The sequence below is a fragment of the Bradyrhizobium sp. 187 genome (genome assembly GCF_023101005.1).
GTDB classification, from domain to species: domain Bacteria; phylum Pseudomonadota; class Alphaproteobacteria; order Rhizobiales; family Xanthobacteraceae; genus Bradyrhizobium; species Bradyrhizobium canariense_D.
Genome location: NZ_CP064693.1, coordinates 5,274,171 through 5,330,675 on the forward strand (window position 1 = coordinate 5,274,171; position 56,505 = coordinate 5,330,675).

Annotated in this window: 52 protein-coding genes and 3 pseudogenes (2 of these 55 running past the window's edge); 20 read left to right on the forward strand and 35 right to left on the reverse strand. The window is 63.6% G+C overall.

Translation table 11 applies throughout. The features are described from left to right. A protein-coding gene (locus IVB19_RS25460) for a molybdopterin-dependent oxidoreductase (RefSeq protein WP_247820019.1) crosses the window boundary here: on the reverse strand, nucleotides 1-1,299 show its 5' portion. Its footprint begins 792 nt before the window's first position; only the first 1,299 of its 2,091 coding nucleotides appear in the window; the start codon lies at nucleotides 1,297-1,299; its stop codon lies off the left edge, out of view. Between the two features lie 252 nt (nucleotides 1,300-1,551). On the opposite strand from IVB19_RS25460, the gene IVB19_RS25465 reads away from it, so the two are divergent. From IVB19_RS25465 to IVB19_RS25480, 4 genes are read left to right on the forward strand one after another with little or no spacing between them, the layout of a single operon-like run. Further along, nucleotides 1,552-2,508 (forward strand): tripartite tricarboxylate transporter substrate binding protein, encoded by a 957-nt coding sequence (locus tag IVB19_RS25465; protein WP_247821705.1) that lies wholly within the window; start codon nucleotides 1,552-1,554, stop codon nucleotides 2,506-2,508. A 15-nt stretch (nucleotides 2,509-2,523) separates the two neighbouring features. Then, the gene (locus IVB19_RS25470) at nucleotides 2,524-2,994 is read left to right on the forward strand and encodes a (2Fe-2S)-binding protein (RefSeq protein ID WP_247820020.1); all 471 of its coding nucleotides are present in this window, start codon (nucleotides 2,524-2,526) and stop codon (nucleotides 2,992-2,994) included. After that, complete coding sequence (locus IVB19_RS25475; RefSeq protein WP_247820021.1) at nucleotides 2,991-5,126, forward strand: xanthine dehydrogenase family protein molybdopterin-binding subunit; 2,136 nt, start codon at nucleotides 2,991-2,993, stop codon at nucleotides 5,124-5,126. The genes IVB19_RS25470 and IVB19_RS25475 overlap by 4 nt, the downstream gene beginning before the upstream one ends. Beyond that, the gene (locus IVB19_RS25480; RefSeq protein WP_247820022.1) at nucleotides 5,123-5,821 is read left to right on the forward strand and encodes a molybdate ABC transporter substrate-binding protein; all 699 of its coding nucleotides are present in this window, start codon (nucleotides 5,123-5,125) and stop codon (nucleotides 5,819-5,821) included. Before IVB19_RS25475 ends, IVB19_RS25480 begins: the two co-directional genes overlap by 4 nt. 9 nt (nucleotides 5,822-5,830) lie before the next feature. On the opposite strand, the gene IVB19_RS25485 is transcribed toward IVB19_RS25480, so the two are convergent. The 4 genes from IVB19_RS25485 to IVB19_RS25500 form a co-directional block, all read right to left on the reverse strand. Further along, nucleotides 5,831-6,637: an SDR family NAD(P)-dependent oxidoreductase gene (locus IVB19_RS25485; RefSeq protein WP_247297020.1), complete on the reverse strand. Its 807-nt coding sequence runs from the start codon at nucleotides 6,635-6,637 to the stop codon at nucleotides 5,831-5,833. 23 nt (nucleotides 6,638-6,660) lie between these two features. Then, complete coding sequence (locus IVB19_RS25490; RefSeq protein WP_247335160.1) at nucleotides 6,661-7,953, reverse strand: TRAP transporter large permease; 1,293 nt, start codon at nucleotides 7,951-7,953, stop codon at nucleotides 6,661-6,663. Further along, on the reverse strand, nucleotides 7,944-8,492 hold the full coding sequence (locus IVB19_RS25495; RefSeq protein ID WP_026232817.1) for a TRAP transporter small permease: 549 nt from the start codon (nucleotides 8,490-8,492) through the stop codon (nucleotides 7,944-7,946). Before IVB19_RS25495 ends, IVB19_RS25490 begins: the two co-directional genes overlap by 10 nt. A gap of 86 nt (nucleotides 8,493-8,578) precedes the next feature. Continuing rightward, nucleotides 8,579-9,550: a TRAP transporter substrate-binding protein gene (locus IVB19_RS25500; RefSeq protein ID WP_085349491.1), complete on the reverse strand. Its 972-nt coding sequence runs from the start codon at nucleotides 9,548-9,550 to the stop codon at nucleotides 8,579-8,581. Between the two features lie 321 nt (nucleotides 9,551-9,871). On the opposite strand from IVB19_RS25500, the pseudogene IVB19_RS25505 reads away from it, so the two are divergent. After that, nucleotides 9,872-10,649, forward strand: a pseudogene (locus IVB19_RS25505) (cyclase family protein). Here the strand turns inward: IVB19_RS25505 and IVB19_RS25510 are convergent. Together IVB19_RS25510 and IVB19_RS25515 are read right to left on the reverse strand one after the other, a co-directional pair. Beyond that, the gene (locus IVB19_RS25510; RefSeq protein ID WP_018454810.1) at nucleotides 10,646-11,374 is read right to left on the reverse strand and encodes a Crp/Fnr family transcriptional regulator; all 729 of its coding nucleotides are present in this window, start codon (nucleotides 11,372-11,374) and stop codon (nucleotides 10,646-10,648) included. The pseudogene IVB19_RS25505 and the gene IVB19_RS25510 sit on opposite strands and share 4 nt — an antisense overlap. 495 nt (nucleotides 11,375-11,869) lie before the next feature. Continuing rightward, nucleotides 11,870-12,580, reverse strand: coding sequence for a helix-turn-helix domain-containing protein (locus IVB19_RS25515; protein ID WP_247820023.1), 711 nt, complete (start codon nucleotides 12,578-12,580; stop codon nucleotides 11,870-11,872). A gap of 148 nt (nucleotides 12,581-12,728) precedes the next feature. Here IVB19_RS25515 and IVB19_RS25520 point away from each other — a divergent pair, with 148 nt between their 5' ends. Beyond that, complete coding sequence (locus IVB19_RS25520; RefSeq protein WP_247335182.1) at nucleotides 12,729-13,046, forward strand: c-type cytochrome; 318 nt, start codon at nucleotides 12,729-12,731, stop codon at nucleotides 13,044-13,046. A gap of 6 nt (nucleotides 13,047-13,052) precedes the next feature. Here the strand turns inward: IVB19_RS25520 and IVB19_RS25525 are convergent, their stop codons facing one another. The 5 genes from IVB19_RS25525 to IVB19_RS25545 form a co-directional block, all read right to left on the reverse strand. Continuing rightward, nucleotides 13,053-14,156 carry an ABC-type transport auxiliary lipoprotein family protein gene (locus tag IVB19_RS25525; RefSeq protein WP_247820024.1) on the reverse strand — a complete coding sequence of 368 codons (1,104 nt, stop codon included), beginning with the start codon at nucleotides 14,154-14,156 and terminating at the stop codon, nucleotides 13,053-13,055. A gap of 3 nt (nucleotides 14,157-14,159) precedes the next feature. After that, the gene (locus IVB19_RS25530) at nucleotides 14,160-14,927 is read right to left on the reverse strand and encodes an ABC transporter ATP-binding protein (RefSeq protein WP_247820025.1); all 768 of its coding nucleotides are present in this window, start codon (nucleotides 14,925-14,927) and stop codon (nucleotides 14,160-14,162) included. Between the two features lie 2 nt (nucleotides 14,928-14,929). Next, nucleotides 14,930-16,066, reverse strand: a complete 1,137-nt coding sequence (locus tag IVB19_RS25535; protein WP_247820026.1) for an ABC transporter permease — start codon at nucleotides 16,064-16,066, stop codon at nucleotides 14,930-14,932. 103 nt (nucleotides 16,067-16,169) lie between these two features. After that, complete coding sequence (locus IVB19_RS25540; protein WP_247820027.1) at nucleotides 16,170-18,863, reverse strand: bifunctional acetate--CoA ligase family protein/GNAT family N-acetyltransferase; 2,694 nt, start codon at nucleotides 18,861-18,863, stop codon at nucleotides 16,170-16,172. Between the two features lie 69 nt (nucleotides 18,864-18,932). Next, entirely contained in the window at nucleotides 18,933-19,763 is an 831-nt protein-coding gene (locus IVB19_RS25545; RefSeq protein WP_247820028.1) for a universal stress protein, read from the reverse strand. Between the two features lie 193 nt (nucleotides 19,764-19,956). Here IVB19_RS25545 and IVB19_RS25550 point away from each other — a divergent pair, with 193 nt between their 5' ends. After that, complete coding sequence (locus IVB19_RS25550) at nucleotides 19,957-21,489, forward strand: bifunctional aminoglycoside phosphotransferase/ATP-binding protein (protein ID WP_247820029.1); 1,533 nt, start codon at nucleotides 19,957-19,959, stop codon at nucleotides 21,487-21,489. Nucleotides 21,490-21,501: 12 nt separating this feature from the next. Next, on the forward strand, nucleotides 21,502-22,473 hold the full coding sequence (locus IVB19_RS25555; protein WP_247820030.1) for a CHAD domain-containing protein: 972 nt from the start codon (nucleotides 21,502-21,504) through the stop codon (nucleotides 22,471-22,473). Nucleotides 22,474-22,524: 51 nt separating this feature from the next. On the opposite strand, the gene IVB19_RS25560 is transcribed toward IVB19_RS25555, so the two are convergent. The 3 genes from IVB19_RS25560 to IVB19_RS25570 form a co-directional block, all read right to left on the reverse strand. Further along, nucleotides 22,525-22,983: a RidA family protein gene (locus tag IVB19_RS25560; protein WP_371827135.1), complete on the reverse strand. Its 459-nt coding sequence runs from the start codon at nucleotides 22,981-22,983 to the stop codon at nucleotides 22,525-22,527. A gap of 19 nt (nucleotides 22,984-23,002) precedes the next feature. Continuing rightward, entirely contained in the window at nucleotides 23,003-24,694 is a 1,692-nt protein-coding gene (locus IVB19_RS25565; RefSeq protein ID WP_247820031.1) for a benzoate-CoA ligase family protein, read from the reverse strand. 143 nt (nucleotides 24,695-24,837) lie between these two features. Next, the gene (locus IVB19_RS25570; protein WP_247452889.1) at nucleotides 24,838-25,356 is read right to left on the reverse strand and encodes a MarR family winged helix-turn-helix transcriptional regulator; all 519 of its coding nucleotides are present in this window, start codon (nucleotides 25,354-25,356) and stop codon (nucleotides 24,838-24,840) included. Between the two features lie 250 nt (nucleotides 25,357-25,606). Between IVB19_RS25570 and IVB19_RS25575 the strand changes: the two genes are divergently transcribed. Continuing rightward, nucleotides 25,607-26,782 (forward strand): ABC transporter substrate-binding protein, encoded by a 1,176-nt coding sequence (locus tag IVB19_RS25575; RefSeq protein WP_247820032.1) that lies wholly within the window; start codon nucleotides 25,607-25,609, stop codon nucleotides 26,780-26,782. 29 nt (nucleotides 26,783-26,811) lie between these two features. After that, nucleotides 26,812-27,267, forward strand: a complete 456-nt coding sequence (locus IVB19_RS25580; RefSeq protein ID WP_007601580.1) for a cupin domain-containing protein — start codon at nucleotides 26,812-26,814, stop codon at nucleotides 27,265-27,267. A gap of 9 nt (nucleotides 27,268-27,276) precedes the next feature. Here IVB19_RS25580 and IVB19_RS25585 read toward each other — a convergent pair whose 3' ends face one another. From IVB19_RS25585 to IVB19_RS25600, 4 genes are all read right to left on the reverse strand, one after another. Next, nucleotides 27,277-28,527 (reverse strand): flavin-dependent oxidoreductase, encoded by a 1,251-nt coding sequence (locus IVB19_RS25585; RefSeq protein WP_247369609.1) that lies wholly within the window; start codon nucleotides 28,525-28,527, stop codon nucleotides 27,277-27,279. Between the two features lie 55 nt (nucleotides 28,528-28,582). Then, the gene (locus IVB19_RS25590) at nucleotides 28,583-30,934 is read right to left on the reverse strand and encodes a bifunctional salicylyl-CoA 5-hydroxylase/oxidoreductase (protein ID WP_247820033.1); all 2,352 of its coding nucleotides are present in this window, start codon (nucleotides 30,932-30,934) and stop codon (nucleotides 28,583-28,585) included. A gap of 94 nt (nucleotides 30,935-31,028) precedes the next feature. After that, on the reverse strand, nucleotides 31,029-31,865 hold the full coding sequence (locus IVB19_RS25595; protein ID WP_247488485.1) for an enoyl-CoA hydratase family protein: 837 nt from the start codon (nucleotides 31,863-31,865) through the stop codon (nucleotides 31,029-31,031). Nucleotides 31,866-31,908: 43 nt separating this feature from the next. Next, on the reverse strand, nucleotides 31,909-32,670 hold the full coding sequence (locus tag IVB19_RS25600) for an SDR family NAD(P)-dependent oxidoreductase (protein WP_247375016.1): 762 nt from the start codon (nucleotides 32,668-32,670) through the stop codon (nucleotides 31,909-31,911). Nucleotides 32,671-32,866: 196 nt separating this feature from the next. Here IVB19_RS25600 and IVB19_RS25605 point away from each other — a divergent pair, with 196 nt between their 5' ends. Genes IVB19_RS25605 through IVB19_RS25625 form a run of 5 tightly spaced genes read left to right on the forward strand, consistent with a single transcriptional unit; the run spans nucleotide 32,867 to nucleotide 38,591 of the window. After that, a complete protein-coding gene (locus IVB19_RS25605; protein WP_247375013.1) occupies nucleotides 32,867-33,682 on the forward strand; it encodes an alpha/beta fold hydrolase in 816 nt (271 codons plus the stop codon). A gap of 12 nt (nucleotides 33,683-33,694) precedes the next feature. Further along, entirely contained in the window at nucleotides 33,695-34,984 is a 1,290-nt protein-coding gene (locus IVB19_RS25610; RefSeq protein WP_247375010.1) for an acyl-CoA dehydrogenase family protein, read from the forward strand. Between the two features lie 2 nt (nucleotides 34,985-34,986). Continuing rightward, on the forward strand, nucleotides 34,987-36,510 hold the full coding sequence (locus IVB19_RS25615) for a class I adenylate-forming enzyme family protein (protein ID WP_247375008.1): 1,524 nt from the start codon (nucleotides 34,987-34,989) through the stop codon (nucleotides 36,508-36,510). Beyond that, a complete protein-coding gene (locus tag IVB19_RS25620) occupies nucleotides 36,507-37,595 on the forward strand; it encodes an NAD/NADP-dependent octopine/nopaline dehydrogenase family protein (RefSeq protein WP_247375006.1) in 1,089 nt (362 codons plus the stop codon). The genes IVB19_RS25615 and IVB19_RS25620 overlap by 4 nt, the downstream gene beginning before the upstream one ends. A 3-nt stretch (nucleotides 37,596-37,598) precedes the next feature. After that, nucleotides 37,599-38,591, forward strand: coding sequence for a 3-hydroxybutyryl-CoA dehydrogenase (locus tag IVB19_RS25625; RefSeq protein ID WP_247375004.1), 993 nt, complete (start codon nucleotides 37,599-37,601; stop codon nucleotides 38,589-38,591). On the opposite strand, the gene IVB19_RS25630 is transcribed toward IVB19_RS25625, so the two are convergent. The 6 genes from IVB19_RS25630 to IVB19_RS25655 form a co-directional block, all read right to left on the reverse strand. Continuing rightward, entirely contained in the window at nucleotides 38,588-39,634 is a 1,047-nt protein-coding gene (locus tag IVB19_RS25630; RefSeq protein WP_247375002.1) for a 2,5-dihydroxypyridine 5,6-dioxygenase NicX family protein, read from the reverse strand. The genes IVB19_RS25625 and IVB19_RS25630 overlap by 4 nt on opposite strands. Before the next feature lie 38 nt (nucleotides 39,635-39,672). Next, nucleotides 39,673-40,437 carry an ABC transporter permease gene (locus tag IVB19_RS25635; RefSeq protein WP_018454834.1) on the reverse strand — a complete coding sequence of 255 codons (765 nt, stop codon included), beginning with the start codon at nucleotides 40,435-40,437 and terminating at the stop codon, nucleotides 39,673-39,675. Continuing rightward, nucleotides 40,437-41,222 (reverse strand): ABC transporter permease, encoded by a 786-nt coding sequence (locus IVB19_RS25640; protein WP_018454835.1) that lies wholly within the window; start codon nucleotides 41,220-41,222, stop codon nucleotides 40,437-40,439. The genes IVB19_RS25635 and IVB19_RS25640 overlap by 1 nt, the downstream gene beginning before the upstream one ends. After that, nucleotides 41,219-42,064, reverse strand: coding sequence for an ABC transporter ATP-binding protein (locus IVB19_RS25645; protein ID WP_247820034.1), 846 nt, complete (start codon nucleotides 42,062-42,064; stop codon nucleotides 41,219-41,221). Before IVB19_RS25645 ends, IVB19_RS25640 begins: the two co-directional genes overlap by 4 nt. Before the next feature lie 119 nt (nucleotides 42,065-42,183). Further along, nucleotides 42,184-43,878 (reverse strand): dihydroxy-acid dehydratase, encoded by a 1,695-nt coding sequence (ilvD, locus tag IVB19_RS25650; protein WP_018454837.1) that lies wholly within the window; start codon nucleotides 43,876-43,878, stop codon nucleotides 42,184-42,186. 78 nt (nucleotides 43,879-43,956) lie between these two features. Then, on the reverse strand, nucleotides 43,957-44,940 hold the full coding sequence (locus IVB19_RS25655; protein ID WP_247335234.1) for an ABC transporter substrate-binding protein: 984 nt from the start codon (nucleotides 44,938-44,940) through the stop codon (nucleotides 43,957-43,959). A gap of 176 nt (nucleotides 44,941-45,116) precedes the next feature. On the opposite strand from IVB19_RS25655, the gene IVB19_RS25660 reads away from it, so the two are divergent. Then, entirely contained in the window at nucleotides 45,117-46,043 is a 927-nt protein-coding gene (locus IVB19_RS25660) for an NAD(P)-dependent oxidoreductase (protein WP_247404973.1), read from the forward strand. 25 nt (nucleotides 46,044-46,068) lie between these two features. Here IVB19_RS25660 and IVB19_RS25665 read toward each other — a convergent pair whose 3' ends face one another. The 6 genes and pseudogenes from IVB19_RS25665 to IVB19_RS25690 form a co-directional block, all read right to left on the reverse strand. After that, complete coding sequence (locus IVB19_RS25665) at nucleotides 46,069-46,614, reverse strand: flavin reductase family protein (RefSeq protein ID WP_247335240.1); 546 nt, start codon at nucleotides 46,612-46,614, stop codon at nucleotides 46,069-46,071. Nucleotides 46,615-46,623: 9 nt separating this feature from the next. Beyond that, nucleotides 46,624-47,853 (reverse strand): acyl-CoA dehydrogenase family protein, encoded by a 1,230-nt coding sequence (locus IVB19_RS25670; RefSeq protein ID WP_247335242.1) that lies wholly within the window; start codon nucleotides 47,851-47,853, stop codon nucleotides 46,624-46,626. A gap of 185 nt (nucleotides 47,854-48,038) precedes the next feature. Next, a complete protein-coding gene (locus IVB19_RS25675; protein ID WP_247375060.1) occupies nucleotides 48,039-49,307 on the reverse strand; it encodes a CaiB/BaiF CoA transferase family protein in 1,269 nt (422 codons plus the stop codon). A 234-nt stretch (nucleotides 49,308-49,541) separates the two neighbouring features. Beyond that, a complete protein-coding gene (locus IVB19_RS25680) occupies nucleotides 49,542-49,970 on the reverse strand; it encodes a GNAT family N-acetyltransferase (RefSeq protein WP_247296989.1) in 429 nt (142 codons plus the stop codon). 80 nt (nucleotides 49,971-50,050) lie between these two features. Next, nucleotides 50,051-50,311, reverse strand: a pseudogene (locus tag IVB19_RS25685) (phage terminase large subunit); the annotation flags it as partial. Nucleotides 50,312-50,340: 29 nt separating this feature from the next. Then, entirely contained in the window at nucleotides 50,341-50,679 is a 339-nt protein-coding gene (locus IVB19_RS25690; protein ID WP_026232828.1) for a hypothetical protein, read from the reverse strand. A 550-nt stretch (nucleotides 50,680-51,229) separates the two neighbouring features. Here IVB19_RS25690 and IVB19_RS25695 point away from each other — a divergent pair. From IVB19_RS25695 to IVB19_RS25705, 3 genes are all read left to right on the forward strand, one after another. Next, nucleotides 51,230-51,427, forward strand: a complete 198-nt coding sequence (locus IVB19_RS25695; protein WP_018454847.1) for a hypothetical protein — start codon at nucleotides 51,230-51,232, stop codon at nucleotides 51,425-51,427. A gap of 105 nt (nucleotides 51,428-51,532) precedes the next feature. Further along, the gene (locus IVB19_RS25700; RefSeq protein WP_018454848.1) at nucleotides 51,533-51,877 is read left to right on the forward strand and encodes a response regulator; all 345 of its coding nucleotides are present in this window, start codon (nucleotides 51,533-51,535) and stop codon (nucleotides 51,875-51,877) included. Between the two features lie 269 nt (nucleotides 51,878-52,146). Continuing rightward, nucleotides 52,147-53,670, forward strand: a complete 1,524-nt coding sequence (locus IVB19_RS25705; RefSeq protein WP_247820035.1) for an FAD-dependent monooxygenase — start codon at nucleotides 52,147-52,149, stop codon at nucleotides 53,668-53,670. A 242-nt stretch (nucleotides 53,671-53,912) separates the two neighbouring features. Here IVB19_RS25705 and IVB19_RS25710 read toward each other — a convergent pair whose 3' ends face one another. The 4 genes from IVB19_RS25710 to IVB19_RS25725 form a co-directional block, all read right to left on the reverse strand. Next, nucleotides 53,913-54,260, reverse strand: coding sequence for a hypothetical protein (locus tag IVB19_RS25710; protein WP_018454850.1), 348 nt, complete (start codon nucleotides 54,258-54,260; stop codon nucleotides 53,913-53,915). 151 nt (nucleotides 54,261-54,411) lie between these two features. Beyond that, a complete protein-coding gene (locus IVB19_RS25715; protein ID WP_026232829.1) occupies nucleotides 54,412-54,618 on the reverse strand; it encodes a GDCCVxC domain-containing (seleno)protein in 207 nt (68 codons plus the stop codon). A 197-nt stretch (nucleotides 54,619-54,815) separates the two neighbouring features. Continuing rightward, complete coding sequence (locus tag IVB19_RS25720; RefSeq protein ID WP_245288400.1) at nucleotides 54,816-55,349, reverse strand: hypothetical protein; 534 nt, start codon at nucleotides 55,347-55,349, stop codon at nucleotides 54,816-54,818. Between the two features lie 41 nt (nucleotides 55,350-55,390). After that, the gene (locus IVB19_RS25725) at nucleotides 55,391-55,576 is read right to left on the reverse strand and encodes a DUF3606 domain-containing protein (RefSeq protein WP_007601546.1); all 186 of its coding nucleotides are present in this window, start codon (nucleotides 55,574-55,576) and stop codon (nucleotides 55,391-55,393) included. A gap of 133 nt (nucleotides 55,577-55,709) precedes the next feature. On the opposite strand from IVB19_RS25725, the pseudogene ligD reads away from it, so the two are divergent. Further along, nucleotides 55,710-56,505: pseudogene (gene ligD / locus IVB19_RS25730) on the forward strand (non-homologous end-joining DNA ligase) (it continues 118 nt past the right edge of the window).

A 56,505-nucleotide genomic window follows, 5' to 3' on the forward strand; every position in this document is an offset into this window, starting at 1 on the left:
CGGCAGCACGATGTCGGCCATCTCGGCCGTCTCGGTCATGAACTGCTCGTGCACCGCGACGAACAAATCCTCGCGCGCAAAACCCTGCCGCACCACAGCCTGTTCCGGCGCAACGGTCATCGGATTGGTGTTCTGGATCAGCAGCGCCTTGACCGGACCCTTGCCGTGCAGGGCCTTGGAATCGCCAGTGAGGATGCGGCCGATCTGCGACTGGTCGAGCGCGCGGATAGTTGGGTCGATGGCGTCGTGACCCTCGATGATGGATTCGTTGAAGTGCCACAGCGCATAATTGTTGAAGAAGGCGCCGCCGCCTTCATATTGCCAGGCGCCGGTTACCGCGGGAATGCAGTTCGCGGCATGCATCTGCGCCGCGCCGTTGCGCGAGCGGGTGAAGCCGTAGCCGAGCCGGAAGAAGGTTCGCTTGGTCTCGCCGACCAGTTTGGCAAAGGCCTCGATCTCCGCCACCGGCACGCCTGAGATCGCCGACGCCCATTCGGGCGTGCGTGTCTTCAGATGCGCCTCGAGCTCGCCAGGGCAATCGGTGTACTTGTCCATATAGGCGCGATCGGCGTAGCCGTCGCGGAACAGGACATGCATCACGCCGCAGGCGAACGCGCCGTCGGTGCCGGGCCGCAGAATGATCTTGATATCCGCCTGCTTCATGGTCTCGTTGTCGTAGATGTCGACGGCCGCGATCTTGGCTCCGCGCTCCTTCCGGGCACGCGCGGCGTGTGTCATTACGTTGACCTGCGTGTTGACGGGGTTGGTGCCCCAGATCACCACGAGATCGGAGAGCGCCATCTCGCGCGGATCGACGCCGGCGATCTTGCCGGTGCCGATCGCGAACCCGATGCGCCCGACATTGGCGCAGATGGTCTGATAGAACCGCGAATATTTCTTCACATGGGTGAGGCGGTTGAGGCCGTCGCGCATCACCAGCCCCATCGTGCCAGCATAATAATAGGGCCAGATTGACTCCGCGCCGAACTCGCGCTCGGCCTGGTTGAAGCGGTCCGCAATCTCGTCGAGCGCCTCGTCCCAGCTGATCCGGGCGAATTGGCCGGAACCCTTCGCACCCGTTCGGCGCAGCGGATACATCAGCCTTTCAGGATGATGGATGCGCTCGGCATAACGGGCGACCTTGGCGCAGACCACGCCGGCCGTATAGGTCTGCTTTTTCGAACCGCGGACACGACCGATGCTGCGCCCCTCGACCACCTCGATGTCGAGGGCACAGGCCGACGGGCAATCATGCGGACAGGTCGAATGGCGGATTTCGATCTTGGCGTGCTGGTTCATGTCCAATTTGGTAACACCAAACTACCTGTCAGCCGAGGGTATTTATCCGGCAACGCCCATGCGATTTGCTCAGACCGCGTGCGCCGCCGGTTCCTGCCGCGACCGCGAAGAGCGGCGCCGCCACACCGAAAACCGCCGGATATTCCAGGCACCATCGACCTTGTGAGGCGTCGACAGTCCGCCTCCCCTGCCGCTACAGTGCTTACCAACAAGAACGACATCAGGGAGGTGGGTGTGACGGCCCGACAATTCATGCTGGCGCTGGCTGCCGGCCTGCTCAGCGCATGCTCCGCAGCACCGTCCCTGGCGCAGGACTATCCCAACCACGCGGTCCGGATCGTCGTGCCCTTCGGCGCCGGCGGGCCGGCCGATGTGGCCGCCCGGCAGATCGGCAATGCGCTCCAGGAGAGTTTTGGCCAGCCCTTCGTGATCGAGAACCGCACCGGCGCGGGCGGCGTCATCGGCACGGTCGAAGCGGCGAAGTCGCCCGCCAACGGCTACACGCTGCTGATGATGTCTAACACCCAGACCGCGAACGAATCGCTGCTGACGCCGGACAAGCGCAAATACGAGCTGATGCGCGACCTCGCGCCGATCGCACCGGTGAACTCTTCCGATCTCGTCATCGTGGTGAACCCGCAAGTCGCAGCGAAGACGCTGCAGGAGTTCGTCGCCCTCGCCAAGTCGCAGCCGGGCAAATTGAACTACGCCTCCTCCGGCCAGGGCACGCCCTATCACATGGCCGGCGAGCTGTTCAAAGCCATGGCCGGCATCGATCTCGTCCATGTTCCTTACCGCAACAGTGGCGAGGCGCGCAGTGGCGTGATCGGCGGGCAGGTGCAGATGATGATCGACGCGGTGCCGGCGATGGCGCCGAACATCGGCGAGAACCAGGTCCGCGCGCTCGCGACCACCGGCAAGCAGCGCTCAGCCGTGCTGCCGAACGTACCGACAGCGATCGAGGCGGGCGTATCTGGCTATGAAGCCACGATCTGGCTCGGCCTGATGGCTCCGGCCGGCACGCCGAAACCCGTGATCGACAAGCTCAATGCCGCCGTGAACGCAATGGTGAAGCGGCCCGACATCGTCAAGCTCTGGACTGCGCAGGGCGCAGCGCCCATGTCGATGACGCCGGAGGAATTCGACAAATTCCTGCGCGGCGACATCGTGAAATGGGCCGATGTCGTCAAGAAGTTCGACAAGTCCTGAGGCCGTAGCGCGACAATGCCGACCATTCAATTCCAGCTCAACGGCAAGGCAGTAGAGGTGGATGCCGATCCGGATCAGACATTGCTCGATGTGCTGCGCGGCCGGCTCGGCGTCACAAGTCCGCATTTCGGCTGCGGGGCCGGCGAGTGCGGCGCCTGCCATGTCATGGTCGGTGATCGCGCGATGGCCTCCTGCGACATGCCGATGTGGTCGGTCGCGGACAAGGAGGTCGTCACGGTGGAAGGCCTCGGCACGGCGGAGCAACCGCATCCGCTGCAACGCGCCTTTATCTCCGAGCAGGCGATGCAATGCGGCTATTGCGTATCGGGTATCCTGATCAGCGCGGCGGCGCTGCTGAAGCGCAATCCGTCGCCGACGGAGGCCGAGGTGAGAGCCGCGCTCGATCGCAATCTGTGCCGCTGCGGATCGCACAACCGCATGGTCCGCGCCGTGTTGCGGGCGGCCGCGGAGATGGCGACATCATGACTGTCCCGTCCCCTGCCCCGACACTGCCGGTCAGCCTTGCGGCCAATCCCAAGCTGTCATCCTGGGTGAAGCTCATCGGCGACGGCCGTGTGGCGATCTCGCCCGGCAAGGTCGAGATCGGACAGGGCGTCGTCACGGCCCTGGCGCAGATCGCAGCCGACGAGCTCGACGTCGATATTGGTCGCATCGAGATGATCCGCGCCTCCACGGCGGGAAGCCCGAACGAGGGCGTCACCTCGGGCAGCCTTTCGATCCAGCAGTCCGGCCGCGCGCTGCGCCACGCCTGTGCCGAGGTGCGCCAGCACTTCCTCGCCGCGGCATCCGAACGTCTCGGTGTCGATGCGTCGCTGCTCGATATCCAGGACGGCACGATCTCGGGCCCCGGCAATGTCAGGACCAGCTATTGGGAGTTGGCCGGCGACGTTTCGCTCGACCACGACGCCATTGCGGGCGCGACAGCGAAGATTGTCGCCAAGCGCACTGTGGCCGGACATTCGGTCCAGCGCGTCGACATTCCCGACAAGGTGTTCGCACGGGCGCGCTTTATCCATGACTGTCCGCTGCCGGACTTGCTGCACGGACGCGTGCTGCGGCCGGACATCTCGGGCGCCAGGCTGATTGCGCTCGACGAGACCGCGACGCGAGCCGTTCCCGGCCTCGTCGCGATCGTCCGCGACGGCGGCTTTGCCGGGGTGGTTGCCGACAGCGAGGCAGCGGCGGAAGCCGCGCTGAAAGCCTTGCGCAAGGGGGCGACATGGTCGGCCGGCGAGCCGCTGCCGGATGAAAATGATCTGTCCGGATTCCTGAAGAGCCAACCGGTCGAGACCACCGTCATCGACACCAGGACCACTGCGGCAGCGATGAAGAAGGCTGCTCGCACCCTCCGCCGGCAATACATCCGTCCCTATATCGCACACGCTTCGATCGCACCGTCCTGTGCGATGGCACAATGGAGTGGCGATCGTGTCCATGTCTGGACGCACAGCCAGGGCGTCTACCTGCTGCGCGCCGACCTCGCGATCGTGCTCAGGCTGCCGGCCGAGAGCATCGTCGTCGAGCATATGGAGGGCGCGGGCTGCTACGGGCATAATGCCGCCGACGACGTCGCGCTCGATGCCGTGCTGCTGGCGAAAGCTGCCGGCGGCCGTCCGGTGCGGGTGCAGTGGTCGCGCCACGACGAGATGTCCCACGCGCCGTTTGGCGCGGCGATGGCGATCGAGATCGAGGCCGATCTCGATGCGGACAACGAGATCGTCGGCTGGCGCCATGCGATCTGGAGCAACGGCCACGCGGCGCGGCCGGGGCGCGCGGCGCAGCCCGCGCTGCTCGCCGCAACCGAGATCACGAACCCCTACCCCCGGATGATCTCGACCAATCCGCCGGCGGCCAATGGCGGCGGCGGCGACCGCAACTCCGTTCCGCTCTATGACCTCCCGGCCTGGACGGTCACGAGCCACCGGCTGCTGACCATGCCGGTGCGGACCTCGGCGCTGCGGACACTCGGCGGACAGGGCAATGTGTTCGCGATCGAGTCCCTGCTCGACGAGATCGCCGCCCTGCGCGGCGAAGACCCGATCGCGTTCCGCCTGCGTCATCTGCGCGACGAGCGCGCAAAGGACGTCATCCGGGCCGCGGCACGACGCGCGCAGTGGAAACCGCAGAAGCAGTCCGGCATGGGTCATGGCGTCGGCTTCGCCCGCTACAAGAACACGGGGGCCTATTGCGCCGCGATTGCGGAGATCGAAGGCACTGACGACATCCGCGTCAAGCGGCTGACGCTGGCGGTCGATGTCGGCGAGGCCATCAACCCGGACGGCGTCATCAACCAGATCGAGGGCGGCGCGATCCAGGCGACGAGCTGGGTGCTGAAGGAGCGCGTTCGGTTCGACCGCACGCGCATCACATCGACGTCCTGGACCGACTATCCGATCCTCACCTTCAGCGAGGTGCCAATGGTGGATGTCGAGATCGTCCAGCGGTCGGAGATCGAACCGGTCGGGGCCGGCGAGGCTGCCCACGGCCCGGTGACGGCGGCGATCGCGAATGCCGTTTACGATTGCCTCGGCGTGCGCGTGCGCGACCTGCCGATCACGCGCGACAAGATCATTGCAGCCATGGAGCTGCCATCGTGACGACAGTGAGCATTTTGAGCGGAGGCGCGGCGCAAGGCCTGGTGCGCGGCCTCAGCGATCCCTTCAAGACGCAGACCGGCTTCGGCATCGACGGCGAGTTCGGCGCGGTCGGCATCATGGCCGACAAGCTGCGCGCGGGGACGGCGGCCGATCTGGTGATCCTGACGCAGGCGCTGCTTGCAAAGCTTGCCGAAGAGCAGCTCGTCAGTCCCGCCTCGATCTCGGATGTCGGGCGAGTCGAAACCGCGCTGGCGGTCCGCAGCCGCGATCCCAGGGTGACAGTGAAGACTGAAGCCGATCTGCGCGAAGTACTGCGCAGCGCCGACGCGATCTACGTACCGGACACGAAAGCCTCGACCGCCGGACAGCATGTCGCAAAGGTGCTGGATCAGCTCGGCATCGCCTACGAGGTCGCCTCGCACCTCAAGATCTCTTCCAACGGCGCGACCGCGATGCGGGAGCTTGCGGCATCCAGCGCCGCGCATCCGATCGGCTGCACGCAGGCGACCGAAATCATCGCGACCGACGGCATCGCACTGTCAGGAGCGCTGCCGCCGGGCTGCGAGCTCGTGACGATGTACACGGCCGGCGTGACCACGCGGGCCGCACATCCGCAAGAGGCGGCCGCGCTGATCGCGTTGCTGACCGGCGCAGACCGCAAGGGGCTTCGCCAACGCGCCGGCTTCACCGGGTAGGTAAGCGCCCTACGTGTGCAACTGGGTGAGGCCGGTCGGCGGCCCGTCGACGGCAGTCCAGCCGCCATCGACGAACAGCGTGCTGCCGCTGACATAGCTCGCGGCGTCCGAGGCGAGATAGGCGACGGCGGTCGCGACCTCGTCGGCGCTGCTCCAGCGGTTGAACACGGTGTGGCCGGCATAGAGATTGTAGATGTCGGGACGCTGCTTGAACGGGCCAGTCAGCGCGGTCTCGGCGATGCTCGGCGCGATCGCGTTAACGCGCACGCCGGAGCGTCCAACCTCGGAAGCAAAGCCCTTCACCAGCAGGCCGATCGCCGCCTTGGTCGAGCCGTAGACGCCGAGGCCCGGCTCGATCGTCACCGCCCGCACTGAGGAGCAGGCAATGATGCTGCCGCCCTTCTGCTCGACCATGATGCGGCCGAAGGCCTGGAAGAACCAGACCGTGCCCTTGATATTGAGGTTGAGGACGCGGTCGAGATCCTCCTCGGTGTAATCGAGGATGGTCTTGCGGATGTTGAGCCCGGGCGTCGTCACCGCGATGTCGAGCCGCGAAAATTTCTGCATCACGGTCTTGGCCAGCGCATTGACGTCCGCAGCGCTCGCGGCGTCACACCCAGCCGCTTCGGCCCAGCCGCCCTTCTCACGAATGCCGGCGGCAGTTGCTTCGGCGGCGTCAAGCGCGCGATCGGCGCAGACGACACGGGCGCCGAGCCCGGCCAGCGCCTCGGCGGACGACTTGCCGATGCCGGAGGCGGCGCCGAGCACCACGGCCGTCTTGCCGGTGAGATCGAAGAGCTTGCGATAGTCGGTCACGGTTAGATTCTCCTGTATTGCTGCTATCCCTTGTAGCCCATCAGCAGGCGGGGCAGCCACAGCGAGAAGGCGGGGACGTAGGTCACGAACATCAGAGCTGCGATCAGGGCGGCGTAGAACGGCAGGATGGTGCGCATCACCGCGCCCACCGAGATGCCGCCGATGGCGCAGCCCACGAACTGCGTGGTCCCGACCGGCGGGGTGTTCAGCCCGAGCGCGCAGTTGATCAGCATCAGCATGCCGAACTGCACCGGGTCCATGCCCGCCTTCATCGCGATCGGCAGGAAGATCGGCGTGCAGATCAGGATGGTCGCTGCCATGTCCATGAACGTGCCCAGCACGAACAGGATGACGTTGATGAGCAGGAAGATGACCCAGGGCTGCGTCGAGACCTTGCTCATCATCTCGCCGGCGAAGTCGGCGACCTCATAAAGCCCCATCAAATACTGGAACATGGTGGACACGCCGATCAGCAGCAGCACCACGCCCGTGGTCTTCACCGCCTTGGATGCAGCGCGCAGGAAGTTCGGCAAGGTCATGGTGCGGTAGATGAAGAACGTCAGCAGGATCGTATAGGTGACCGCGACGGCTGCGGATTCGGTTGCCGTGAACACGCCGGACAGGATGCCCGCCAGGATGATGCCGACGATCAGAAGGCCGGGCAGAGCGGCTGCGAGCGAGCGAAAAACCGCGGGCCAGCCCGGGAACTTGCCGGCCGGATAGCCGCGCTTCACCGCGACCGCGTAAGCGGCGACCAGCATGCACACCATCAGCACCAGGGCCGGCAGGAGGCCGGCGGCGATCAGCGCGCCGATCGAAACCTTGCCGCCGGCGGCGAGCGCATAGATGATCATGTTGTGGCTGGTCGGCATCAGCGCTCCGACCAGCGAGGCATGGGTGGTGACGTTGACCGCGTAGTCGGTGTCGAAACCTTCCTTCTTCATCATGGGGATCATCACCGCCCCCATCGCCGACACGTCGGCCACGGGCGAGCCGGACACGCCGCCGAACAGGGTGCAGGCGACCACGTTCGACATGCCGAGCCCGCCGCGGATGTGTCCGACGAGATTCTTGGCGAGCTGCACGATCTTGTCGGCGACGCCGCCATGCAGCATCAGCTCACCGCTGAAGACGAAGAACGGGATGGCGAGGAAGGAGAAGATGTTCATCCCCGACATCATCTGCTGGAAGATGACGGCGACCGGCAGGCCTTCGTAGAGGATGGTGCAAATCGCCGAGAGGCCGATCGCGAAGGCGACGGGCACGCCGAGGACCAGGAAGCCGAAGAAAGTGGCGCCGAGGATGATCAGTTCCATGAGGGGACGACCTCTTCGCCGCGCAGGAGGGCGATGATGTGCTCGATTGAAAAGGAGACGATCAGGACGCCGGAGGCGATCAGCGGGACGTAACGGATGACCTCGGGCAGGCCCAGATTGGGGATCTTCACGGTTCCGACCGACGCTCCGAGGATCCAGCCGTTATAGGCCATCGCGACGCCGAACCCGGCCACCAGGACGTGGATGACAAGCTCGATCTTCTCCCGCGCGCGATCCGGCAGCATCACCAGCAAACTGTCCATGCCGATATGCCCGGCATCGCGCACGCCGACGGCGGCGCCGATCAACGTGACATACAGGATAAGAACCAACGCAAGGTTCTCCGTCCAGGTCGGGCTGGAATTGAGCACGTAGCGTCCGAACACCTGGTAGAAGACGATGGTGACGATGACGAGCAGCCCGGTCACCGACAGATACATCCCTAGCCGAGCGACCGGAGCATTGATCCGGGACAGCAAGCCGGTGGACGGGCGTCCGGCTACGTCCAGTTCGTGGTCTGCGACGTGAGGGTCTGTCATCCAAGTCTCCTTGCAAGTCTCCTTGCGCGCGTCCAATGCGTCGGTCCGCCGTCGCCAGTCGGCAACGCCGGACCGACGCTATGGCCTTACTTCGTGTCCTGGATACGCTTGACGAGGCTCTTCAGCTTCTCGTCACCCGCGAACTTGTCGTACACCGGCTTCATCGCGTCGACGAACTCCGCCTTGTTGGCGATCGTCACGACTTGAACGCCGGCCGCTTCGACCGTCTTGCGGGACGCCTGCTCGCGTTCGTCCCAGAGCTTGCGCATGACGGGCACCGATTCCTTGGCCGCCTTGCGGACCATCGCCTGGTCCTCCTTGCTCAGCGTGTCCCAGACCGTCTTGGACATCACGAGAACTTCGGGCGCCAGGGAGTGCTCGGTGACGTTGTAGAACTTGGCGGCCTCGAAGTGGCGCGAGGACTCGTAAGAGGGCCAGTTGTTCTCGGCAGCGTCCACCAGACCGGTCTTGAGAGCGGTATAGACCTCGCCATAGGGCATCGGGGTCGGATTGGCCCCGAGGCTCTGGATCATGCCGACCCACAGGTCGGATTGCTGGACGCGAATTTTCAGACCCTTGACGTCCGCGAGCGACTTGATCGGTGCCTTGACGGTGTAAATGGACCGGGCGCCGCTGTCGTAATAGGCAAGGCCGATCAGGCCTGCGGGCGCCATGGCCGCCAGGATCTCGTCGCCGATCGGGCCGTCAAGGACAGTGCGCATGTGCTGCGTGTCCCGGAAGATGAAGGGCAGGCACAACGCGATGGTTTCCGGCACGAAGTTGTTCAAGGGCGATGCGTTGATCCGCATCATGTCGAGGGCGCCGATCTTGAGCTGCTCGATGGTGTCCTTCTCGGAGCCCAGCGCACCGTTGGGGAACACTTTCACGCCGAGCTTGCCGCCGCTCGCCGCGGCGAGCTGCTTGCCCATGAACTTGACGGCCTCGACGGTCGGATAATCGGCGGGATGGATGTCGGCGGAACGGAAATCGCGTGCGGTCGCCAAGGGGGCTGAGACCGCCAGCAGAGCGGCTGCGATGACGCCGGTGAGTATCTTCATCTGGGCTTCCTCCTGAGGTGATTATATCGTTGGGCAGATGCTGCGGGCCGCCTTGGGTCGCTCCACTTCCGGTGTGAAGTCAAGCGCCATCGTCGTCCCTAGGGCGCGCGGCATTCTCTGTCCAAGCCAAATCCGGCATCGATCAATGCTAGAGTTGCATCGATGGATCAGACCGGCTTTGGGCAGACAGCCGGCTCCTCGTCCAGTTTTTCCGAAATCATATGTCGTCTGGCGCGGCAAGCGTTCATGCGCGTTGCTTGACGCCGCCGGTGCGGTCCTCTCAGATGCTGCGAAGCAAAACGGACATCCCGAGGAATGCCTATGCCGCGGAAGCTGATCGACATCTCCGTGCCGCTCAGAAACGACGTGACGGCGGATCCGCCGGGCAATCACCCGACGATCCAGTACATCGATCACCAGCAGGGCCTGCCGCGGATGCTGCAGTTCTTCGACGGCCTCACGGCACAGGATCTGCCGGACGGCCAGGGCTGGGCCGTCGAGCAGGTCTCGCTGTCGACCCATAACGGCACGCATCTCCGATGCGCCCTGGCACTTCCATCCGACCATGAATCGCGGCGAGCGGTCATGGACGATCGACGAGGTCCCGCTGGAATGGTGTTTTCAGCCCGGCGTGAAGCTCGACTTCCGGCATCTGCCCGACGGCTACGTGGCGAGCGCCGACGACGTCGAGAAGGAGTTGAGGCGGATCGGGCATGCGCTGTCGCCGCTGGAGATCGTCGTCGTCAACACCGGCGCCGGCGCCAGGTTCGGCCAAGCCGATTATGTCAGCTCAGGCTGCGGCATGGGCTATGAGGCCACCATGTATCTGCTCGAACGCGGCGTGCGGCTGACCGGCACCGACGGCTGGAGCTGGGACGCGCCGTTCGTCCACACCGCGAAGAAATATGCCGAAACGAAAGATGCCGGCCTGATCTGGGAGGGCCACAAGGCGGGGCGGCACATCGGTTATTGTCATCTCGAGAAGCTGCACAATCTCGACCAGCTGCCTTCGACCGGGTTCACGGTCTCGTGCTTTCCGGTGAAGATCGAGCGCGCCTCCGCGGGCTGGACCCGCGCCGTCGCGATCATCGATAGCTAGCTGTCGAGCCCGCTCTCCGCGAGTTCGCGCAAGGCATTAATGTCGAGCACGACGATGGCGCCGTGCTCGAGGCGAACCCAGTTGCGGCCCGCCCAGGCGCGCAATTGCTTGTTGATGCTCTCGCGCGTCATCCCCACCATCTCGCTGATCTCCTGCTGCGTGATGGCGAGCGTGCCGCTGCCGGAGTCGAACTTGCGCTCTTCGGTGAGGCCGAGCAGCGCGCTCGCAAGCCGGCCCGGCAGATTTTGCAGGATCACCTGCTCGACCTGCTGGCTGGTCCAGCGCAGGCGCGCGCAGAGCAGCTCGATGAATTTCATTGCGAGCGCCGGCTGGCTCTTCACGAACGGCAGGAAGTCCCGGCGATCGATGATGTAGAGCTCGCAATTGGTGTTGGCGGTCGCATCGGCCGACCTGGGGGCGCCGTCGAGCACCGCGATTTCGCCGAAGATCTCTCCAGGCCCGATCAGATTGAGAATGGCGTTGCGGCCGTCGGGCGACGAAGAGGAAATCTTCACCGTCCCTGTGATCACCGCGAACAGATTGTTGCCGGGATCGCCCTTGGCGGCGATCGTCGCGCCGCGCTTCACCGTGGTGTGCTTGGCGTAGCGGCAGAGCTGATCCAGCGCCTCCGGCTCCAGATCCGCAAAGATCGGGTGCTTGCGCAGGACCGATAATTTATTCCCCGCCGCTTGTCGGGGGTCGTCGCCGGTCTTGTCCTGAGGCACGCCACTGGGCTCCTAAGACTGCGAGGCACTGGGGTCCCTGCGTAGTCAGTGTAGCCCAGTTTTTCAACCGGAAAGCATGCGCCCTATTTGAGGCAAACGCGGCGAAAATGCCGCGGTCAGGCGTGAATCCGGCAGCCGAAGGATGAGCCAATGCGTCCCAGTCGATGCAGAGTTGCAAGTGCGCACGCCACCTTGCGTTGAGGCGCTGCCAAGCGTCCCGAACTCGCACGGCATAGCCCGCCCCGCGGGCGCCGCAGGATGGGACGGTGATCTCAGAAGCTTCGACGCTTGACGTCCGACTCGGGCCGGCCTGCACTGGTTTGCCGGTCTGCCCAGACCAGAGCCCCGGCGAAGGTGACAAAGATTGCCACGACAATGGTGCTCATAAGCAACGCGTCAGCCGGCATGATGCTCTCCCCTGTGGTTTTGAGCATTATTCGGGGCACCCGGCCGAATGCATTGATCCCGATCAAAATCGAGCCGCGCTGCGTCGGATCAGGCTGCGGCCAAGGCCTCGACCTTCGCCGGATCGAGCAGGCTGATCCCGCCATGAATGATCTCGATCACGCCGTGGCGCTCCAGCTTGGTGAAGGTGCGGCTGACGGTCTCGATGGTCAGGCCGAGGTAGTCGGCGATGTCCTGGCGGCTCATTGGAAGCGGAACCGTGTCCAACGCCCGCTTCAGGGAGACCAGCCGCTCGCGCCAGCCGAGCAGAAAGGCCGCAACCTTTTCGTCCGCCGAACGGCGGCCGAGCAGGACTATGTGGTCCCGGGCCTGGCTCAGCTCGCGAATTGCCAGCTCGTTGATCCGCCTGAGGAGATGCGGCCGGTCCTCGATGAAACGGCCGAAGGGTGACTTCGCGAACTGGCATACGGTCACCGCGCCGATGGAATCGGCCGAAAAATTGTGCCTGCCCGAAATATTCATCCCCAGGAAATCGCCGGGCAAGGCAAAGCCCACGATCTGCCGGCGGCCGTCGGGCAGCAGCTTGTACAGCCGCATGACGCCCTCGAGGAGATTGTAGAACGAGGTCGTGATGTCCTCCTCGGAGAACACAGTCTCGCCTGAGGAAAAATGGACGCGCCGACCGAGATGCTCGAATTCCCGAAGCTCGGCCGCATCCAAAGACGAACAGACCGCTGATGCGCGGACGGCGCAATCGCTGCAGAGCTGCCAGTTCGGCTCAATCGTGACTACGGGCTTCATCGACCGCTCCAAGCGCCGGCTGCCCATCAGGCCCATCCCGCCGCGCAGCTGCATTTTACTGCAGTGCGCCAAAGCCGGTTGACCCAGATCAATTTTGGAGGGAATCCCCGCCCTATTCTTCTCCCAGACTTAAACGGGGTCACTTTACATGCTGCAAGGAATGCTGCGTCACGGGTTGATCGGGTTGCTTCTGATGACGCCTGTCCTGGCTGCCCCGACCGCCGAACAACGCGGCAAGGCCTTTGCGCGAGCCCATTGCGCGCGCTGCCACGCGATCGACCGTGCGTCGAACAGTCCGCTCAAGATCGCACCGCCGCTGCGGGCCCTGCACCAGCGCTATCCCATCGAAAGCCTTGGGGAGGCGCTGGCTGAGGGCATCAACACCGGCCACGCCGACATGCCGGCCTTCGAGCTCAGTCCGGACCAGATCCACGATCTCCTGTCCTACCTCAAGACCCTGAAATAGCCGGCGTCACACCGCCTGCACCGTCCAGCCGATCAGCTCCTTCGCGATGCGCGTGAAGGCCGTATCGAACGCTGCGACCGCCATGGCCGGCACAATCTTGTCGAGTTTTTCGCTGGTCTCGACGAGACGCGAGGCGATCACCTTGCCGTTCTTGTCGACGATCCGCGCCGACAGCCCGATCTCGACCCACGTCTCCCCCTCGGTGGCAATGCGGAAGCGCCTGATGTCGATCAGCAGCTGATAGTCCGCCTGCCCGAGATCGGCCGTGCGCAACGGCGCGTGGGCGATGTCGTAGTTCTCGAAACTGTCGATCAGACGCGCCTGTATCAGCTTGGGAATGCTGTCGGCCCAGAGGAAGTCCGCAAAGCCCGGATTATCGCCGCGCGGCGCGAACAGCATGCGCTGGGTCTGGAGCATGGCGACCGCTGTCGGCTCGGGGATGGCCAGTGACGCCGAGAGCGTCTTGCCGGCCGGACCGAGGTTCTGCGGCGTGCGCAGATCATAGGTGACTTTCTGCGCCGGCGTTCCGCCGCCGGTCATCTTCTCCAGGCCCGCCAAAATGCCGTCGATCTTGCCGGTGTTGCGCGCAAGCCCGTCGGAGAAGGTCTTGAGATTGGCGATGGTGTCCTTCAGCGGGCCCGAATTGTCCTCCAGCACGGTGTCGACCCGCCGCAGTGCATCGCGCGCGGCCTGCGTCATGCTCTGGCCCGCACCGGCCTCGGCAATCAAGGTCGGGGGCTCGCCGGATTTAGTGACGATGACGCCTCCCTCCAGCGTCACCACCGGCACGCCAGTCAGCCCCTGGAAATCGAGCCCGACCCTGCTGTCGGCACGCACCGGCGTGGTTGAAGCAACCGAGATCGTCGCATTGACGAAACGTGGATTATCCGGCGCAAGCCCGAGCTGGGTGACCTCGCCGACGCGGATGCCGTTGAACAGCACGCCGGCGCCGACCAGAAGACCGGGCACCGGGCCCTGGAATTGCACGTGATAGCTGGTGCGCGGCCCGATCCCGCCGGTGTTGTTCAGCCAATAGACGAAGCCGAACACCGCGAGGATCGCGGCCAGGACAAAACTGCCGATCAGCACGTAGGGAGCGCGGGTTTCCATGTCTCATCTCATCTCGTGTTGCAGCATCTGCGAGCGCTTACCGTGGAAATAGGCGCGCACCCAGGGATGCTCGGATTGCAGCAGCTCGCGCATCGGACCGATCGCCACGATCTTGCCGTCAGCGAGAGCGGCGACGCGGTCGCAGACCGTGGTCAGGCTCGCCAGATCATGGGTAACCATGAACACGGTGAGGCCGAGGGTCTTTTGCAGCGTCCCGATCAGCGCATCGAAATCGCCCGCCGCGATCGGATCGAGGCCTGAGGTCGGCTCGTCCAGGAACAGGATCGGCGGATCGAGCGCGAGCGCGCGCGCCAGCGCCACGCGCTTGGTCATGCCGCCGGATAGCTCCGCCGGATATTTATCGGCATCCTGGGGCCGCAGCCCGACCATTTCGAGCTTGGCGATCGCGATCTCGTCCATCAGCTCCTGCGACAGGACGAGATTTTCACGGAGCGGAAACTGGATGTTCTGCCGGACCGTCAGCGAGGAGAACAGCGCGCCCTGCTGGAACAGGATGCCCCAGGTCGTGGCCGCGCCTTCGGTGCGGCCGCCGATTGGCCGTCCCGTAACCTCGATGGTCCCGCCTTGGCGCGAGATGAGGCCGATGATGGTTCGCATCAGCACCGACTTGCCGCCACCGGACGCCCCCACGAGCCCGAGGATCTCACCCCGGCGCACGTCGAGCGACAGATGATCGAGCACGGTCTGCCGACCGAAGCCGACCACGAGGTCGCGGACGCTGATCGCGAACTGCTCTTGCGATTCGCCCATGATCACATTCCGATCGAGGCGAAGAAGATCGCGAACAGGCCGTCGAGCACGATCACCAGGAAGATCGACTTGACCACCGACGTCGTGGTCTGTCGTCCCAGCGATTCGGCGCTGCCCTTCACGCGCAAGCCCTCGCTGCAGGCGACTACTCCGATCACCAGCGCCATGAACGGCGCCTTCAGGATGCCCACCTCGAAATGGGTGACCGAGATCGCCTCGTGCAGCCGCGCGATGTAGATCGCCGGCGCCATGCCGCCGTAGAACTGCGCGACTAGGCCGCCGCCATAGAGTGCGGCAATCGATCCGATGAAAGCAAGGATCGGCAGCGCAATCACCAGGGCCGCAACCCGCGGCAGGATCAGGACGTGGACGGGATCGAGGCCCATGGTCGAAAGCGCATCGATCTCCTCGCGCATCTTCATCGAGCCGAGCTCGGCGGTGTAGGCGCTTCCCGAGCGGCCGGCGACCATGATGGCGACGATCAGCACGCCGAGCTCGCGCAGCACCAGGATGCCGACCATGTCGACGGTGTAGGACTCCGCGCCGAACCTGCGGAAATGGAAAAATCCCTGCTGGGCGATGATAGCGCCGATCAGGAAGGTGATCAGCACGACGATGGGGATGGCCTGCCAGCCGATGCGGTAGAGCTGATAGATCAGCGATGTCAGTCGCAGCGAGCGCGGCCGGCGCAGCACGCCGATCAGGGCCATGAACAGCGCGCCCAGCATTTGAAGAAAGATCGTGATGTCTTCGCGCGCGCCGACCGTGGACTTGCCGAGATCGTTCAGCCTGAGCAGAACAGGGTTGGGTGCAGGCGCCGGCAGCGGCGTTTGGCGGTTGACCTGACGCACCTCGTCCATCAGGCCACTGAAATGGTCGGCGACACCGATAAACTCGGCCGCTTGACCGGATGATGAAGCCCTGCGCGACAGCTTTTCCAGGACCCAGGCGCCGAGCGTGTCAAGCGCGCTGACGCCCGACATGTCCAGCGTCACGGCTCTGGATCGATCGACATCCGCCCCGACCGACCGGGACAACGTCTCCAGCAGCGACACGTTCGCGGCAATCCACGGCCCTTCCGGGCACAATTTCAGCTCTTCGCCGGAGGGCCTCGCCAGCAACAGCGGTTCGGAGTTCACGCTTCCACCTCATCGGGACAACCGGGTCCCGTTCAGCCGGCAGTTCTAGGCCAGCATGGGGCGGCCGGCTTGACCTGTCTCAAGGCCAGCTGTAGCGGCGCGCTCAGAGCTTCAGCCTGACATCGCATATATCCGGCTCGGTCGGATCCGGCTTCACATCGAAGCCGAGCTGGCGACACATCTCCAGCATGGTGGTGTTCTCCCTGAGAACATCACCCGAGATCGCTTTGAGGCCCTCCGATCTCGCGTAGTCGATGATCAGCTGCATCAGGGCCCATCCCAGACCCTTGCCCTTGAGGTCGGACCGCAGCAGGATCGCATATTCACCGCTCTCGTAGATCGAGTCCGAATGGAGTCGGACCACGCCGACCATCTCACCGGTCGCCTCGTCGAATGCGATAAAGGCCATCGCGCGCGCATAGTCGAGCTGGGTCAGGCGCGCGATGAACTCGTGGGTGAACTCCTTCATCGGCGCGAAGAAACGCAGACGAAGGTCGTGCGCCGTGACATGACGCAGGAATGCGTGGATGGTCGGCTCGTCCTCCGGACGCAGGGGCCGCGCGAAGATCCGCCAGCCCTCCTTGAGCTTGAGGCGGCGCTCCCATTGCGACGGATAGGCCCGAACGGCGAAGTTGGCGGCGCCGGAGCCGGCAAACTTCCGTTGCGGCGGCCCGACCGCGACGCGAGCGTCGACCGCAGTCACGCCGGTTTCATCCGCCAGCAGCGGATTGACGTCGAATTCGCGGATCTCGGGAATGTCGGCGGCCATCTGCGCCAGCTTGACTAGGACCATGGCGACGGCGTCGGGCTTCACCGCCGGCACGTCCCGGTAAGCGCGAAGCAGCCGGGACACGCGCGTGCGGTCGATCAGGTCGCGGGCCAGTTGCAGATCGAGCGGCGGCAGCGCAAGCGCCTTGTCGTTGATGATCTCGACCGCGGTCCCGCCGCGGCCGAACACCACGACGGTCCCGAAGGTCGGATCGTCGGCGAGGCCCAGAATCAACTCGCGCGCCTTCGCCTTCACGACCATCGCCTGCAGGATGACCCCCTCGATGCGGGCTTGCGGGCGCAGCTTGCGCGCCCGGGCGAGAATATCGGTAGCGGCGGCGCGCACCGCCTCGACCGTCGTCAGATTGAGCACGACGCCGCCGACATCGGATTTGTGAACGATGTCGCGCGACATGATTTTCAGCACGACGGTGGCGCCTTGCGCGAAGATTTCTTTCGCGTAGGCCACCGCCTGCTCGACATCCGCCGCGGCGTATGTGGGCACCATCGCGATATCGTAGGCTTCGAGCAGGTGCTTGATCTCGACCGGTTCGAGCCATTGGCGGCCGTCTGCGATGGCAGCAGCTACGATCTGCTTCGCAGCACGTGCGTCCGGCACGAAAGTCTCGGGCATTGCGGGCGGAACCTGGCTCAATTCCTCCACCACTTCGCGGTGCCGGACCAGGTGCATGAATCCGCGCACCGCATCATCCTCGGTCGGATAGTTCGGAATGCCCGCGCCAGAGAGTGCCTGAACGATGTCCTGGTCGGCTCCGACCCAAGCGGCCAGCACGGGCTTCGCCCAACTGCGGTGCTGCTCGCGGTACTTGCCGACGAGCTCCGTCACGGCCGTGGCGATGTCCGCAGCCGAGGCAATGGCCGTCTGCACATTGAGGACGAGGACCGCATCATTGTCGGGATCGGCAAGCAACACCTCAAGCGCTGCCGCATAGCGCGACGCATCGGCGTCGCCCACGATGTCGACGGGATTTGCGCCGGACCAGGTCGGCGGCAGCACGTCATCGAGCTTCTTGCGGGCATCCGCCGAGATGGTCGCCGGAATGCCGCCGAGCTCGACCAACCGGTCGATAGCGAGGACACCGATGCCGCCGCCATTGGTCAGGATGGCGAGGCGCTTTCCCGCCGGCGACTCGACGCGGCCGAGCGTCTCGGCGCAATCGAACAGCTCGCGCAGATCGGAGACCCGCAGGACGCCCGCGCGGCGGAACGCCGCGTCATAGACGGCGTCGGCGCCCGCGAGCGCACCGGTATGGGTGGCGGCCGCTTTCGCGCCCTGCGCCATTCGGCCGGACTTCACCACGACGACCGGCTTCACGCGCGCCGCGGCGCGCGCGGCCGACATGAACTTGCGCGCGTCCTTGATGGCTTCGATGTAGAGCAGAATCGCACGGGTCTTGTGATCCATCGCGAAATAGTCGAGCAGATCGGCGAGATCGACGTCGATCTGATCGCCGATCGAGACGATGCCGGAGAAGCCGACGCCGCGCTGCGCGGCCCAATCGACCATGCCGGCCGCGATCGCCCCCGATTGCGAGATCAGCGCGAGATTCCCGGGCCCCGGCATGTGCGCGGCAAAACTCGCGTTGAGGCTCACGCCGGGCATCATGATGCCCAAGCAGTTCGGCCCGATCAGCCGCATGCCGTATTTGCGGGCCGCAGTGATGGCGGCCTCGTGCAGGGACCCCGGTCCGTGGCCGAGCCCGGCCGAGACAATCAGGGCACCCGCCGAGCCGCGCCGCCCGGCTTGATCGACAATGCCGGGAACCGCGCGCGCCGGCGCGGTGATGATCACAAGCTCGGGCAAGAACGGCAATTGATCGAGGCTGTCCACCGCCGCGACGCCGCCGATCTCGGCATGGCGCGGATTGACGAGGCCGAACTGTCCCGTGAATCCGGCCTTACGGATGTTCTCCAGAACGGCGCGTCCAACGGAGACCGGGCGGGCGCTCGCACCGACGAGCGCAACCGAACGCGGCGACAGCAGGTTCTTCAGACGATAGATTGACATGAAAGCAAATGCGCCCGGTCGGTGGCGGTTCCGATGGTTGACGATCAGGCCGATAAACTGGGGATCCGCCTAGTACGAGAGCATAACCCAGCACGGTGGTTCGCCAATGACGGTCTTTGTCACACCACCCCAAACGATCTCGTTCAGGCGCGAATGATGGTAGGCGCCCATCACGATCGCATCGATGGCATGGGAATTCGCCCAGCTTCCGAGCACCTTGCCAATCGAGCTGCCGTTGCCCTTCGCGGTTTCGAACGAGGCGTAGACCCCGTGTTCCCTCAAATGGTCGACGAGAGCCGTGCCGGATTGCACGATCGCGTCGGACTTGTCGTCCGCCACGGTCACCACGCGGACCAGGGCTGCTGCCTGAAGGATAGGCAGCGCATCGCCGACCGCCCGCGCCGCACGCGCCGAGTGATCCCAGGCGATCATGACGTTCTCGAATTCCGGTCGCAGTTCGTCCACATGCTGCTCCGGGCAAAGCAGCACTGGCCGCCCGGATTCGAACAGGAGCGTCTCGATGATGTGCTCGGTTCGGCTGTCGTGTGGCGTCACGCGGAGCAGCGTGAGATCGCTGAAGCGTCCGTGCTCGGCCAGGACTGACGCGATCTGGTCTGCCGGCACCTTGGCCGACCGGCTTTGAGCGCGAATGCCGGTGCGGGAGGTTGCACGGGTGAACGCATCCAGGAGGTGCTGACTGTCGCCCGCGCCAACCGACCCGTTTGCCTCGGCCGCATCGGGGAGCATCACCTTCGGCCGCACGAAGACATCCTCCTCGAGTGCCAGCGCGGTGATCCTGGCGCCGAGGTCGGCGGCAACGGCCACGCATTTCTCGATCGCAGCAAGGGCCGGGCCGCGTGGCTGGCCGACGAGCGGCAGAAAGACGTCCTTGATGGGCATCGGGATTCTCCTCAGGCGCCAGAATAGGCTGGCCTTGGTCGGGACGCTTGATCCTCGTCAAGCCCGGGAACTTCGACTGGCCGGAAGGAGACAGGCGTTGACCGAAGTCAAGGACTGGCCGCGATCTGCTTCTATGGATTACCCTGATCGCGGGGCGGGCCGCCTTCCGACGCATCTGGATGTACCAGCTGGAATGACAAACGATTCTGCGACCCTGGACCGGATCTTTGCGGCGCTCACCAATTCCGCGGGTCATCCGAACGTGAGGCGGATCGATACGCACGCAGCTTCGGTCTTTCTCGAAGGCAGACGCGCCCTGAAAATCAAGCGCGCCGTGCAGTTTCCATTCCTCGATTACTCAACGCTCGAGAAGCGCAAGGCGGCGTGTGAGGAGGAGATCAGGATCAACCGGCCGCTGGCGCCGCAGATCTATCACCGCGTCGTGGCGATCACGGAAGAGCCCGATGGATCGGTGAAGGTCGACGGAAGCGGCCGGCCGATCGAGTATGCGGTCGACATGTTGCGCTTCGACGAAAACCGGACGCTGGATCATCTGGCCAAGGCCGGAGCGCTGGATGACACTTTTGCCTCGGCTGTCGCCAACGCGATCGCGGCTTCGCATGCGCAGGCTGTTCGCGCCGACGGCTACGCATGGGTTTCCTCCATCCCCGGCCTGATCGATGGCAACAGCAATGGCCTGCGGACCGGCAATCATTTCGAAGCCGAAGAGATCGCAGAACTCGGCAGAGACTCGCAAGCAATATTCCTCCGCCTCCGGCCTTTGCTCGAAGAGCGCGGCCGTCAAGGCTTCGTGCGCCGCTGCCATGGCGACCTGCATCTTGCGAACATCGTGTCGATCGACGAGCGGCCGGTGCTGTTCGATGCCATCGAGTTCGACGCCCGGATCGCAACCACCGACGTGCTCTACGATCTCGCATTCGGATTGATGGACCTGTTGCACCACGATCAGCCACGCGCGGCCAATATCGTGCTGAACTGCTATCTCGCCGCGACTCCGGTCGAAAATCTCGACGCGCTCTCCGCACTGCCGCTGTTCATGTCCATCCGGGCGGCGATCCGCGCCCAGGTCGCGCTGGCACGGCTGAAGCCGCCGCATTCCGATGATCCCAGTATTCTCGACCAGGCACGACGCTATTTTGGCCTCGCCCGCGCGCTGATCCAGCCGCCCGCTCCCCGGCTGATTGCAATCGGCGGATTGTCAGGCACCGGAAAGACGATTTTGGCACGCGCGCTCGCGCCGGACGTTACGCCGCAGCCGGGGGCCGTCGTGCTGCGCAGCGACCTCGTCCGCAAGCAGATGTTAGGGGTCGAGGAAACGGACCGGCTGTCGGCATCCGCATACACACCCGAGGTCACGGCCCGCGTTTACGACACGTTGGCTCAGCACGCCGGGCGGGTGCTGGCGCAAGGCCATTCAGCGATCATCGACGGCGTGTTCGCCCGTGAGGACGAACGAGACGCGGTTGCCGCACTGGCGCGCGAGCGCAACGTGCCGCTGAGCGGCCTATTTCTGATTGCAGACCTCGCGACCCGGCAGGCGCGGATCGGGGGCCGCCGGGGCGACGCATCCGACGCCACGCAAGAGGTTGCCGCGTTGCAAGAGCACTATAATATCGGCCATGTCGGTTGGGCGACCATCGATGCATCCGGGACGCAAGACCAGACGCTCCAGAACTGCCGGGACGCGATCGCCGAGAGCAAGTAAGGCAATCTGCAAATGGCGCGACCCAGCACGAGTTCGACGGCCGCGCGCGTCAAGCCTGCGGCGAGGCGCAATGCCCTGCCCGGCCGCCTCAGCCCCGGCATGGTCTGCGACACGGCGTTCCGGATCATCGCCCGCCGTCACCTCGCCGCCGTTCGCGCCCAGCATGACGGCACCTGCCGCGGCGATCCCGAGGCACTGCACCAGATCCGGATTGCACTGACGCATCTGCGCACCGCCATCCGCTTCTTCTCGCCGATGGTCGACGACGCCCTTCGGCCGGAGGTCTGGACCGAACTGAAATGGCTGAACAGCCAGCTCGGCATGGTGCGGGACCTCGACGTGGCGATCGAGCGGGTCATCGCCGAAAGTGGCGGCGAGTTGACCGTGATTGCCGAGCTCCAGCACTGGGACGAGAAGCGCGCCGAGAGCCATCGCCAGTTGGCGCGCGCGCTGCAATCCGCGCGGTATCGCCATCTCGTCGCGCAGACGTCAGCCTGGATCGAGAGCGGCCCCTGGTCGACCCGGCGCAGCAAGGAAGCTATCAGGCTACGCCGCTGCACGCTCGCCGACCACGCAACAGCGAAACTCACGGAATGGGAAAAGACGCTGCTCAAGAAAGCGCGAAAATTGCGCGAGCTCGACGTCGAGAAACGGCACAAGCTGCGGCTTCTCAACAAACGGCTGACCTATTCGATCGAGTCGCTCGAGGACCTGTTCGTAGACGAGTCGCTGACAAAGCAACAGTCGATCCTCAAGCAATTGCGCAAGGCGCAAAAGTCCCTCGGGCGATTGAATGACGATGCGCGAGGGCAAACCTTGGCGGCGTCATTGAACGAGGCCGTTCCCGAGGCGGGCATTCGCTTCCTCAACCGCAAGCGCGAAAAGAAACTGTTGCGGACCGCCTCGCGCGCCTACCGGAAACTCGACAAGGCCAAGCCGTTCCGCTCCGCCGATCTTGCGCCGGATGCGGAGCCTGAGGACTAGGTGATCTCGCCAAGGCGAACCTAAAAAAGACGAGCTGGGCCAGCCGTCGGCTCAGCGCGGAATGACGGCGGTGGCTTCGATTTCGACGCGCGCCGCCTTCTCGACGAGCCGGACGACCTGAACCAGCGCCATCGCCGGGTAGTGCGCGCCGAAGATCGCGCGGTAGGCCTTGCCGAGCTCTTTCAGGTTCGTCAGGTACTCGTCCATGTCGACGACGTACCAGGTCAGGCGCACCAGATGCTCGGGCTGCGCGCCGGCCTCCGCAAGGATCGCGGCGATGTTGCCTAGGGTTTGGCGCACCTGCGCGACAAAACCCTCCGCGAGACGCTCCTCGTCATCCCAGCCGATGACGCCGCCAGTGACGACGATGCGTCCCTCGGCGGCCATGCCGTTGGCATAGCCTTTCGGTACCGGCCAACCGGACGGCTGGAGCACCTGCGCCCTGGAGCGGGTTTTATCCTCGGCTGTTGTCGGCAGCACCGCGAGGTGCGGGCCTTTCGGCGTGGTCACTGACAATTCTCTATCCTTCTCATTCCGCCGCGACGCCGGAGGACGGCACCGCGGTCTGCGCCAGTTGCCGCAGGGCAAAGCGCTTTAGTTTGCCGGTCTCGGTCTTCGGTAGTTGCGTCACGAACTCGATCGCGCGCGGATATTTGTAGGGCGCGATCTCGCGTTTGACATGCTCCTGCAACGCAGCCACGAGCTCGGCATCCGGCGTTACGCCCGGCGCGGCAACGACATAGGCCTTAACGATCATGCCGCGCGCCTCGTCTGGCGCGCCGACGACCCCGCATTCGACGACCGAGGGATGCGTGAGCAGCGCCGCCTCGACGTCCGTGCCTGCGATGTTGTAGCCGGCCGACACGATCATGTCGTCCGAGCGCGACTGATACCAAAAATAGCCGTCGCTATCCATCAGATAGGTGTCGCCCGTGATGTTCCAGCCGTTCTGGACGTATTTGCGCTGCCGCTCGTCGGCGAGATAGCGGCATCCGGTCGGCCCGCGGACCGCGAGCCGTCCCATCGTGCCCGGCGGCAAATCATTGCCGGAATCGTCGACGATCTTCGCATCATACCCCGGCACCGGCTTGCCCGTCGCACCGGGGCGGATCTCGTCTTCGGTCGCGCTGATGAAGATGTGCAGCAGCTCGGTCGAGCCGATGCCGTCCATCAGCTTGATCCCGGTCGCCTTCAGCCAGGCATCGAATGTCGGCTTGGGCAGCGTCTCGCCGGCGGACACGCATTTGCGAAGCGAGGAAATATCGCGGCCCGGAAGCTTGCCAATCATCGCCCGGTACGCGGTCGGCGCGGTGAAGCAGACCGTGGTCTTGTACTGCTCGATCGCATTCAGAATGTCGTCGGGCGCCGTCTTCTCCAGAACAACGAAGGAGGCGCCGATGTGCATCGGAAACAGCACGCCGCCGAAGCCAAACGTGAAGGCGAGCGGTGCCGAGCCGACGAAGCGATCCGTCTGCTCCGCCCGCAAGATGTTGCGCGCATAACCATCGCAGACCGCCAGCATGTCACGGTGGAAATGCATGGTGCCCTTGGGATCGCCGGTCGTGCCCGACGTGAAAGCGATCAGGCAGACGTCGTCGGATGCAGTATCGACAGCTTTGAACTCCGGACTTGCATCCCCCATCAGCGCCTCGAGCGAGTCGCCGCTGCCGGTGCCCCAATAGACCACGCGCTTGAGGCTGGGGGCTGCGGCTTTCGCTTTCTCCATTTCCTCGGCGAGCTTGCCATCGCAGAGCGCGAGTGTGATCTCCGCCTTCTGGATCGGATAGGACAGCTCCTTGGCGCGCAACAGCGGCATCGTCGCCACGACAATGCCTCCAGCCTTGATCACCGCCAGATAGGTCGCGACCATCATCGGATTGTTGGCCGAGCGAAGCAGCACGCGCCCGCCGGTGACGAGACCAAGCTTGCCGACCAGCACATTGGCGATGCGGTTCACGAAGGTTTGCAGCTCACGATAGGTGTAGCTGACGGCGGGGCTGATCACGCAGGCAGCGTCGCCATGTCCCTGCTCGACCCAGCGGTCTAGGAAATAGCTGACGCAGTTCAGGCGGGGCGGATATTGCAGTTCCGGTCGTGTGAAGATGAATTCCGGCCAGAGCTCGCGTGGCGGAAGATGCTGCCGCGCGAACGCATCGACATGGGCTGTCGCGGCATTGTCGCCATGCGAGCCCGAGATTTGAACCTTGGCGGCGTTGGCCATCGCACGCTCCTTTCAGCATGGAAAGCACCCGGCAGCACTCGGAAACATTTTAGGCTTAAAGCAATTTCGCGCAATAGCGGATTTTGGGCATCCCGTGCTTTTTCCGGCGGCAAACGGGATTGGTGGGTGCCTCAGCCGCGGACCTAAATCCGGCGGCGAGCGGCCGATTTCTGCGCCGATGCCTTGGTCTTGGCGAGCAGCCGCATCAATTCGCGCACATCCTTCGGCGTCAGATCGGCGAAGAGATCGGCGATCCAAGTTTCGTGTTCCGCGGCCATTCTGCGAAACTCGGCGCGACCGAGTTTAGTCAGCCGGATCACCTGGACGCGGCGGTCCGTCTCCGACGTGCGGCGGTCGAGATGACCGGATTCCACGAGGCGCTCGACCAGACCGGTGACGTTGCCGTTCGAGACCATCATGCGCTTGGAGACGTCGGACAGCGTCATGCCGTCGGGTGCCTTGTCGAGCTGCGCCATCAGGTCGAAACGGGGCAATGTGACGTCGAAGCGCTGCCGCAACCGGCCACGAACCTCGCCCTCGATCAGGGTCGTGCAGGTCAAGAGGCGCAGCCACAGCCGAAGCTCTTCGGCGTGATCCTCCGGAGTTTCGACGGCCTTGGTCTCGGAATCGAGCATGTTGATGCAGTCACTCACGGCCGGCATTGGCGCCCGGCACGGATCCCCCACGTTTTGAGCTTCAAATAAATCGACGCCGGCTGCAAGCGTAAAGCCGCAACAATCAACCGCATGCCGATTTCTTTAGGCTTCAAATAATTGGCGCGCCACTTGCATGCGCCGCTGCCCGCCGGATGACGATGCTTTGAGCTCGCTTGCCGCGGCAGCAATCATCGGCATAAACTTGGATTGAAGTAGCGGCTTGCAGCGCAAGTCCTGTTATCACGGGGGACAGATCATGAAGACGCAAATGACGTTGGCCGCGGCCGCCTTGCTGCTTGGCACCGCGGTGAGCCCTTCCCTCGCCCAGGAAAAAATCAAGCTGGGTGTGATCGTGACCCTGTCGGGACCCGCCGCTGCACTCGGCCAACAGGTTCGCGACGGCTTTGCGCTCGGGGTCAAGGATCTCGGCGGCAAGATGGGCGGTCGCGAACTCGAGGTCGTCGTGGTCGACGACGAATTGAAGCCGGACGCTGCGGTCACCAAGGTCAAGGGTCTGCTGGAGCGCGACAAGGTCGACTTCGTGGTCGGCCCGATCTTCTCCAACATCCTTCAGGCGATCCACCGGCCGGTGACCGAATCGAAAACCTTCCTGATCAGCCCCAATGCCGGCCCATCCACTTTTGCCGGCAAGGATTGCAACCCGTTCTTCTACGTGACCTCGTACCAGAACGATCAGGTGCACGAAATCCTCGGCAAGGTCGCGCAGGATCGCGGCTACAAGCGCATGTATCTGATGGTGCCGAATTATCAGGCCGGCAAGGACTCGGTCGCCGGCTTCAAGCTCGACTACAAGGGTGAGATCGTCGAGGAATCCTACATGCCGCTCAACACGCTGGACTTCCAGCCGGAGCTTTCCAAGATTTCATCGCAGAAACCGGATGCTCTCTTCACGTTCATGCCCGGCGGCCTCGGGGTCAATCTCGTGAAGCAATACAAACAGGCTGGCCTCGCCGACAGCATTCCGGTGCTCTCGGCTTTCACGGTGGATGAATCGACCTTGCCGGCGCAACAGGACGCTGCGGTCGGCATGTTCGGCGGCGCGAACTGGGCGCCCAATCTCGACAATCCCCAGAACAAGAAGTTCGTTGCCGCCTACGAGGCCGCCTATAACGGCGTGCCCGGCACCTACGCCTTCCAGGCGTATGATGCCGCGATGCTGATCGACAGCGCCGTCAAGGCCGTGAAGGGCGATCTCTCGAACAAGGATGCGGTCGCGGCCGCTCTGAAAAAGGCCGACTTCACCTCGCTGCGCGGCACCTTCAAGTTCAACACCAATGGTTATCCGATCCAGGATTTCTACCTGACCAAGGTCGCCAAGCGCGCGGACGGCAAGTTCCAGACCGAGATCGTCCAGAAAGTCTTCGAGAATTACGGCGACCGCTACGCCAAGGACTGCAAGGCGGCGAACTAAGCCGCACGTCGCGTTGAGGGAGGATCACAATGAAGAGCGAAATCACCGGCATTACACGGGCCAATGAGGGAATCCAGGGCATCTCCTGGAACATTCTTGGCCAGACCTATGTGCCGAAGAGCAACACGGAGCACAGCTTCTCCTGGCATGCGACGCTGCCACCGGGCACGTTCGTGCCGCCGCACATCCATCCCGACCAGGATGAATATCTCTACATGCTGGAGGGCAAGCTCGATTTCATGCTCGGCAATTCCGAGTCGCAGGCGACCGCGGGCGACCTGATCCGGCTCGGCATGGGTGTGCCGCACGGCATCTTCAACAAATCGGAGCAGACCGCGAAGGTGCTGTTCTGGGTGTCACCGACCCGCAAGCTGTTCGACCTGTTCTGGGGCCTCCACAACATGAAGGAACAGAAGCCCGAAGACGTGGTGGCGATGGCCGCCGAGTTCAACATCCACTTCCTGCCGCCACCTCCCGGCGGCTAGCAGGGCATCTTAAGCCCGCACCGCCGCAAGTCCCGGCACTGCGGCGAAGCCGGCCTTGGTGGCATAGCCGCGCACGATCGCCTCGCGCTGGGAATAGCTCAGCACGTTGTCGACATTGTCGAAACCATCAGGCGCGAGCTGCTCGACGGCGTCGATGACGCCTTCGGGACCGCCACGCCTATTGGAGCGGACGATATCCGCGGTCATCGGCAGGCGCTTCTTTTCGTATTCAAGCAATGCCTGGCGCGGATGCTCGGCGCGCACCAGCGCGTCAGCGAGGCAGCGCGCGTCGAGGATGGCCTGCGAAGCGCCGTTGGAGCCAACCGGATACATCGGATGCGCGGCATCGCCGAGCAGCGTGACTCTGCCCGACGACCAATAGGGCAACGGATCGCGGTCGCAAGTCGGGTATTCGTAGAACTCGGGCGTGGCCGAAATCAGGCTCTTCACGTCGACGTAAGGCACCGAGAAGCGCGCCACATGCGGCATCAGCTCCTCGCGACGGCCCGGCCGCGACCAGTCTTCCTTGCGTGGCGGCGGGGCATTGCCCTCGCCCACCTTCACCAGCACCGCCCAGTTGGTGAGGCGGCTCGCCGGACTCGATCCCTCCGCAATGGGATAGATCACCACCTTGGCGTTGAGGCCACCGGCGACGATCATCGACTTGCCGGTAAGGAATAGCGGCCAATCCCGCGCACCGCGCCACAGCATCAGACCGTTCCAGCACGGCGGCCCCTCGCTCGGGAACAGCGTGTCGCGGACCCGCGAATGGATGCCGTCGGCACCAATCAGGATGTCGCCGCGCGCGGTATGGATGTGCGCGCCTGAGCGGTCGAAGAAGTACGCGGTGACGCCGCTCTCGTCCTGCGTGAAGGCACCGAGGCGGCAGCCGGTGTGGATGGCCTCCGGCCCGAGCCGCTCCTCGACAGCCCGATGGATGACGCCCTGAAGGCGACCGCGGTGGATCGAGAATTGCGGCACATCGTGGCCGGCGTCGATGCCGCGGGCCTCGCGCCAGACTTCCTGGCCGTGACGGTTGAGGTAATAGAGCTGGTCGGTCCGGATCGCGACATCGTCAAGCTGCTGGAGCAAACCGAGGCCTGCCAGCTCGCGCATGGCATGCGGCAGCGTGTTGATGCCGACGCCAAGCTCGCGGATGGTGTCGGACTGCTCGAAGATCTCGCAAGCGAGGCCCCGCGAGCGCAGCATCAATGCGGTGGTGAGACCACCGATACCGCCACCGACGATAATCGCCTTCATCGCCCTCACTCCACTCGGTACACACCAGGCAACGCGGCCAAATTCGCACGGGCGGTCACTCCGCCGCAAGCGGCTTTGTCGCCTCCGCCTTGAGCTCGGCCCGGGTCTTGGGCTTAGCCTTAATTCTCAGCTCCTCGAGATCCTGCCGGTCGCGCACGCTGTTGCGGAAAATCTGATCTTTTCCGGGAAGATATTGCGGCGGGCAGAACGCGTCGTCCGCCCCGTACCAAGCCGCCGCCCGCATGGTGAAGAAGGGATCGACTAGATGCGGCCGCCCGAGCGCAACGAGGTCCGCCCGGCCCGCAGCCAGGATGGTGTTGGCCTGGTCCGCCGTCGTGATATTGCCGACGCACATCGTGGCCACGCGCGCCTCATTGCGGACCTGGTCGGAGAACGGGGTCTGGAACATGCGGCCATAGATCGGCTGCGCATCGCGCACGGTCTGCCCGGTCGAGACGTCGACGAGATCGACGCCGGCCTCGGCAAAGGCGCGCGCGATCGCCACCGCGTCGTCGCCGCCGATGCCACCCTCGGCCCAGTCGGTCGCGGAAATGCGCACCGACATTGGCTTGTGCGACGGCCACACGGCCCGCAGCGCCTCGAAGATTTCGAGCGGAAAGCGCAAACGATTGGCGAGCGAGCCGCCATACTCATCCGTGCGGGTGTTCGTCAGCGGCGAGATGAAGCTCGCAAGCAGATAGCCGTGGGCGCAGTGCAATTCGAGCATGTCGAAGCCGCAGCGTTCGCCGCGCTCGGCCGCCGCGACGAAAGCATCTCTCACTACGTTCATGCCGGCCCGATCGAGCTCGCGCGGAACCTGACTGTCGGGGAAATAGGGCAGCGGCGATGCCGAAAACACCTCCCAGCCACCCTCCTCGAGCGGACGATCCATGCCGTCCCACATCAGCCTGGTCGCACCCTTGCGCCCGGCGTGCCCCAGTTGCAGGCAGATTTTTGCGGCTGAATTGGCATGGACGAAATCAACAATGCGCCGCCAGGATGCCTCCTGCTCGTCATTCCACAGTCCTGTGCAGCCGGGCGTGATGCGGGCGTCGCGGGCAACGCAGGTCATCTCCGTGAAGATCAGACCGGCGCCACCGATCGCGCGCGATCCGTAATGCACCAGGTGGAAATCGGTCGGCATGCCCTCTTTCGCCGAATACATGCACATCGGCGACACCACGGCGCGATTGGCGATCTCCATCTCACGCAGCCGGAACGGCTGGAACAGCGGCGCCATCGGCTTCTCGGTGTCGACTTCGAAACCGCTATCACGAACACGCTTGGCAAACGATCTTTCGACCTCCGCCACGAAGTCGGGGGCGCGGAGTTTCAGATTGTCATAGGTGATCGCCTTCGAGCGCGTCATCACGCCGAAGGCGAACTGCACCGGATCGAAATCCCAGAAGCGGTCGACATGCTCGAACCAGACCAGCGAGACGTCGGCGGCGTGCTGCGTCTTCTCGACCTCTTCGCGGCGGCCGTGCTCATAGACGTCCAGCGCGGCCTTGATGCTGGGTGCCTTGTCCATTGCGTCAGCCAGCGCGATCGCGTCTTCCATTGCGAGCTTGGTGCCTGAGCCAATCGAGAAATGCGCGCTCGCCTTGGCGTCGCCGAGCAGAACCATGTTGTCCTTGACCCAGCGCTTGCTGCGGATCATCGGGAAGTTGCGCCACGTCGAGCGGTTGGTGAGCAGTTGGTGCCCATCGAGGAACCAGCCGAAGATCTCCGCCATTCGCGCAGCCGACTGGGTCTCGTTCAACCCTGTCAGCCCGGCGCGTTCGAACGTCTCCGGATCGGTCTCGAAAATCCAGGTGGAGTGCCCGGCTTCATATTGATAGGCATGGGCGATGAACGGCCCGCACTCCGTCTCCTGGAAGATGAAGGTGAAGGCATCCAGCGGCCTGGTCGAGCCCATCCAGGCGAACTTGTTGGCACGGAGATCGACTTCCGGCTCGAAATGATCGACATATTTGTCGCGAAAGCGGCTGTTGATGCCGTCCGCGAGCAGGATGAGATCGGCGTCGGCGAAGCGGGATTCGTCCTCGACGTCCGCTTCGAAATTCAGGACGACGCCCAGTTCGCGCGCGCGCGCCTGGAGGATCAGGAGCAGCTTCTGCCGCGAGCAGCCGCAAAAGCCGTTGCCGCCGACCCGATGGACAGTTCCGCGGAAGTGCACGGCGATGTCATCCCAGTAGGCGAATTCCTGGGTGATGCGGCGATAGCTGGGAAGATCGTGCTTCTCGAAATTATCAAGCGTGGCGTCCGAGAACACCACGCCGAAGCCGAAGGTGTCGTCGGCGCGATTGCGCTCGTATACCGCGATCTCGGCGCTCGGCCGCTGCTTCTTCAGCAGGATCGCAGCGTAGAGACCCGCAGGTCCGCCACCGATGATCGCGACTTTCATGGGAGCCTCGCCAATTCAACCCGGCGAAACTATTTTAAGCCTAAAATAATTGCGCGCAAGTCCCCATTGCGGCAGGCTGCCGGCAAAGCCCGGCTTAATCGCCCCTGAAGACCGGCTTGACCTTGTTGGCGAAAGCCTCGAAGGCCCGTTCGAAATCGGCCGTCGTCATGCACAGCGCCTGAGCAATAGCTTCCGCCTCGATCGCCTCCTCCACCGACATCGCCCATTCCATGGCCAGCATCCGCTTGGTCATGGTGTTGGCAAAGGTCGGGCCCTCCGCAATCTGCTTGGCCAGTAGCTGCGCCTGGGGCAGCACCTGCTCCGGGATGACGAGGCGGCTGAAGAAGCCCCAGCGCTCGCCCTCCTCCGCGGTCATGAACCGGCCGGTGTAGAGCAACTCGGAGGCGCGGGACTGTCCGATGATCCGCGGCAGGATCGCGCAGGCGCCCATGTCACAACCGGCAAGGCCGACCTTGTTGAAGAGGAATGCGACCTTGGCCCCGCTCGCCGCAAGCCGCATGTCCGACGCCATGGCGATGATCGCGCCCGCGCCGGCACAGATGCCTTCAACCGCGGCAACGATCGGCTGCGGGCAGGCCCGCATCGCCTTGACGAGGTCGCCGGTCATCCGCGTAAACGCCGTCAGCCCCTTGGTGTCCATCTTCACGAGCGGACCGATGATCTCGAACACATCGCCGCCGGACGAGAAATTGGCGCCAGCGCCGGTCATGACGATGGACTTGACCGCATCGTCGAACGCGCAGGCGCGAAAGAAATCGGTCAGTTCGCGATAGCTCTCGAAGGTCAACGGATTCTTTCGTTCCGGACGATTGAGCGTCACGGTTGCAACACCATCGACGACGGCCAGCAGGAAGTGCTGCGGCGAATAGTCCGCAAGCGGTAAGGTCACGGGATTGGCCGGTCTGCTCATACGATCTCCTTGGCTTCCTTGCTCCGCGCCTTTGCCAAGCGCGCTAAATCTCACCACCGGCAACAGCGATTGCCTGCCCGGTGATTGCGCCGGCGCCCTCGCCGCACAGCCAGAGCACGGCATCCGCGACCTCCCGAGGAGAGATCAATCGCCCTTGCGGATTATGTTTCGCGAGCTCAGCAATGGCCTGCTCGCGGCTCCGCCCCGTCTTTTTCATGATGTTCTCGATGCTGCCGGCGACGAGATCGGTGTCGGTGAAACCGGGACACACCGCGTTGACGGTCACGTTGCTGCCGGCCATCTCGAGAGCGAGAGACCGCACGAGACCGACCACAGCGTGCTTGGCCGCGGTGTAAGCACTGACATAGGCGTATCCCTTGAGCCCCGCCGTGGACGCGATCGCGACGATACGACCATAGGGACGGTCCTTCATCCCGGGCAGCACAGCGCTGACAGCATGGACCACGCCCATGAAATTGACATCCATCATGCGCGCGAACAGGGCGCTGTCGGATTTGGAGAACGGCGCAGACTCGGCGCTTCCCGCGTTGGCGATCAGAATATCGATCGGCTTCCGCGCGCTCGCGTCAGCGATGGCCGTTTTCAATGAGGTTTCGTCCGAGACGTCGGCGACGGCCGCAAAATGCGCTGCCCCTGCGCTGACAGCCTCTTCAAGCGTCGCAGCGTTCCGCCCAAGGACGGTCACCGTTGCACCGGCCTCGACGAGCGCTGCTGCGATGGCGCGACCAATGCCGCGACCGCCACCGGTCACCAGCGCGTGCGGCGAATGCGGTAATCCGGACATGCGCTGGCTTCCTTGCATTCTGCTGATCGCTCTTCTCGATATATTTTAACCTTCAAACTTTTGCAAACAAAGCTCGACTCGGCCGCAAACAGCCGCACGCCGGACCCCGGCCCGAAAATTGCTTTAAGTATAAAATTATCTCTTCCCATCCCTCACAGGCCTGTTAGCATCGAAGGGCCGGACAAAAGGATGTCGCGTGTCGCAGCCTGCGCCAATGATAACAAAGGACGGCCGCTTCGCCTATGAAGCAGCGGGCGATCCGGGCGGGACACCTCTGATTTTCCTGCATGGCATCGGCGGTGCGGCACGGGCCTGGCGGCAGCAGCTTGCCAGATTCGGCGACCGCTTCCACGCGATTGCATGGGACATGCCGGGCTATGGCGGATCGGCGCCGCTCTCCAGCGTCAGCATCGCTGCCCTGGCGGATACGCTTCAGCGATTCATCGAGCAGCTTGGTGCGAGCAAGCCAATTCTGGTCGGGCATTCCATCGGCGGCATGATCGTTCAGCAATGGCTGGTGCAATCCGCGAAACCGGCGCGCGCGGTCGTGCTGGCGCAGACCAGCCCCGCCTTCGGCAAGGCCGACGGCGGTTGGCAGACATCGTTTATCGCCGCACGGCTGGGGCCGCTCGATCGCGGCGAAACGATGAAGTCGCTGGCGCCCTCTCTGGTGAAGGAACTGGTGGGCGACGATCCTGATCCCAGGGGAATGGAGCTTGCACGCGAGTGCATGGCAAGCGTGCCCGAGGCGAGCTATCGCGCCATGATGCTGGCGTTGATTGGCTTCGACCAACGCAGCACCCTCAAGGACATTTCCATCCCGACGCTGCTGCTGTCCGGCTCTAAGGACAACAACGCGCCAGCGCCAATGATGGCGAAGACGGCGACCTACATTCCATCTGCCGAGTATGTCGAGTTGGCCGGTGTCGGCCATCTTGCAAACCTTGAGCGCCCCGATGCCTTTGACGAGGCCCTCGGCCGGTTCCTGAACTCCGTCGCGATCAACACGTAGGATGACTGCGCCATGACCATGCAAGTCAGCAAGACCATCGGCGCGAGTGACAAGGTCGCGCTGGATGCACCGATCTTCGATCCCGTCGCATTCCGACTGAGCGACGAGCAGGCCGGCATCATCGCCCGGGCGCGCGAGATCGGCCAGAGCGTGTTCGCCGACCGCGCCGCGACTTACGATCGCGAGGCGATTTTCCCGTCCGAGAATTATCGCGACCTGCATCGCGTCGGCCTGCTCGGTATTGCCGTGCCCAAGAAGCACGGCGGCCTCGGAGCGAATTATCAAACCTACGCCCTCGCGGCAGCCGAAATCGGCCGGTATTGCGGCGCGACTGCGCTCACGTGGAACATGCATGTCTGCTCGACGCTGTGGTCGGGCCCGCTCGCCGACGATCTCGACATGGATGCAGAGACCCGGAACGAGCACGAGGGGCGGCGTGCAGTCCACTACAAGCGCATCGTCGAGGACGGCGCGATCTATTCGCAGCCCTTCTCTGAGGGCGGCGCGGCAGCGGCAGGCGGGGTCGCTTTCGGCACGGAAGCAAGGCCGGTCGAGGGCGGCTGGATCGTCAACGGCAAGAAGATCTTTGCATCACTCTCCGGCCATGCGGACTATTACGGCGTTCTCTGCACCGAGATCGAGGAAGGCGAGAAGGCTTCGCGCCGCAACACGCTTTACCTCGCCATCCCTGCAAAATCGGAAGGCGTTTCGGTCGTCGGCGACTGGGATCCGCTCGGCATGCGCGGAACGGTCTCGCGCACGCTGCTGTTCAGGGACGTGTTCGTGCCGGCAGATTCGGCGCTGATGCCGCGGGGCGTCTATTTCCAGGCCGCGATGCGCTGGCCGCACATGTTCCTGACGCTGTCGCCGACCTATATGGGCCTTGCGCAAGCCGCCTATGACTTCACCGTGCGATATTTGCGCGGCGAAGTACCGGGCATGCCGCCGGTTAAGCGCAGGATGTATCCGACCAAGCAGATTGCGGTCGCGCAGATGCAGATCAAGCTCGAGCAGATCAAGGCAATCTGGTTCCAGGCGGTCACCGAGGCGCGAGCCAACCCGAGCAAGGAGCAGGTGCTGCGCGCCTATGCCGCGCAATATTCGGTGATGGAGGGCGCCAATGAGCTCGCCGCGCTCGCGATCCGCACCTGTGGCGGTCAGGCTATGCTCCGCTCGCTGCCGCTCGAGCGGATCTATCGCGACAGCCGCTGCGGCTCGCTGATGTTGCCCTGGACAGCCGAGCTCTGCCTCGACCGGATCGGGCGCGAGGCACTGTACGAGGCCGGCGAAACGGACGACTGACGGTGGACCTCTGTAGTCTGATCGATCGCAACGCGGCGTTCGCGCCAGACAAGACAGCCATCGCCTTCGAAGGCGAACGGTTGAGCTATGCAGCGTTCGCTGCACGGATCGAACGAACGGCGGCGACATTGAAGCAGGAGCTCGGCGTCGCCCGGGGCGACCGCGTGGCCATCCTCGGTCTGAACCGGCCGGACTATCTGGTTCTGCTCTATGCCTGCGCGCGACTCGGCGCGATGCTGGTGCCCCTGAACTGGCGGCTGGCTGTCGCCGAGCAGCTTTTCATCCTCAATGATGCCGGCGCCAAGGTCCTGGTGCTCGAGCAGGCATTTGAGGGAATTCTTGCCGAGCTCGAGGGCACTGCAATTGTCGGGCTCGATTTCGAACCGCCTCACGGCACGACGTTCGAAAACCTGTTGGCTCGGAGCCGGGGCACCGGCCGCAACCCGCACACCGATCTCTCCTGCCCGCTCCTCATTGTCTACACATCGGGAACGACCGGACGACCGAAAGGCGCGGTGCTGCGCCAGGAGGCGTTGTTCTGGAACGGCGTCATGAGCCAACACATGCACAACATGACGTCTGACGACCATGTGCTGACGCTGCTGCCGTTCTTCCACGTCGGTGGCCTCAACATCCAGACCACGGCGGCGCTCCAGCTGGGCGCGATGGTCACGGTTCACGCACGCTTCACGCCGGACACCGCGCTTGCAGCCATCGAACGGGAGCGGCCGACCTTGACCGTGATGGTGCCGGCGATCATCCAGGCCGTAAGCGAGCATCCCGCCTGGACCACGACCGACCTTTCGTCACTCAAAGCCGTCGCGACCGGCTCGACCATCGTGCCGCCGCATCTGATCGACCGTTTCGTCGCGCGTGGCGTCCCGGTGCTCCAGGTCTACGGCTCGACGGAAACATGCCCCATTGCAGTCTACACCCGGCTTGGTGGCGATCTCTCGCGCGCGGGCTCGACCGGACTTGCCGGCCTGTGCTGCGAAGCGAAAGTGATTGATCAGGCCGGCAACGAGGTGCCGGCGGGCGCACCGGGCGAGATCGCGGTGCGCGGCCCGAACGTGTTCTTCGAATATTGGGGCAATGCGGACGCCACGCGCGATGCGCTGCACGACGGCTGGTATCATACCGGCGATATCGGCCTGTGCGACGCGGACGGCTATTTCTGGGTGCGCGACCGCAAGAAGAACATGATCATTTCCGGCGGCGAGAACATCTATCCGGCGGAGGTCGAACGCGTCCTGCTCGAACATCCCGATGTCAGCGAATGCGCCGTGATCGGCCGGCCCGATCCACGCTGGGACGAGGTGCCTATCGCCTATGTGATCCCGCGATCCGGCGGTCGACTGGAAGCAGACGCGTTGAAAGTGCATCTCCAGGCCCAGCTCGCCCGCTACAAGGTTCCGCGCGACATCATTTTCGTCACGGACCTGCCGCGCACAGCGCTCGGCAAGGTCCAGCATTTCCTGCTGAAACAGCTTGATGCGCAATCGCGCACGCAAGGAGAAGCATCTTGAAGATTGCGGTTCTGGGGGGAGGAAACGGCTCTTTCGCGGCCGCAGGCGATTTTGCGCTGTCGGGACATGAGGTCCGGCTCTGGCGCCGCGACGCGGATCAGGTCGCAGCACATCGCGCCGCCGGCTCGCGCGTCCTGGTGAAAGATCATAACGGCCGTCATAACGTGAAATTGGCGCTGGTGACGACCGGCATCGCCGAGGCCGTCAACGGTGCAGAGCTGATCCTGTGCCCTGCCCCCGCCTTCGCGCAGACTGATATCGCACGCCTGCTTGCTCCACATCTGCGGGATGGACAGGTCGTGTTTCTGCCGCCGGCGACCTTCGGCTCGATGATCTTCGCCCAGGCTGCGCGGGATGCGGGCAACCACGCCAAGGCGAGCTTTGCCGAAACCGGGACCTTGCCCTGGCTAACCCGCAAGCACGGCGCGTTCGAGGTCGCGATCACCATCCGCGCCAAGCGACTGCCGGTCGGCATTTTCCCGCTCGATCAGGCGCCGCGCGCACTTGAGGTGATCGGACAGGCTTTCCCCGGCGCAATCGAGCCGTGCGGAGACGCTCTTTCGGGGGCGCTGATGAACGCAGGCCCGATTATCCATCCGCCGCTGATCGTCATGAATGCAGGCTCGATCGAGCATTTCGAAAAGTGGGACATCCACAAGGAAGGAACGCAAGCCGCGATTCGCAGGGTCACCGACGCGCTCGACGGCGAACGGATTGCCGTGCGTGAGGCGCTCGGATATGGCGCACCGCATTTTCCGCTCGCCCATCATTATGCCAAGGAAGGCGAGATCTGGATGTACGGCCGCGGCTCGCATGACCGGCTGACCGATTCCGGCGACTGGCGCGAGCGGATCGTGCTGACCGAGCACCGCTATATGAGAGAAGATTTGCGGCTTGGGCTATCGCTGCTGGTCTCCGTCGCCGGCTTGGCGCGCGTGGCTACGCCGCTGGCCAAGGCATTCCTGGCCATTGGCGGCGCAGTTTGCGGTGAGGATTTCGCGCAAGGCGGCCGGACCCTCGAGACGCTGGGACTCGGCAATCTCGACAAAACCGCATTGCAAACGCTTCTTCGCAAGGGATTTTAAGCGATGACCAGCCGAGCCATCATCGCCTGTCTCGGCGCCGGCCGCATGGGCCGCGGCATCGCCGTCGCGTTTGCCTATGCGGGGCATACGGTCACGATGATCGACATCAAGGCCCGTTCAGTGGAAGATTTCGCCAGGCTGCAGGCCGATGCGCTCGGCGAAATCAGCAAGACCTTTGCCAGCCTGTCGAAGCTGGGGCTATTGACCGAGGCGGATGTTGATCCGCTCATTGCGCGGGTCTCGGTGGTGCCGGCCAGCCAGAGCGAGGTGGCACTGTCCGATGCGGGAATTGTTTTTGAAGGAGTCCCCGAGGTCGTCGAGCTCAAGCGGGATGTGCTGGGGGCGGCCTCAAAACAAGTCGGCCCCGATACGATCATCGCATCGACGACGTCGACCATCCTTGTCGACGATCTCTCGGGCGCGATCGTGAATCCTCGCCGCTTCCTCAATGTGCACTGGCTCAATCCGGCCTATCTGATCCCGCTGGTCGAGGTTTCGCCAGGCAAGGCCACCGATCCCGCCATCATCGAGGACGTCAAGGCGCTACTCGAAGGCATCGGCAAGGTGCCGGTGGTCTGCGCGGCGACACCAGGCTTCATCGTCCCGCGCATCCAGGCGCTGGCAATGAACGAGGCCGCGCGCATGGTCGAGGAAGGCGTCGCCAGCGCCGAGGAGATCGACAAGGCGATCCGCTACGGCTTCGGCTTCCGCTACGCCGTGCTCGGGCTGCTCGAATTCATCGACTGGGGTGGCGGCGACATCCTCTACTATGCCAGCCGCTATCTCGAAGGCGCGCTCGGCAGCGACCGCTATCGTGCGCCGGAGGTCATTTCGCGGAACATGCACGAGGGCCGGATCGGCCTGCGCACAGGTGCGGGCTTTCTCGACTATTCCGGCATGGACGTCGACGCCTATCGGACAAAACGGCTTCAGGCCATGGTCGACCTGCTCCGGCACTTTGACCTGGCTCGCCCGCCTGTGCTCGATCGGACCTAGCCGAAGACGTCCTGAAGCACCCCTTCACGCACCACGGCGACGCCATCGAGCTCGATCGTCGTCCCCATCATCGGCAGATCGAAATGACCCGCCGTGTAGCGGCCGGCGAATTCGTTGGCACCGGTCGAGAACAGAAAGTTGCCGGAGACAGCGCGAATTTCGGTGCCGTTGGTGTCGCGCTGGTCATACATCGACAGCGCCTCGTAGCGCGCACCCGGATTCATGCCGAACCCGACATGCGAGACCGCATAGGCTTCCCGATCGCCCCAAGCCGCAAGGTAGGCACGCATCATTGCGGCATCAGTGCCCTCGCCTTCCAGCTCGACGACATAATCGTCCTTCAGTGTCATCTTCACCGGCGATGTCAGGTAACGCTTGAAGGTCAGGTTGATGTCACCGGGCGCCATCACCAGCGTGCCATTGATCGTTCCGCTCTTGGGGAAGCTGACGACGATGCCTCCAGGCCAATGCGCCAGCGTACCGGGCTTGTCCGTCCACCCCCACACGCCGACCGTGGACGCGCCGACCATATCGACGTCGAGCGCCGTGCCGGCCTTTGAAGTCACCCGCATCCGCTGGGTCCCGCGCAGCATCTTCGCCGCCGCGCGAACGCGCTTCTCGAGTGCGGGATCCGGCACCATCCGTTCCAGCGCCTCGGGATGCTCGTTGGAGATCACCAGGATACGCGCCCCGGCTTTCAGGATCTCGGGTGTCTCCACCGCATGCATCAGGCCCTCGATGGTGCAATCCACCACAAAGCCCGCCTGTTGAAGCGCGGTGATCACCGGGCCAAGCCGCTGGATCGCCTCGCTTGCCCCTGTCGAGCGAACCGGAACGATATTCCGGTTACGCGGGGTCGGCATGACCACGTGAAACGGTCGCGCGCCCATGCGCAGCAGCGCGAGCTCCGCCAGGTGAACATTCAACGCACGTGACTGGGTTTCCGAGAGGATCGCCGCGGTATCGCCCGCCTTGACCGCGCATCGCTCAAAAATCTCGCAAAATGCGTCGATCCATTTTGCTTCGATGCGATCAGCCAGCATGGTCTTACTCCCGGTCTTCTGGTTTCTTCTTCGTCAGTTCATGCTTCGGGGAAACCCCGCAGCAGGTACGCGCGCACGGCCCCCAGCAGGCCATTGAGGATCAGGCCCAGCAGCGAGATCGTGATCAGCGGCACGAACATATCGACGGCCTGAAAGGTCCGGGCCGCCGTGACGAGGACATGTCCGAGCCCATCGCTCGACGTGATCATCTCCGCCAGAAACACCACGATGCAGGAAATGACAAGGCCGATCCGGCAACCGGTCAGGATCGACGGCATCGCCGCCGGCAGCACCACTTTGAACAGGATCTGATAGCGCGGCGTTCCCGCCGCCATGGCCGACCAGATCAGCTTCTGCTCCACCGTTGAAGCGCCGTAATAAGTAGACAACAAAATGGGAAAGAGTGCATCCGCCGCGACCAGCGTGATCTTCGATCCGTGACCGAAGCCGAGCAGCAGCAGCAATGCTGGATAGAGCGCGACCTTGGGCAACGGCGCGAGCACGCGAACGATCGGCCGGACCACGGCGTTGATAGCCGGACTGGCGGCGGCGGCGATGCCGATGCTGACACCGAGCACGACCGCAATCGCGAAGCCGGCAAACAACCGGATCAGGGTCGCCGCGATCTCCTGCTGAAACGTCCATGTCACGAGTTGCTGGAGCAGCCTGCCGAAGACATATCCCGGCGGCGGCAACAACACCGCAGGCGCGAAGCCAAATGATACGAGGCCCTGCCACAGCGCGATCACCAGCACGATCGGCGCGAGCCCAAGGATGATGCTGGTGGAGCGAAGCTGCGGCATTATGAGAAGCTCAAGGGCAAGTCGAACTGCGGTTCAGACCAGCGCACCAGCCTTGCGCGGACCCGCTCGAAGATTGCATCCAGGCAGATTCCCATCGCGCCGATGATGATGATCATCGCAAAGACGGTGTCGTATTGGCCCATGTCGAGCGCGTTGAACAAGATGTTGCCGGCGCCGGACTGACGCGCGATCATCTCGCTGGTAATCATCGTGATCAGCGCCAGCACGAGTCCGGTGCGGCAACCGGTCAAGATTTCCGGCAGCGCCGCCGGCAGTACGATCCGGACCAGCCGTTGCGCAGGCGAAAGTCCCATCGCTGCGCCCGACCACAGCATCTTCTCTTCCACCGCCCTGGCGCCCTCGAAGCTGTGATAGATCACGGGCAGGCTGACGCCGAGGAAGATCACCAGCGTCTTCGTGATGTCACCGACGCCGAGCCACAGCATGATGATCGGCATCAAGGCTGCCTTCGGCACCGGGTAGATCACCATCAGGAGCGGATTGAAGAAAGCCGCGACGGCCCGGCTGCGGCCCATCAACAGGCCGAGTGGGATCGAAACCGACACCGCTATGCCAAACCCGACCGCCATGCGGCGGAGCGAGGCCAGGATGTTGATTAGCGCTTCCTTGTCTCCGAGGATGTCCGGGATTGCACGGATTGCCTCAATCGCCGTGGGGAAGCTGTCGTTCTTCAGCGCGAGTGACGCAACCTGCCATGCCGCAAGAAGCCCGATGCAGGCAAACACCGGCGCGGCACGCTTGGCAAGGGCCGTCAGCGATGTCATGACGCCGATCCCGTATCTTCGACCTCGTCGAACATGCGCTCGATATCGACGACGTATTTCTGGTAGCGAGGGTCGAGCAGCAGCTCGCTGCGGCGGCGCGGCCGCGGCAGATCGATGTCGATGACCTCGCGGATGCGGCCGGGCGATTTCGACATCATCACGACTTTGTCCGACAGGAAAACTGCTTCCTCCACAGAATGCGTGACGAACAGCACCGTCTTGCGATCACGCTCCCAGATGTTCAACAGATCGTTCTGCAGCCGCGTTCGCGTGTGAGCATCGAGCGCGCCGAACGGCTCGTCCATCAACAGAACCTCGGGATGGTAAGCCAGCGTTCGAGCCAGCGCCACGCGCTGCTTCATGCCGCCGGACAGTTCCTTGGGATAGAAGTTCTCATAGCCCTTGAGCCCGACCATTTCGATCAAAGCACGGCTCTGTGCTTCCGCCTCGGCGGTGCGCACGCCTTGTTGGCGAGGGCCGTACATCACATTGCCCAGCACGGACTTCCACGGAAACAACGCGAATTCCTGGAATACCGGACCGCGATCCGGCCCTGGTCCCGTGATCGTCCGTCCCCTGATCTTTGCTGAGCCACTGGTTGGGCTGACGAAGCCGCCGACGACGTAAAGCAATGTCGACTTGCCGCAGCCGGATGGACCAAGGATGGAGACGAAGGCTCCCTCCTCGATCGCCAGCGAGATGTCCGATAGCGCCACATGGTTCTTGCGCGCCGAGGTCTGAAATACCTGCGAGACGCTCTCGATCTCGATGATTGCAGAAGCCGGTTTTTGCGGCGTCACCGGTCTCACCCATCCGCCCGATCTCGAAGGCACTACCTTCATCTCGTCTCACTTCATTCGCGCGAACCCTGCGCAACAGGCTTGCTGAACATCCTCCGTCAGCGACGCGAGCTTAGCAAGAAACTTGCCAGCCAGTGGCTGTTTCCGGCAGGTTCGCCGCGTCATCCGAACCAGGGCCATTCTGCGGGGCCCTCATGCGTGACGGCTCCGCCCGGTGCCTGGCCAACCAACCGCGCATATTTCGCCAGCGCGCCTGCACGGTGACGAGGCGGACGCGGCTTCCAATCGTGTCGGCGAGCAGTGAGTTCCTGCTCGTCGACCAGCATATCCATCCGCCGGTTCGCGGCATCAATCCGGATCCTGTCGCCATCGCGTACCAGCGCGAGCGGGCCGCCGACGAAGGCCTCGGGAGACACATAGCCGATGCACATTCCGCGGGTGGCGCCGGAGAACCGTCCATCCGTGATCAGGGCCACCTTCTCGCCCATGCCCTGGCCGTAGATCAGCGCGGTGACGCCGAGCATCTCGCGCATGCCGGGACCGCCCACCGGCCCTTCATTGCGGATCACGAGAACCTCGCCCGCCTGATAGGTGCGATCACGAACCGCCGCGACGCAGGCCTCCTCGTCTTCGAAAACGCGCGCCACGCCTTCAAAGAATTGGTTCTTAAGGCCCGCGACCTTGATCACCGCGCCATCGGGACAGAGGTTTCCCTTCAGCACGGCCACACCACCATCTGGCATGATCGGGGCACGAGCCGCGTAAACAACCTCTCCGTCAGGTGCGTTGGCGGCGCCATATTCTTCGGCAAGTGTACGGCCCGTGATCGACAGGCAACTGCCATCAATATGCCCGCTCTGGATCAGTTCCCGGATCACCACGGCAGCGCCGCCGATATCGTAGACATCCTTTGCCGTATATTTGCCTCCCGGCCGCAGGTTTCCGATCAGCGGCGTCCTGGCAAAAACCTCGCCGACATCATCGATCGTGAATGCGATCCCGGCCTCGTTCGCGATCGCCGGCAGATGCAGCGCAGCATTGGTCGAACCGCCCGTGGCAGCCACGATTGCCGCACCGTTTTCCAGGGATTTCCGCGTCACGACGTCGCGCGGCAACGGCCCGCCGCGCTCCAGCATCTCCATGATGAGGCGCCCGGCCCGCCTGGATATCTGCGCGCGCTCGGCATAGACACCTGGCACCATCGACACGTTGGGAATGGTGAGACCCATCGCCTCCGAGACCATCCCCATGGTGTTGGCAGTGAATTGGCCCGCACACGCGCCGATGGTCGGCAGGCAGGCGCGTTCGATCCGTTCGAGCGTGGCACCGTCGATCTCTCCGGTCATGAAGCTGCCGACAGCCTCATAGGAGTCGAGCACGGTCAGGGTCCGCCCGTCGACGCGGCCCGGCAGCGCGCTGCCGCCATAGATGAAAATGGCCGGCACGTTGCACCGGACCATGCCCATCATCACGCCGGGAAGCGTCTTGTCACATCCGCCGTAGCCTATCAATGCATCGTAGGCGAGACCATGGACGACGGCTTCGATCGAGTCGGCAATCAGCTCCCGCGAAAACAGGGAGAACTTCATCCCCTCGTGATTCATGCTGATACCGTCGGAAACCGACACGGTCGAAAATTCGCGCGGCGTGCCGCCGGCCTCCTCGATTCCGGTCTTGGCCGCCGCGACCTGAAAGTCGTGCGTCATGTTGCAGGGCGTCTGTTCGCCCTTCATGCTGACGACGCCCACCATCGGCTTGGCAATCGCAGCGTCGTCGAGCCCCATCGCGCGCATGAACGCGCGGTGCGGAGCCCGGTCGAGGCCATCCGTCGTGATCCGAGATCGGAGCTTCTTCATACGTGCATCTTCTTCGTGCAACGTCCCGGGTCATCCCGGACGCCGCGACCTTCTCGCTCGGTTCATTCGCCCGATCGCCTACTGCAACGGAGCGACAATCGTCGGATGCTTGAATTGCGCGACATCCAATTTTGGCAGCATCCCGGTCTCCGCGTAGATGTCCAGCATCTTCTGGATCGCGGGGAAATTCGGTGCCGCACCGGGATCGCGGCCGAAATCATTGTCCTTGAGCAGGTAGGTCTCGAGAACCGGAATAGGTGCCTTCAGAACTTCGTTGACGACTTTCAACGTCTCTTCGCGGTTCGCCAGCGCTTTCTTCATGCCGGAGGTAATGTCACGCACGTAAGCCTTGACCAGTTCCGGGTTCTTGTCGACGAAATCGGCACGGCAGGCTTCCAGGATGTGCACGATGTTCGGCATCGCCTGCGACAGCGAGAACAGTTTGCGCGTGCCGCCCTTTGCCTCCGCGCGCGCGGCAAATGGCTGGTTCATGTTGACCGCATCGACGCGGCCCTGCCGCAACGCATCTTCGGAGACGGCAAAGCCGACCTCGACCAGCTTGATGTCCTTGGCCGGATCGATGCCATTCTGCTTCAGCAACAGATTGAACGGGCCTTGGGTGCCGCCGCCGATCACGGAGATTCCGACCGTCTTGCCTTTGAGATCGGCGATCGTCTTGATCGGGGAGTCGTCCATGACAGCCCAGTAGACCGAGAAACCACCGGCCTTCTCGAAGACATGCTGCGCCACGATGTAGGCCTTGAGGTTGCCGCCAACCACGCCGTTGGCGAGCGACAGCGGCGCCTGGGTCGCGCAATCCAGCGCGCCCGCCGCCAACGCCTGCGTCATCGGAGCGGTGCCCTGAAACTGGGTCCATTCGATGTTGTAGGCCTTGCCGATGTTGGGAAACTCAGCCGGGCGGCGCATCATCCAGTATTTGGATTCCTCGGCCGGAATCGTCCAGCCGACGCGAATTGTCTGCTGCGCCCATGACGAGCCTGCGCCCGCGCTCACGGCCGCTGCCGCCCCCAAAGCCAGGATCCACTTCGAAACGGTTCGCATCGTGCCCACTCCGCTGCCCAGGCGCCGACCGGCGCCATCCAACCCGACCGTGGCAAATGTTTCATGATTAAAACAATCAAGCAAGCCATGCAGGCCGCGCGGTTTCGTCGTGGGATACACCATGTATGGTAGTGCAACGTCGCGCGGCGTCGTGGAGGGATAGATGGAGGCAACCTATGGCTGAAGGGAGCAAGACAAACCCGCAAGGCGTCGAGCGGCTCGGCTATCTCGGCCTTGGACTGATGGGGACACCGATGAGCCGGCGCCTGCTCAACACCGGCCATCAGATCACTGTCTGGAACCGTTCGGAAGGGAAGATGGCCGCGCTCGTCGAGGCCGGTGCCAGGCGCGCAGCCAGCCCACGCGACTTGATGGAGAGCTCGGACATCGTCTTCATGTGCGTGACGGATGCGGCCGCCGTGGAAGATGTGATCTTCGGGCCTGCGAGCATCTCAACTGCGCCCGGCGCGGGTAAGCTCGTGGTCGACTTCTCGTCGATCCATCCTGACGCCGCACGGGATCTTGCAACGCGATTGTTAGCAGCGAACGGCGCTGGCTGGATCGACGCGCCGGTGTCCGGTGGTACCAAGGGCGCCGAGGAAGGCACGCTTGCAATCATGGCAGGCGGAAGAGCCAGTGACATCGAGCGGGTCCGCCCCTACGTGCTGGCTATGGCACGAAGGTTCACCCACATGGGCCCGACCGGCGCGGGGCAGACCACAAAGCTGTGCAACCAGGTGATCGTCGGATGCGCGATGGCTGTTCTTGCGGAGGCAACACGCCTTGCCGTGAACGCCGGAATCGATGCCAACCGATTGCCCGAAGCACTCGCCGGCGGCTTTGCTGACTCCATTCCGTTGCAGCTGTTCGTGCCGCGGATGGTCCAGGGCATTCACTCACCCCCGCTTGGTCACATCGCTACAATGCTCAAGGACCTCGATACCGTCGCCGATGTCGCGCAGACGACGTCGACGCCGGTGCCCATGGCCTCGCTTGCCGGACAACTTTTCAGGCTCGCCAAGGCCGCGCGAGGCGCGGATGCGGATGCGCTCGAAATCTACAAGCTTTCGGCGGGGAGCGCTGAACCGTCGAGCGCGAACTGAAGCACGCGGGCTGTGACTGCTTGCGCTAGCCGTCGGCGAGAAATCGGCCGAACGCGCCGCGCGCGAAGAGCAGCGGCTCCTTCGCATTGTAAGTATAGGCCTCGACCGCACCGAGAAAGATCACGTGGTCGCCGCCGTAATAGCGATTGACCGAGCGGCATTGAAAATTGGCGACGCTCTCGGCGAGCACCGGCGCGTTGCCGAGGCCCGGCGTCCACTCGACACCGGTGAACTTGTCATCCGACGATTTAGCGAATTTGCTCGCAAGCGCCTGTTGCGAAACGCCAAGCACGTTGACCGTGAAATGACTGGCGTTCTGGAAGATGGTCAAGCTGGAGGAATAGACGACCAGGCTCCAAAGAACCAGCGGAGGATTCAGCGAGACCGAGGCAAACGAATTGCACGTCAGGCCAAAGGGCTTGCCGTCAGGAGCCGCGGCTGTGATGATCGTCACCCCCGTGGCGTAGGTGCCTAGCGCACTGCGGAAATCACGGGGATCGATCGGCGAGCTGTCGCTCGCGAGTTCGTTGGCCGGATCGGGAACGCCCGGCTGCTTCGGCAGATCATTCATCGGCCGGCCTCACAGCGTGAGATTCTCGGACGGCAGGCCCAACGCCACGCGTCCATAATTGGTCCCGGCTGCATCGAAATTGAACGCGAGATGCGAATTGATCGCGTGCGCATCGCGGAACTGCCGCTGCAACGCGCCCGTCGTGAACAGGCCCCGTGCTCCGCTCGCGGCAAACAGCATCGACACCGCATCCGTGCAGAAGTTTACTGAAAAAGCGCCGTCGCGCCGATATCGGGTCTTGGTCGCCATATCGGGGATATGACCCCGCCTTGCATCCTCCATGGCATTCAGACAGGCCGAGCGCATGATCAGGCGTGCAGCGTCGATCTTCGCCGAGGCCTCAGCGATCTTGATCTGGGTGCTTTGAAAGTCGCTCAGCCTGGCGTGGTTGTAGGTGGAAATGCGATGACGGACGACCTCCGCATAATCGTCGAGACACGCCTGCGCGTTCCCCAGCGCGACGCCGGAGAGAACGTAGGGAAACAGCGAGAACACCGGGAGCGCATACAGCGGGTTGGGATTGAGCTTGCTTCCCGGCGTCGGACCGCCGTCAAGATCGCCGACCGCGACTGTCATGTCGTCGGGCACGAAAGCGTCCCTGACCTCCACGTCGCAGGACCCTGTCCCGCGCAGCCCCGCGACATTCCATGTGTCGAGGACCTTGTAGTCGGCTTTCGGCAGCAGAAATATCCGATACTCGATGCCGTCTGCCTCGTCGTCGGAGTAGACCACGCTTGCAAGCATGTTCCACGCGCAGGAGGCAACGCCCGAGGAGAACGGCCAGCTGCCGTGGAGCCGGTATCCGCCCTCAACTCGCGTGGCACGTCCGGCCGGAAAAATGAACGAGGACGCGATTAGCGCGTCCGGGTCACGGCCCCAGACCAGATCCTGCGCCGTCGGCTGGAACATGCCGAGCATCCAATGATGGCTCGCCAGATTGGCCAGATTCCATGCCACCGAGGCGTCTGCTTGTCCGAGCAGGTCCGCGCAGTCGATCAAGGCGACATAATCGAGTTCTGCGCCGCCAATGCGCTTGGGCTGAAGCATTCGGAACAGGCCGGCGTCGTGCAGATCCTTCTCGGTTTCCGGCGGCAGATGCCGCAACTCCTCCGTCCGTGCTGCCCGCTCTCGCAGCCGTGGGACGAGCGCCCGGGCCTTCGCGACCATTGCCGCATGGGCAGGTTCATCGGATTGCACCGCAGCGGGCCGGCCCACGCTCGGCTCTTGACCAGGCGCCATTCGTATCCCTCGCTTTACGCATTTATGCGGCGAGACCCTTGCCAAATCAAGCCGGCGCAGCGCTGTCGGAGTATGGTCGTCCTGAACAAGGCGCCGGAAGGATGCGATACCGCGAAGGTGGCGGCATTGCCAAGCCATGATACGCCATCCGCGCGACGCCTGGCCTGTAGGTTCGCCCTCCAGGCTCAGCCTGAGGTCGAGGGTTTGCCCGACCCGAAGACGCCCTTTTGGGTGAACTGCGATATCCGACGCTCGTCATAACCGAGCGTATCGCGCAAGACCTGCTCCGTGTGCTCGCCCAGCAACGGAGCAGCCACAGGATCAACCGGGCCGGTCAAGCTCATGGCAATCGGCGGCTCGATGTTCGGGACCCACTCTGCCGTACGATGCGGAATCCGGTTCAAGCGATGGCGCGCTCGCGCCTCCGGTGCATTGAACCCCTCCTCGACCGTCCGGAGATAGCCAACCGGGATATTGGCCAGCTTCATCTTCGCCATCCAGTTCTCGAGGGTATCGCTTGCAAAGACCTCCGCGATGGCTGCTCGCAAAAGCTCCTTGTGCTCGGAGCGGGCTTTGCGCGTTGCAAACTGCGGATCGGTGATGAGATCGGGCCTGTTCAGCACTTCAACCACCAGCCGGCGATAGAGCCGGTCATTCGCGCAGGCCATGTAAAGCGGTCCATCGGAGGCCTCGTAGACGCCGACGGTAGGTGAGCCACTTGGCGAATTACCAAACCGACCGGGATTTTCGCCGTTGATCAGATAGGCCATGCCATAGAAACCGGTCATGCCCATCGCGACGTCGAACAGGGCGACCTCGACATGCTGACCGCGATCGAGCCGATCCCGCGCCAACAGCGCCATCAGGATGGCGTTGCAGGCAGACATCCCCGTCGCCATGTCCACGATGGGCGGGCCGGTGCGAACCGCAGGGCCATCGGCAAATCCGTTGAGCGACATGAAGCCGCTTTCCGCCTGCGTGATCGGATCAAAACCGGGACGCGAGGCAAACGGTCCGGTGCGCCCGTAGGCGGAGATCGAGCAATAGACTAGCCGCGGATTGAGCGGCGCAACAGCTTCATAGTCGAGGCCAAATTTCTTCATGACCCCGCTGGAGAAGTTCTCGACGACCACGTCGGCCTTGCGAATCAAATCCAGCGCGATCTCACGAGCCTCCGGCACGGTAAGGTCGAGCGTGATGCCACGCTTGTTGCGATTGAGGCTCAGATAGGCAGCACTCTCTCCACCGATCTCGGCGTGTTCATACGCACGCGTGTCATCGCCTCCGTCTGGATTCTCGATCTTGATGACGTGCGCGCCGAAATCAGCAAGCGTCTGCGTACAGGCCGGGCCGGCAACCACACGCGTGAAATCGACGACCAGCAGACCATCGAGCGCGGTAGGCGCGCCCGTCGCCCGCGTCGAACGCTCCGGCAATTGAGGCTTGGTGGGCATCGACGGCGCTCCCTTACATCGGCTTATCGTTGCCGAATTTCCCGCAGGAGCAAACTTAAAGCCCGGCACCGCTGAATTCGCAAGTGCTCCGCCCGCATCGCTTCAATACGCAAAAAGGGCCCGGCAGCTGTCAAGCTGCCAGGCCCTTAGACGTTCCGTGTGCGCTTCATCCCGCGAGCCATTTTCCGTTGCGGGAATCGCGTTCCGCATCACGGGAAACATGGCCCCATTCGCTCAGCGAAGCCGCTTTCGCCAGTAAAGCGTATGCGGCCAAGCCCAGGGCACATGGGGTTCGAAGAGCCGATAGCCCGCCCGGATGAAATTATTGGCAGACACCGGATTGTCCGTCGTATCCGAGACGATGCTGTCCCATCCAATACGCCGTGCCCGTGCCTCCATCACCCGCATCAGCCTGCACTGGAGGTCACGTCCCCGGTGCCGCTGCAACACACCGACTCTGGAGAAATAACCGCCATTTCGAATGTGCGTTGACGGCACGATACCGGCGAAGGCTACTGGCTCAGCGCCGTGATAGGCAAGCCACCACGCCCCTAACTGGAATTGCGGCAAGGGAGCCGCATCGAAGAACGCCGACTGATGCAGATCGGCCAATGTATCGACAATGTCGTCATCGGATGCATCGACGATGCGAATTCTGTACATGAGACGGTCCATTGGGATGAGATGATGTGAGTGGAAGTGCAGAAATGTCGTGCCGATTGAGGCTCACTTGCCCAGCACGACCTCAACAGTTTGAAGCCGTGGCCGAGGCCAAGGCTGGCGATCTTGCCCTCGATCAGCCGCTTGGAAGATTGCGCCAGCGTCCGCTGCGCTTCTCGAATGCACACAGCGAGCGTAGCGCGCTCGGCCTGACAGGTCTCGACCAGGAGCTCGCCGAAGAAATGCGATTTGCCGGAGCCGCGTCCACCATAAACGCCCTTGTAGCGCGCGGGCTGCAGCAGCGGCTCGAATATCTTGGCCGTCGGAATTTTCAGGATGGACAATGGATGCGCTCGCTCGATTTTTCCACGGCTCAGGCGTCACGATCGGCATCCCCACCGCGCAAGCTCCCCGGGTACACGATGATGCGCTCGATCCGGTGAATCAATTCCAGCACGCCATCTTCTCCGTTCTCGATCGGCTGCGCCGCCTTGTCCCAGCCGCGATCGAGGATTGCATTGGCGGCGGAGACACGGGCGGCCGGCGTTGCGTCGTCGCTGCGCATGATGCCGACGAGCACACGGAGCGCAGTCCTGGTGTGGCTCCGCGCCAGCGAGCGGATTTCGGTCAGGGTGCGCGCGCTGGACGTCTTCCGTCGCGCAGGCGCGCGGACCGGCTCGCTCACGAGCGCAATTTCCATGTCCTCGCTCAAGACAACGTCTCCCACAGCGCGATTGCAACCAGGCCCGCGAGCGCTAGCGATATCAGATAGGCGGTCATCGTCTCTCCTCGACAAAGAAAATGCGCGGCAGATCGCGAATGAGGCGCGATCGTTTCGGGCGCGAACCCTATCTCCGTATCCGGAGACCGCAGCGGCGCGAGCAGATCGCTCGCGCCGCGGGCCGGCACGTTCGCGCGTGCGCGGCCAGCAATGGTACGGACGGCGGCACGCCGATCGGCGCTCCCTCAACGCGTTTCAAGCGAGTGCGTGGCCGTGATGCGTGGGCCGCCGTCCGATTCCGAAAATGGGATACGAAAAAACCCGCGGCGGATTTGGTCCCGCGCGGGCGTTGCGAACTTTTCGATGATGCCACTATGCCAGTGTTTTGCCCGACGGGTCAAGCTCTATTTCGATTTTTGCGAATCAAAGCCGACGGAGACCTTCGGAAAGCCAATCCCAGTCAGGCTGCCGGCGTTTCGCCCGAGGTGTCAACGAACGAAACCGTCCCTGCCCGCGTTAAGCCGGTCAGGAGGATCGACCAATGACACTGAACATGACACCGAAAACCTCGCGGGACTTGCCCGGCCAGAAGCCGCGCATCGACGGGGAGCCCGACACGCGAGAGGCCATCATCCCGGACGCTGACGAAACCGAGGACCAGAACCGTGATCTCGTTCACGGCGAAGGCGGAGCCATCGATCTTCCCACCAGGCCCGGCGATCTCTCGAAGGATGATTAGGCCTTGTGCTTTGCACGAGGAGTCCAACATCGCTCGTTCGACCACGCCGTACCGGAACTTACGCCAAGGCGGGCGCGTTTATTCCTTCAGGAGGAACGGTGTGTGATGAGCCATACCGTACTGGTTGTTGACGACGATCCCGGCGTGCTCGACGTCATGGTCGACATGCTGGAAGAACTCGGCTGCAAGGTGGTCAGCGCCCACAGCGGCACGGATGCGCTCGACCGGCTCAGGCAGAACCAGGACATCTCCATCCTCATCACCGACATCAACATGCCCGGCATGGACGGTCATGAACTGGCCGAGCTGGCCAGGCGCCGCCGCCCGGAGCTGAAGATCCTGCAGCTGTCGGGACGTGAACCCCGGCGTGACGGGCTTCCCATGATCAGAAAGCCGTTCTCGTTCGAGGAACTCGCCAGCACCATGCGGCGCACCGTCGGCATCTGCTGAAGCTCGCAAGACCGAAACATCGCAAGCCAAAAAGTCTGAAAGCCAAAAGCCCAAAACAAAACCCGCGGCGGATCGCATCCGCGCGGGCTGAACCAAACTCTTTTTCGATGATGGCATTATGCCGGTGTTTTGCCCGACGTGTCAACGCGGCGAACGCGGACAAGGGATTCCCTCTCCCCACTCAGATATGTGGGGTGCAACGGGCTTGCTTCAAGCCCCCGACCCTGCCGTAGAACCCTCGACCCGAACACCATCCCGAGGGGTCTCACATGCCTGTACTGCTTCCCACGTCCCGGACGCGCGGCCACGCCAAACGCGCCGGCGCCCGCCACGAAGACCACGCCGTGGTGATCGCCGGCGGCGGCCCGACCGGCTTGATGCTGGCTGCGGAGCTCGCGCTCGCGCATGTCGACGTCGCCGTGGTGGAGCGGCGCGCCGATCAGGAACTGGTCGGCACGCGCGCCGGCGGCTTGCACGCGCGCAGCATCGAGATTCTCGACCAGCGCGGCGTCGCGGATCGTTTCCTGCGCGAAGGACAGATCACCCAGCTCGCGGGCTTCGCCTGGACCAGGCTCGACATCAGCGACCTCCCCACCCGGCACCCTTACGGGCTGACACTGCGGCAGAGCCACATCGAGCGCATCCTGGCCGAATGGGTCAGCGAGCTCGCGGTGTCGATCTATCGCAACCGCGAGGTGACGGATTTTGCGCAGGACGAGACCGGCATCGACGTGACGCTCTCCGGCGGCGAGACCTTGCGCGCGAATTATCTGGTCGGCTGTGACGGCGGCCGCAGCCTGGTGCGCAGGGCCGCCGGCATCGACTTCGCAGGCTCCGAGCCGACGCTGAGCAATCTCATGGCCGAAGTCGAGATGCGGGACGAGCCCGCATGGGGCCTGCGCCACGACGCGCTCGGCTTTCACGGCCTCAGCAAGACCGAGAGCGGGCGCGTGCTGGTGGTCGTGACGGAAGCGACGCTCGATCGCACCGGCGTGCCCGGCGCCCGCGATCTCAGCGACGCCCTCGTCGCCGTCTACGGCACCGATTTCGGCCTCCACAACCCGTCCTGGATCTCCCGCTTCACCGATGCGGCACGGCAGGCCGTGTCCTACCGCAAAGGCCGCGTGCTGCTCGCCGGCGATGCCGCGCATATCCATCACTCCGTCGGCGGGCAAGGCCTCAACATCGGCGTGCAGGACGCCGTCAATCTCGGCTGGAAGCTCGCGCAAGTGGTCAAGGGTCTGTCGCCGGACAGCCTGCTCGACAGCTACCATGCCGAGCGCCATCCCGTCGGCGCGCGGACCTTGCGCAACACCATGGCGCAAATCGCCCTGCTCCGCCGCGGCGAGGACGGCCTCAAGGCCGCGCGCGAGGTCGTCGCCGAACTGCTCGCGATGGACGCGCCGCGCCAACGTTTTGGCGCGATGATGAGCGGGCTCGACGTGCACTACGATCTCGGCCAAGGCCACGCGCTGCTCGGACGCCGCATGCCCGATCTCGACCTCGTGGTGGACGGGCGTCCGCTGCGACTGTTCACGTTGCTGTACGGCGCGCGCGGCTTGCTGCTTGATTTTGGGAAGACCAGCGGCTTCGACATCGCGCCCTGGGCAGATCGCATCAATCTCGTCGAAGCGGACTATCACGGTGCATGGGAGCTTCCGTCCATTGGACAAGTCGCGGCGCCAAAAGCCGTGCTGGTGCGGCCTGACGGGCATGTGGCCTGGGTGGGAGACGAGAGCCAACACGGAGTTGCGGAGACGCTGACGAGGTGGTTCGGACCTGCCTCAGACTAGTCAGGTAGGCGCGAGGGAACGCGGCTCAAGATTCGAATATTCGTGCGTTCACCCTGCGCAGGCTCATCGACGCTTCCGGCTTGCTGCGGTGGCGTGGGGGCCGGCTGATGAGATAGTGCGTCGCGCATCCATTGGGGTAAACCAATCAGAGCCGCGTTCTCTTGCTGTGGAGACTCCAATGGAGTCGGTGGCGACCGTGTTTCCATTGCAATTCCTCGCCTGGAGACAAGACGATGCGAAGCTTACGAAGCCTCGGGTTCGCTGGTCTCATTGTCGACTATCGATGGATGATCCGGATGTACGATGATGCGTTCGATCCGTTGCAGCAATTCGCGCGGCCGCGCGTCCGTAGCCAAGGGCTGTACCGGCTTGCCCCACCCACGATCGAGAATAGAGTTTGCGGCGGCCACCCGCGCAAAAGCGTTCGCTGTCTCTCTGAACATGATGGTAGCAAGCACGTTGAGTGCCGCTTCGGTCTTGGCTTGTGCCAGGGTTTCGATATCGGCCAGCGTTGGTGCCCTGAAACCTTCCCTGACTACATGCTCAGCAACAGGAAGATGCAGCTCGGTCCTTCTCCTAAATTTGGTCATTTGGAAATCCGTTTGTTTAAATGACGACTCCGCAAATAAAAAGCCCGCGGCGGATTGCTCCGCGCGGGCTGATCTTCAATGATGCCATTCTGCCAGTGTTTTGCCCGACGTGTCAAACTCAGGCGCGGCAGCCGCACTCCCTTAGAGGCAGCTAGCTACAGCAGCACCTGCCGTTCTCTTGAACCGGCGGACAGTAAACGGTGCCGAAGGAACAGAACACGCAGCAGTCGCCAGAGAGCGGCTTTAGGCGCTCGCCGCAGCCTTTGCAGTCATAGAAGAACTGGCAGGCGTCGGTCGGCATGACCTCGGTAGCAGCGTGACCGCACTTCGGGCACGTGATGGTAGAGTTTAAGATCATCTGCGATGTTCCCTGCGCAGCGTCCGCTCCCTTCGACTTCTGGCGCAGCTTCCTGATCAATCCACGGCGGTCCGCGGCATACTCTTCGATGATGCGCCGCCGGGCCTCGTCGCTCTCGCGGGGCATCACTTCTGGCTTTTCGGGCGGCTTATCACTCATGGCATCATACGAACCGCCCCGCGCCATGCGACTTTGATCTAGATCAAAAATGTTCGATCCTTGGAGCCTCTTCCACCTTCTTCAAGCGCGCGGGGGGCACCGAGTAAGGGCTGCCGGCGAGCCTTCTTCAGCTCGGTCGCCAGTTTTATCTTCTCTCTTAAAACGAGGATTTCGGAATATTCCTTTTGGATCTCTGGGGCGACGCGAAGTGCTTCAAGCTGCTGGGTGGCCAGTTTGAAGATTGCGGCAATATGCGTACCTTGGATGGGGTGCATGGTGATCAAATCCGCTGTGGGAAAAAAACGGAAAGGGACCATACAGCGAACTGCGTTGTGGCGTCGCTGGAAATAAACAGCAACATTGCTGTCGTTTTGTTTGCAGCGCGTCACTGCCCTCATCGCGTGGGCGGAGAGACGGCCCCGGCTTGCAGGGGGCTGGAGGTATGGCCGGGGCCGCTCCGCCAGCTCGGCGGCGAGCCAGCACCGCACCAATTCCGGTGCGACTGCCGCAGTTCCTGAGTTGAGGAGATTCCTGATGGCGCACCAGTAGGCGCAAGAAAGCCGGTCGCTCATGCGACCGGCTCGCCACAAACCTGTGGGCTAACGCAAAACTATCAGCGGCCCAGCTTGCGCTCGACCTTCTTCCGGCTACTGCCCACTTTCTTCACCGCCTTCTTCACGGCAGAAGCCGAGCGGCCCGTCTTCTTTGCCTCGTAGCCAACTTCGTATTTCTGCCCGCCCGCAACGCGCGCGCGGTCCTGCTTGCGACCGCGAGTTGTCTGCTTCTTCGCTTTAGCCATGTTGCTCTCCTTGCATCTCTGAAACGCAAGAGGAATCAAACAGTTCCCCACGCCCATCCGGTTCGCCCAGATTGGCGGAACGAATCCGGCCGTGAAGATTCGAATCAAGGCGTTCGTTGCGTGGAGTTTGTCAGTGGCGTTGCAGCGTCAGCGAAGGCTGGGGGCGCTCGGGGTGAAAGCGCCCTTCCCCGGCTTCATCAAACCGACCTTGCCATCGTGGGTGGACCGCGTGCCATCCGGAGCGCGGTGGATTCACGAAATCAAGTTCGACGGCTACCGGGTGCAGCTTCATTTGGCCAATGAGGCTGTCACCGTCTACACCCGTCGCGGCTACGACTGGACCAAGCGCTTTAAGAAAGTCGCCCGCACATCAAGGCAGGATCGGCGATCATCGATGGCGAGGTTGTGGTCCCTGCTGCCGATGGCAGCACCGATTTTTCCGTCCTTCAAAACGAGCTGAAGGGCACATCAACCAAGATCGTGCTCGTGGCATTTGACGTGCTTTATCTGAATGGGCGAGACCTGCGCGGCCTGCCGCTGTTTCAGCGCAAGGCCGAGTTGAAGAAGATCATCTCCGGCACCGCAGTGCAGTTCAGTGAGAGCTTCGAGATCGCAGGCAACGAGATGTTCGCGCATGCCTGCAAGGTCGGGCTTGAGGGCGTGGTCTCCAGGGTTCGCGACAGCACCTACAGCAGCGGCACGGGTAACAAATGGGTCAAGAAGACTTGCAGGCAACGCGAGACACTGACCATCGCCGGTTTCGCGCTCGACGAAGGCAAATGGGACGGCATCTATCTTGGTCGCCATAAGGGAGATGATCTCATTTATGCGGGCAAGGTCGACCTCGGATTCGACAAGTCATCTGCCGCAGAAGTCCACAAACGATTGAAGCCGCTTGTCCGCAAGACGCAACCTTACACCAAGCGGAT

Bases quoted from the DNA above. Each gene is read 5' to 3' on its own strand.
- IVB19_RS25720 (WP_245288400.1), bottom strand. From the start codon at position 55,349: ATGAGCGACCGGCTTTCTTGCGCCTACTGGTGCGCCATCAGGAATCTC.
- IVB19_RS25520 (WP_247335182.1), top strand. From the start codon at position 12,729: ATGCTGCAAGGAATGCTGCGTCACGGGTTGATCGGGTTGCTTCTGATG.
- IVB19_RS25585 (WP_247369609.1), bottom strand. From the start codon at position 28,527: ATGAAGGCGATTATCGTCGGTGGCGGTATCGGTGGTCTCACCACCGCA.
- IVB19_RS25635 (WP_018454834.1), bottom strand. From the start codon at position 40,437: ATGCCGCAGCTTCGCTCCACCAGCATCATCCTTGGGCTCGCGCCGATC.
- IVB19_RS25695 (WP_018454847.1), top strand. From the start codon at position 51,230: ATGACACTGAACATGACACCGAAAACCTCGCGGGACTTGCCCGGCCAG.
- IVB19_RS25630 (WP_247375002.1), bottom strand. From the start codon at position 39,634: ATGCTGGCTGATCGCATCGAAGCAAAATGGATCGACGCATTTTGCGAG.
- IVB19_RS25500 (WP_085349491.1), bottom strand. From the start codon at position 9,550: ATGAAGATACTCACCGGCGTCATCGCAGCCGCTCTGCTGGCGGTCTCA.
- IVB19_RS25540 (WP_247820027.1), bottom strand. From the start codon at position 18,863: ATGTCAATCTATCGTCTGAAGAACCTGCTGTCGCCGCGTTCGGTTGCG.
- IVB19_RS25610 (WP_247375010.1), top strand. From the start codon at position 33,695: ATGACCATGCAAGTCAGCAAGACCATCGGCGCGAGTGACAAGGTCGCG.
- IVB19_RS25580 (WP_007601580.1), top strand. From the start codon at position 26,812: ATGAAGAGCGAAATCACCGGCATTACACGGGCCAATGAGGGAATCCAG.
- IVB19_RS25705 (WP_247820035.1), top strand. From the start codon at position 52,147: ATGCCTGTACTGCTTCCCACGTCCCGGACGCGCGGCCACGCCAAACGC.
- IVB19_RS25640 (WP_018454835.1), bottom strand. From the start codon at position 41,222: ATGACATCGCTGACGGCCCTTGCCAAGCGTGCCGCGCCGGTGTTTGCC.
- IVB19_RS25475 (WP_247820021.1), top strand. From the start codon at position 2,991: ATGACTGTCCCGTCCCCTGCCCCGACACTGCCGGTCAGCCTTGCGGCC.
- IVB19_RS25530 (WP_247820025.1), bottom strand. From the start codon at position 14,927: ATGGGCGAATCGCAAGAGCAGTTCGCGATCAGCGTCCGCGACCTCGTG.
- IVB19_RS25625 (WP_247375004.1), top strand. From the start codon at position 37,599: ATGACCAGCCGAGCCATCATCGCCTGTCTCGGCGCCGGCCGCATGGGC.
- IVB19_RS25665 (WP_247335240.1), bottom strand. From the start codon at position 46,614: ATGAATGATCTGCCGAAGCAGCCGGGCGTTCCCGATCCGGCCAACGAA.
- IVB19_RS25595 (WP_247488485.1), bottom strand. From the start codon at position 31,865: ATGAGCAGACCGGCCAATCCCGTGACCTTACCGCTTGCGGACTATTCG.
- IVB19_RS25525 (WP_247820024.1), bottom strand. From the start codon at position 14,156: ATGGAAACCCGCGCTCCCTACGTGCTGATCGGCAGTTTTGTCCTGGCC.
- IVB19_RS25710 (WP_018454850.1), bottom strand. From the start codon at position 54,260: ATGACCAAATTTAGGAGAAGGACCGAGCTGCATCTTCCTGTTGCTGAG.
- IVB19_RS25490 (WP_247335160.1), bottom strand. From the start codon at position 7,953: ATGGAACTGATCATCCTCGGCGCCACTTTCTTCGGCTTCCTGGTCCTC.
- IVB19_RS25545 (WP_247820028.1), bottom strand. From the start codon at position 19,763: ATGCCCATCAAGGACGTCTTTCTGCCGCTCGTCGGCCAGCCACGCGGC.
- IVB19_RS25655 (WP_247335234.1), bottom strand. From the start codon at position 44,940: ATGCGAACCGTTTCGAAGTGGATCCTGGCTTTGGGGGCGGCAGCGGCC.
- IVB19_RS25555 (WP_247820030.1), top strand. From the start codon at position 21,502: ATGGCGCGACCCAGCACGAGTTCGACGGCCGCGCGCGTCAAGCCTGCG.
- IVB19_RS25675 (WP_247375060.1), bottom strand. From the start codon at position 49,307: ATGCCCACCAAGCCTCAATTGCCGGAGCGTTCGACGCGGGCGACGGGC.
- IVB19_RS25550 (WP_247820029.1), top strand. From the start codon at position 19,957: ATGACAAACGATTCTGCGACCCTGGACCGGATCTTTGCGGCGCTCACC.
- IVB19_RS25725 (WP_007601546.1), bottom strand. From the start codon at position 55,576: ATGGCTAAAGCGAAGAAGCAGACAACTCGCGGTCGCAAGCAGGACCGC.
- IVB19_RS25645 (WP_247820034.1), bottom strand. From the start codon at position 42,064: ATGAAGGTAGTGCCTTCGAGATCGGGCGGATGGGTGAGACCGGTGACG.
- IVB19_RS25515 (WP_247820023.1), bottom strand. From the start codon at position 12,580: ATGAAGCCCGTAGTCACGATTGAGCCGAACTGGCAGCTCTGCAGCGAT.
- IVB19_RS25565 (WP_247820031.1), bottom strand. From the start codon at position 24,694: ATGGCCAACGCCGCCAAGGTTCAAATCTCGGGCTCGCATGGCGACAAT.
- IVB19_RS25600 (WP_247375016.1), bottom strand. From the start codon at position 32,670: ATGTCCGGATTACCGCATTCGCCGCACGCGCTGGTGACCGGTGGCGGT.
- IVB19_RS25465 (WP_247821705.1), top strand. From the start codon at position 1,552: ATGCTGGCGCTGGCTGCCGGCCTGCTCAGCGCATGCTCCGCAGCACCG.
- IVB19_RS25700 (WP_018454848.1), top strand. From the start codon at position 51,533: ATGAGCCATACCGTACTGGTTGTTGACGACGATCCCGGCGTGCTCGAC.
- IVB19_RS25470 (WP_247820020.1), top strand. From the start codon at position 2,524: ATGCCGACCATTCAATTCCAGCTCAACGGCAAGGCAGTAGAGGTGGAT.
- IVB19_RS25670 (WP_247335242.1), bottom strand. From the start codon at position 47,853: ATGGCGCCTGGTCAAGAGCCGAGCGTGGGCCGGCCCGCTGCGGTGCAA.
- IVB19_RS25680 (WP_247296989.1), bottom strand. From the start codon at position 49,970: ATGTACAGAATTCGCATCGTCGATGCATCCGATGACGACATTGTCGAT.
- IVB19_RS25570 (WP_247452889.1), bottom strand. From the start codon at position 25,356: ATGCCGGCCGTGAGTGACTGCATCAACATGCTCGATTCCGAGACCAAG.
- ilvD (WP_018454837.1), bottom strand. From the start codon at position 43,878: ATGAAGAAGCTCCGATCTCGGATCACGACGGATGGCCTCGACCGGGCT.
- IVB19_RS25495 (WP_026232817.1), bottom strand. From the start codon at position 8,492: ATGACAGACCCTCACGTCGCAGACCACGAACTGGACGTAGCCGGACGC.
- IVB19_RS25575 (WP_247820032.1), top strand. From the start codon at position 25,607: ATGAAGACGCAAATGACGTTGGCCGCGGCCGCCTTGCTGCTTGGCACC.
- IVB19_RS25660 (WP_247404973.1), top strand. From the start codon at position 45,117: ATGGCTGAAGGGAGCAAGACAAACCCGCAAGGCGTCGAGCGGCTCGGC.
- IVB19_RS25590 (WP_247820033.1), bottom strand. From the start codon at position 30,934: ATGAAAGTCGCGATCATCGGTGGCGGACCTGCGGGTCTCTACGCTGCG.
- IVB19_RS25715 (WP_026232829.1), bottom strand. From the start codon at position 54,618: ATGATCTTAAACTCTACCATCACGTGCCCGAAGTGCGGTCACGCTGCT.